This is a genomic window from Candidatus Polarisedimenticolia bacterium (genome assembly GCA_036004685.1).
GTDB lineage: Bacteria > Acidobacteriota > Polarisedimenticolia > Gp22-AA2 > AA152 > DASYRE01.
In genome coordinates, this window is sequence record DASYRE010000007.1 from 1 (window position 1) to 53,951 (window position 53,951).

The 53,951-nt window shown below is 65.3% G+C and carries 67 protein-coding genes and 1 tRNA gene (1 of these 68 running past the window's edge); 13 read left to right on the plus strand and 55 right to left on the minus strand.

Annotation, left to right across the window (positions count from 1 at the left end; all coding sequences use genetic code 11):
* Window positions 1-172: 172 nt before the first annotated feature.
* The 10 genes from nuoK to VGR67_01080 form a co-directional block, all read right to left on the minus strand.
* Window positions 173-478 carry an NADH-quinone oxidoreductase subunit NuoK gene (gene nuoK, locus VGR67_01035; GenBank protein ID HEV8334986.1) on the minus strand — a complete coding sequence of 102 codons (306 nt, stop codon included), beginning with the start codon at window positions 476-478 and terminating at the stop codon, window positions 173-175.
* A 21-nt stretch (window positions 479-499) separates the two neighbouring features.
* On the minus strand, window positions 500-1,000 hold the full coding sequence (locus VGR67_01040; protein HEV8334987.1) for an NADH-quinone oxidoreductase subunit J: 501 nt from the start codon (window positions 998-1,000) through the stop codon (window positions 500-502).
* A gap of 10 nt (window positions 1,001-1,010) precedes the next feature.
* Window positions 1,011-1,478, minus strand: a complete 468-nt coding sequence (locus tag VGR67_01045) for an NADH-quinone oxidoreductase subunit I (protein HEV8334988.1) — start codon at window positions 1,476-1,478, stop codon at window positions 1,011-1,013.
* Window positions 1,479-1,503: 25 nt separating this feature from the next.
* Window positions 1,504-2,568: an NADH-quinone oxidoreductase subunit NuoH gene (nuoH, locus tag VGR67_01050; protein ID HEV8334989.1), complete on the minus strand. Its 1,065-nt coding sequence runs from the start codon at window positions 2,566-2,568 to the stop codon at window positions 1,504-1,506.
* 29 nt (window positions 2,569-2,597) lie between these two features.
* Entirely contained in the window at window positions 2,598-3,695 is a 1,098-nt protein-coding gene (locus VGR67_01055) for an NADH-quinone oxidoreductase subunit D (protein HEV8334990.1), read from the minus strand.
* Window positions 3,696-3,705: 10 nt separating this feature from the next.
* Window positions 3,706-4,335: an NADH-quinone oxidoreductase subunit C gene (locus VGR67_01060; GenBank protein HEV8334991.1), complete on the minus strand. Its 630-nt coding sequence runs from the start codon at window positions 4,333-4,335 to the stop codon at window positions 3,706-3,708.
* Window positions 4,336-4,599: 264 nt separating this feature from the next.
* Window positions 4,600-5,085: an NADH-quinone oxidoreductase subunit B family protein gene (locus VGR67_01065; GenBank protein HEV8334992.1), complete on the minus strand. Its 486-nt coding sequence runs from the start codon at window positions 5,083-5,085 to the stop codon at window positions 4,600-4,602.
* Entirely contained in the window at window positions 5,076-5,441 is a 366-nt protein-coding gene (gene ndhC, locus VGR67_01070) for an NADH-quinone oxidoreductase subunit A (protein HEV8334993.1), read from the minus strand. Before ndhC ends, VGR67_01065 begins: the two co-directional genes overlap by 10 nt.
* Before the next feature lie 170 nt (window positions 5,442-5,611).
* Window positions 5,612-6,244 (minus strand): lytic transglycosylase domain-containing protein, encoded by a 633-nt coding sequence (locus VGR67_01075; GenBank protein HEV8334994.1) that lies wholly within the window; start codon window positions 6,242-6,244, stop codon window positions 5,612-5,614.
* Between the two features lie 159 nt (window positions 6,245-6,403).
* Entirely contained in the window at window positions 6,404-6,991 is a 588-nt protein-coding gene (locus VGR67_01080; GenBank protein ID HEV8334995.1) for a DUF192 domain-containing protein, read from the minus strand.
* A gap of 160 nt (window positions 6,992-7,151) precedes the next feature.
* Between VGR67_01080 and VGR67_01085 the strand changes: the two genes are divergently transcribed.
* From VGR67_01085 to VGR67_01105, 5 genes are all read left to right on the plus strand, one after another.
* Window positions 7,152-8,168, plus strand: a complete 1,017-nt coding sequence (locus VGR67_01085; protein HEV8334996.1) for a glyceraldehyde 3-phosphate dehydrogenase NAD-binding domain-containing protein — start codon at window positions 7,152-7,154, stop codon at window positions 8,166-8,168.
* Window positions 8,165-9,367, plus strand: coding sequence for a phosphoglycerate kinase (locus VGR67_01090; protein ID HEV8334997.1), 1,203 nt, complete (start codon window positions 8,165-8,167; stop codon window positions 9,365-9,367). The genes VGR67_01085 and VGR67_01090 overlap by 4 nt, the downstream gene beginning before the upstream one ends.
* A gap of 4 nt (window positions 9,368-9,371) precedes the next feature.
* Entirely contained in the window at window positions 9,372-10,148 is a 777-nt protein-coding gene (tpiA, locus tag VGR67_01095; GenBank protein ID HEV8334998.1) for a triose-phosphate isomerase, read from the plus strand.
* Between the two features lie 94 nt (window positions 10,149-10,242).
* Entirely contained in the window at window positions 10,243-10,662 is a 420-nt protein-coding gene (gene secG / locus VGR67_01100) for a preprotein translocase subunit SecG (protein ID HEV8334999.1), read from the plus strand.
* Window positions 10,663-10,679: 17 nt separating this feature from the next.
* Window positions 10,680-10,764: transfer RNA gene (locus VGR67_01105), tRNA-Leu, on the plus strand.
* Between the two features lie 167 nt (window positions 10,765-10,931).
* On the opposite strand, the gene VGR67_01110 is transcribed toward VGR67_01105, so the two are convergent.
* Entirely contained in the window at window positions 10,932-13,043 is a 2,112-nt protein-coding gene (locus VGR67_01110; protein ID HEV8335000.1) for a hypothetical protein, read from the minus strand.
* A gap of 329 nt (window positions 13,044-13,372) precedes the next feature.
* Here VGR67_01110 and VGR67_01115 point away from each other — a divergent pair, with 329 nt between their 5' ends.
* The gene (locus tag VGR67_01115) at window positions 13,373-15,094 is read left to right on the plus strand and encodes a TIGR03118 family protein (protein HEV8335001.1); all 1,722 of its coding nucleotides are present in this window, start codon (window positions 13,373-13,375) and stop codon (window positions 15,092-15,094) included.
* 209 nt (window positions 15,095-15,303) lie between these two features.
* Here the strand turns inward: VGR67_01115 and VGR67_01120 are convergent, their stop codons facing one another.
* From VGR67_01120 to VGR67_01145, 6 genes are all read right to left on the minus strand, one after another.
* Complete coding sequence (locus VGR67_01120; GenBank protein HEV8335002.1) at window positions 15,304-15,606, minus strand: PilZ domain-containing protein; 303 nt, start codon at window positions 15,604-15,606, stop codon at window positions 15,304-15,306.
* Between the two features lie 70 nt (window positions 15,607-15,676).
* Complete coding sequence (locus VGR67_01125; GenBank protein ID HEV8335003.1) at window positions 15,677-16,123, minus strand: prepilin-type N-terminal cleavage/methylation domain-containing protein; 447 nt, start codon at window positions 16,121-16,123, stop codon at window positions 15,677-15,679.
* Between the two features lie 206 nt (window positions 16,124-16,329).
* Window positions 16,330-16,551, minus strand: a complete 222-nt coding sequence (locus VGR67_01130) for a hypothetical protein (GenBank protein HEV8335004.1) — start codon at window positions 16,549-16,551, stop codon at window positions 16,330-16,332.
* On the minus strand, window positions 16,552-17,019 hold the full coding sequence (locus tag VGR67_01135) for a M48 family metallopeptidase (GenBank protein HEV8335005.1): 468 nt from the start codon (window positions 17,017-17,019) through the stop codon (window positions 16,552-16,554).
* Window positions 17,016-17,231 (minus strand): UXX-star (seleno)protein family 1, encoded by a 216-nt coding sequence (locus tag VGR67_01140; GenBank protein ID HEV8335006.1) that lies wholly within the window; start codon window positions 17,229-17,231, stop codon window positions 17,016-17,018. Before VGR67_01140 ends, VGR67_01135 begins: the two co-directional genes overlap by 4 nt.
* Before the next feature lie 14 nt (window positions 17,232-17,245).
* A complete protein-coding gene (locus tag VGR67_01145) occupies window positions 17,246-17,455 on the minus strand; it encodes a cold shock domain-containing protein (GenBank protein HEV8335007.1) in 210 nt (69 codons plus the stop codon).
* A gap of 225 nt (window positions 17,456-17,680) precedes the next feature.
* Between VGR67_01145 and VGR67_01150 the strand changes: the two genes are divergently transcribed.
* Window positions 17,681-18,439 carry a DUF2238 domain-containing protein gene (locus tag VGR67_01150; protein ID HEV8335008.1) on the plus strand — a complete coding sequence of 253 codons (759 nt, stop codon included), beginning with the start codon at window positions 17,681-17,683 and terminating at the stop codon, window positions 18,437-18,439.
* A gap of 255 nt (window positions 18,440-18,694) precedes the next feature.
* Here the strand turns inward: VGR67_01150 and VGR67_01155 are convergent, their stop codons facing one another.
* Entirely contained in the window at window positions 18,695-19,036 is a 342-nt protein-coding gene (locus VGR67_01155) for an ASCH domain-containing protein (protein HEV8335009.1), read from the minus strand.
* 116 nt (window positions 19,037-19,152) lie between these two features.
* Here VGR67_01155 and VGR67_01160 point away from each other — a divergent pair, with 116 nt between their 5' ends.
* Entirely contained in the window at window positions 19,153-19,728 is a 576-nt protein-coding gene (locus VGR67_01160; protein HEV8335010.1) for a hypothetical protein, read from the plus strand.
* 159 nt (window positions 19,729-19,887) lie between these two features.
* On the opposite strand, the gene thiD is transcribed toward VGR67_01160, so the two are convergent.
* The 3 genes from thiD to VGR67_01175 are packed head-to-tail and all read right to left on the minus strand — an operon-like array spanning window position 19,888 to window position 22,453.
* A complete protein-coding gene (gene thiD, locus VGR67_01165; GenBank protein HEV8335011.1) occupies window positions 19,888-20,709 on the minus strand; it encodes a bifunctional hydroxymethylpyrimidine kinase/phosphomethylpyrimidine kinase in 822 nt (273 codons plus the stop codon).
* Window positions 20,706-21,380 (minus strand): thiamine phosphate synthase, encoded by a 675-nt coding sequence (gene thiE, locus VGR67_01170; GenBank protein ID HEV8335012.1) that lies wholly within the window; start codon window positions 21,378-21,380, stop codon window positions 20,706-20,708. The genes thiD and thiE overlap by 4 nt, the downstream gene beginning before the upstream one ends.
* Window positions 21,381-21,385: 5 nt before the next feature.
* Window positions 21,386-22,453 (minus strand): AIR synthase family protein, encoded by a 1,068-nt coding sequence (locus VGR67_01175; protein HEV8335013.1) that lies wholly within the window; start codon window positions 22,451-22,453, stop codon window positions 21,386-21,388.
* Between the two features lie 176 nt (window positions 22,454-22,629).
* Between VGR67_01175 and tdh the strand changes: the two genes are divergently transcribed.
* On the plus strand, window positions 22,630-23,679 hold the full coding sequence (gene tdh, locus VGR67_01180) for an L-threonine 3-dehydrogenase (protein ID HEV8335014.1): 1,050 nt from the start codon (window positions 22,630-22,632) through the stop codon (window positions 23,677-23,679).
* Window positions 23,680-23,722: 43 nt separating this feature from the next.
* A complete protein-coding gene (locus tag VGR67_01185) occupies window positions 23,723-24,901 on the plus strand; it encodes a glycine C-acetyltransferase (protein ID HEV8335015.1) in 1,179 nt (392 codons plus the stop codon).
* Window positions 24,902-24,915: 14 nt separating this feature from the next.
* On the opposite strand, the gene VGR67_01190 is transcribed toward VGR67_01185, so the two are convergent.
* From VGR67_01190 to trxB, 7 genes are all read right to left on the minus strand, one after another.
* Window positions 24,916-25,632, minus strand: a complete 717-nt coding sequence (locus tag VGR67_01190; protein ID HEV8335016.1) for a hypothetical protein — start codon at window positions 25,630-25,632, stop codon at window positions 24,916-24,918.
* A gap of 41 nt (window positions 25,633-25,673) precedes the next feature.
* Window positions 25,674-26,462 carry a L,D-transpeptidase gene (locus VGR67_01195; protein ID HEV8335017.1) on the minus strand — a complete coding sequence of 263 codons (789 nt, stop codon included), beginning with the start codon at window positions 26,460-26,462 and terminating at the stop codon, window positions 25,674-25,676.
* A complete protein-coding gene (locus VGR67_01200) occupies window positions 26,456-27,523 on the minus strand; it encodes a L,D-transpeptidase family protein (GenBank protein HEV8335018.1) in 1,068 nt (355 codons plus the stop codon). The genes VGR67_01195 and VGR67_01200 overlap by 7 nt, the downstream gene beginning before the upstream one ends.
* 76 nt (window positions 27,524-27,599) lie before the next feature.
* On the minus strand, window positions 27,600-28,172 hold the full coding sequence (locus VGR67_01205) for a DUF4398 domain-containing protein (GenBank protein HEV8335019.1): 573 nt from the start codon (window positions 28,170-28,172) through the stop codon (window positions 27,600-27,602).
* A 399-nt stretch (window positions 28,173-28,571) separates the two neighbouring features.
* Window positions 28,572-30,002, minus strand: coding sequence for a phosphomethylpyrimidine synthase ThiC (gene thiC, locus VGR67_01210; GenBank protein ID HEV8335020.1), 1,431 nt, complete (start codon window positions 30,000-30,002; stop codon window positions 28,572-28,574).
* A 115-nt stretch (window positions 30,003-30,117) separates the two neighbouring features.
* A complete protein-coding gene (locus VGR67_01215) occupies window positions 30,118-30,792 on the minus strand; it encodes an aquaporin (GenBank protein HEV8335021.1) in 675 nt (224 codons plus the stop codon).
* A gap of 159 nt (window positions 30,793-30,951) precedes the next feature.
* The gene (trxB, locus tag VGR67_01220) at window positions 30,952-32,172 is read right to left on the minus strand and encodes a thioredoxin-disulfide reductase (GenBank protein HEV8335022.1); all 1,221 of its coding nucleotides are present in this window, start codon (window positions 32,170-32,172) and stop codon (window positions 30,952-30,954) included.
* Window positions 32,173-32,394: 222 nt separating this feature from the next.
* Between trxB and VGR67_01225 the strand changes: the two genes are divergently transcribed.
* From VGR67_01225 to VGR67_01235, 3 genes are all read left to right on the plus strand, one after another.
* Window positions 32,395-32,991, plus strand: a complete 597-nt coding sequence (locus VGR67_01225) for a sulfite oxidase-like oxidoreductase (protein ID HEV8335023.1) — start codon at window positions 32,395-32,397, stop codon at window positions 32,989-32,991.
* A 30-nt stretch (window positions 32,992-33,021) separates the two neighbouring features.
* On the plus strand, window positions 33,022-33,531 hold the full coding sequence (locus tag VGR67_01230; GenBank protein HEV8335024.1) for a hypothetical protein: 510 nt from the start codon (window positions 33,022-33,024) through the stop codon (window positions 33,529-33,531).
* 108 nt (window positions 33,532-33,639) lie between these two features.
* Window positions 33,640-35,238: an FAD-dependent thymidylate synthase gene (locus VGR67_01235; protein ID HEV8335025.1), complete on the plus strand. Its 1,599-nt coding sequence runs from the start codon at window positions 33,640-33,642 to the stop codon at window positions 35,236-35,238.
* 157 nt (window positions 35,239-35,395) lie between these two features.
* Here the strand turns inward: VGR67_01235 and VGR67_01240 are convergent, their stop codons facing one another.
* The 27 genes from VGR67_01240 to VGR67_01370 all read right to left on the minus strand — a co-directional run.
* Complete coding sequence (locus VGR67_01240) at window positions 35,396-35,704, minus strand: Rieske 2Fe-2S domain-containing protein (GenBank protein ID HEV8335026.1); 309 nt, start codon at window positions 35,702-35,704, stop codon at window positions 35,396-35,398.
* 37 nt (window positions 35,705-35,741) lie between these two features.
* Window positions 35,742-36,143 carry a 4Fe-4S dicluster domain-containing protein gene (locus VGR67_01245; protein ID HEV8335027.1) on the minus strand — a complete coding sequence of 134 codons (402 nt, stop codon included), beginning with the start codon at window positions 36,141-36,143 and terminating at the stop codon, window positions 35,742-35,744.
* Between the two features lie 90 nt (window positions 36,144-36,233).
* A complete protein-coding gene (locus VGR67_01250) occupies window positions 36,234-36,557 on the minus strand; it encodes an iron-sulfur cluster assembly accessory protein (protein ID HEV8335028.1) in 324 nt (107 codons plus the stop codon).
* Window positions 36,554-36,985, minus strand: coding sequence for an iron-sulfur cluster assembly scaffold protein (locus VGR67_01255; protein ID HEV8335029.1), 432 nt, complete (start codon window positions 36,983-36,985; stop codon window positions 36,554-36,556). The genes VGR67_01250 and VGR67_01255 overlap by 4 nt, the downstream gene beginning before the upstream one ends.
* Complete coding sequence (locus tag VGR67_01260) at window positions 36,982-38,199, minus strand: IscS subfamily cysteine desulfurase (protein HEV8335030.1); 1,218 nt, start codon at window positions 38,197-38,199, stop codon at window positions 36,982-36,984. Before VGR67_01260 ends, VGR67_01255 begins: the two co-directional genes overlap by 4 nt.
* Window position 38,200: 1 nt before the next feature.
* Window positions 38,201-38,596, minus strand: a complete 396-nt coding sequence (locus VGR67_01265) for an Rrf2 family transcriptional regulator (GenBank protein ID HEV8335031.1) — start codon at window positions 38,594-38,596, stop codon at window positions 38,201-38,203.
* 96 nt (window positions 38,597-38,692) lie between these two features.
* Window positions 38,693-39,394, minus strand: a complete 702-nt coding sequence (locus VGR67_01270) for a dihydrofolate reductase family protein (protein ID HEV8335032.1) — start codon at window positions 39,392-39,394, stop codon at window positions 38,693-38,695.
* The gene (locus tag VGR67_01275; GenBank protein HEV8335033.1) at window positions 39,394-39,750 is read right to left on the minus strand and encodes a Rieske (2Fe-2S) protein; all 357 of its coding nucleotides are present in this window, start codon (window positions 39,748-39,750) and stop codon (window positions 39,394-39,396) included. Before VGR67_01275 ends, VGR67_01270 begins: the two co-directional genes overlap by 1 nt.
* Complete coding sequence (locus VGR67_01280; protein HEV8335034.1) at window positions 39,747-39,983, minus strand: cold shock domain-containing protein; 237 nt, start codon at window positions 39,981-39,983, stop codon at window positions 39,747-39,749. The genes VGR67_01275 and VGR67_01280 overlap by 4 nt, the downstream gene beginning before the upstream one ends.
* Window positions 39,984-40,023: 40 nt before the next feature.
* On the minus strand, window positions 40,024-41,055 hold the full coding sequence (locus VGR67_01285) for a peptidylprolyl isomerase (GenBank protein HEV8335035.1): 1,032 nt from the start codon (window positions 41,053-41,055) through the stop codon (window positions 40,024-40,026).
* Between the two features lie 110 nt (window positions 41,056-41,165).
* Entirely contained in the window at window positions 41,166-41,924 is a 759-nt protein-coding gene (locus tag VGR67_01290) for a glucose 1-dehydrogenase (protein ID HEV8335036.1), read from the minus strand.
* Between the two features lie 20 nt (window positions 41,925-41,944).
* A complete protein-coding gene (locus tag VGR67_01295; GenBank protein ID HEV8335037.1) occupies window positions 41,945-43,642 on the minus strand; it encodes an electron transfer flavoprotein-ubiquinone oxidoreductase in 1,698 nt (565 codons plus the stop codon).
* A complete protein-coding gene (locus VGR67_01300) occupies window positions 43,605-44,885 on the minus strand; it encodes an SAM-dependent methyltransferase (protein HEV8335038.1) in 1,281 nt (426 codons plus the stop codon). Before VGR67_01300 ends, VGR67_01295 begins: the two co-directional genes overlap by 38 nt.
* Complete coding sequence (locus VGR67_01305) at window positions 44,882-45,400, minus strand: NADH-quinone oxidoreductase subunit B family protein (GenBank protein ID HEV8335039.1); 519 nt, start codon at window positions 45,398-45,400, stop codon at window positions 44,882-44,884. The genes VGR67_01300 and VGR67_01305 overlap by 4 nt, the downstream gene beginning before the upstream one ends.
* Window positions 45,397-45,888 carry an NADH-quinone oxidoreductase subunit NuoI gene (gene nuoI / locus VGR67_01310; GenBank protein ID HEV8335040.1) on the minus strand — a complete coding sequence of 164 codons (492 nt, stop codon included), beginning with the start codon at window positions 45,886-45,888 and terminating at the stop codon, window positions 45,397-45,399. The genes VGR67_01305 and nuoI overlap by 4 nt, the downstream gene beginning before the upstream one ends.
* Window positions 45,889-46,593, minus strand: coding sequence for a methyltransferase domain-containing protein (locus VGR67_01315; protein HEV8335041.1), 705 nt, complete (start codon window positions 46,591-46,593; stop codon window positions 45,889-45,891).
* 68 nt (window positions 46,594-46,661) lie between these two features.
* Window positions 46,662-47,102 carry an iron-sulfur cluster assembly scaffold protein gene (locus tag VGR67_01320; GenBank protein HEV8335042.1) on the minus strand — a complete coding sequence of 147 codons (441 nt, stop codon included), beginning with the start codon at window positions 47,100-47,102 and terminating at the stop codon, window positions 46,662-46,664.
* 240 nt (window positions 47,103-47,342) lie between these two features.
* On the minus strand, window positions 47,343-48,233 hold the full coding sequence (locus VGR67_01325) for a HEAT repeat domain-containing protein (protein HEV8335043.1): 891 nt from the start codon (window positions 48,231-48,233) through the stop codon (window positions 47,343-47,345).
* A complete protein-coding gene (locus tag VGR67_01330; GenBank protein HEV8335044.1) occupies window positions 48,230-48,679 on the minus strand; it encodes a hypothetical protein in 450 nt (149 codons plus the stop codon). Before VGR67_01330 ends, VGR67_01325 begins: the two co-directional genes overlap by 4 nt.
* A gap of 22 nt (window positions 48,680-48,701) precedes the next feature.
* The gene (locus tag VGR67_01335) at window positions 48,702-49,469 is read right to left on the minus strand and encodes a hypothetical protein (GenBank protein HEV8335045.1); all 768 of its coding nucleotides are present in this window, start codon (window positions 49,467-49,469) and stop codon (window positions 48,702-48,704) included.
* Window positions 49,470-49,512: 43 nt separating this feature from the next.
* Window positions 49,513-50,508: a GTP 3',8-cyclase MoaA gene (gene moaA, locus VGR67_01340; GenBank protein ID HEV8335046.1), complete on the minus strand. Its 996-nt coding sequence runs from the start codon at window positions 50,506-50,508 to the stop codon at window positions 49,513-49,515.
* Entirely contained in the window at window positions 50,505-50,732 is a 228-nt protein-coding gene (locus VGR67_01345; GenBank protein ID HEV8335047.1) for a hypothetical protein, read from the minus strand. The genes moaA and VGR67_01345 overlap by 4 nt, the downstream gene beginning before the upstream one ends.
* 15 nt (window positions 50,733-50,747) lie before the next feature.
* A complete protein-coding gene (gene queD / locus VGR67_01350; protein ID HEV8335048.1) occupies window positions 50,748-51,095 on the minus strand; it encodes a 6-carboxytetrahydropterin synthase QueD in 348 nt (115 codons plus the stop codon).
* Complete coding sequence (locus tag VGR67_01355) at window positions 51,092-51,814, minus strand: HAD-IA family hydrolase (protein HEV8335049.1); 723 nt, start codon at window positions 51,812-51,814, stop codon at window positions 51,092-51,094. The genes queD and VGR67_01355 overlap by 4 nt, the downstream gene beginning before the upstream one ends.
* Window positions 51,811-52,425, minus strand: coding sequence for a GTP cyclohydrolase I (folE, locus tag VGR67_01360; protein HEV8335050.1), 615 nt, complete (start codon window positions 52,423-52,425; stop codon window positions 51,811-51,813). Before folE ends, VGR67_01355 begins: the two co-directional genes overlap by 4 nt.
* 144 nt (window positions 52,426-52,569) lie before the next feature.
* Window positions 52,570-53,034 (minus strand): RidA family protein, encoded by a 465-nt coding sequence (locus VGR67_01365; GenBank protein ID HEV8335051.1) that lies wholly within the window; start codon window positions 53,032-53,034, stop codon window positions 52,570-52,572.
* Window positions 53,035-53,207: 173 nt separating this feature from the next.
* A protein-coding gene (locus tag VGR67_01370; protein HEV8335052.1) for an FG-GAP-like repeat-containing protein crosses the window boundary here: on the minus strand, window positions 53,208-53,951 show its 3' portion. 2,694 nt of this gene lie beyond the right edge of the window; 744 of the gene's 3,438 nt are visible here — the last part of the coding sequence; its start codon lies beyond the right edge, outside the window; its stop codon occupies window positions 53,208-53,210.

Genomic DNA, 53,951 nt, shown 5'->3' on the forward strand with positions numbered 1-53,951 from the left:
CACCGCCCCTACCGACAGCAGGAACGACAGCAGCACCGTCCCGCACGCGATCCACGACACCGCCCGCTTCGGCAAAAACCGCCGCCCCAGCAGGCCGTTCACCGCGAACCCCAGAAACGGCAGGACCGGTATCAGCCAGAGCAGGTTCAGCATGGGAATCGGCAGCTCCCCGCTACCATTTCATCAGGTTCATCTCGTCCACGTTGACCGTCTCCCGGTTCCGGAAGAGCGCGATCACGATGGCGAGGCCGACCGCCACCTCGGCGGCGGCGACGGTGATATTGAAGACGCCGAAGATCTGCCCCACCAGGTTGTTCCACTGGCGGGAGAAGGTGACGAAGTTGATGTTGGCCGCATTCAGGATCAGCTCGATCGACATCAGGATGATAATCACGTTGCGGCGGATCAGGACGCCCGTGATGCCGATGGCCACGAGGACCAGGCTCAGGATCATGAGGTGCTCGGGAGGAATCGCCATGAAGACCTCGTCGGCCCGCGTCTAGGCGCGGGGCCGGCCCAGCACGATGGCGCCGATCATCGCCACCAGAAGAAGCAGCGACACGACTTCGAAGGGTATCAGGTAGTTCCGGTAGAGCAGCGCGCCGACGAGCTGGAGGTTCCCCTCCCCGCCGCTCGCCGCCACGGGCGCGGCCGGGGGGGCGTCCTTGACGAACACCGCGGCGAGCATCCCGAAGAGGATCAGGGTCAGCCCCGTGGAGAGGCCCAGGTGCAGCTTCCCCCCCGAGTAGCGCCGCGGCTCCTCCAGGTTCACGAGCATGATGACGAACAGGAAGAGCACCATGATGCCGCCGGCGTAGACGAGGACCTGGACGGCGAACAGGAACTCCGCCCCGAGCAGGACGTAAATCGCCGCGATGGCGATGAACGTCAGGACCAGATAGACGGCGGAATGCACCGCGTTCTTGCGGGTCACCATCATCAGGCCCCCCACCACCGCGAGCGCCGCGAAGAAATAGAAGACCAGGAGTCCGAGGTTCATCGCGCCGGCCTCATCGGTCGTAGAGCTTCACGGGAAGACCGTCCACCAGCTCCCGGCGGTCGGCGACATAGACGTCGCGGTCGTAGCCGGCGAACTCGTAGTCGTGGGACATGTAGATCGCGGTGATCGGCTTGGTGGGGCAGGGATCCACGCACAGCCCGCAGAAGCAGCACCGCTCGTAGTTGATGGTGAAGCTGACCAGGTCCTTTCCCTTCCCGTCCGCCTTCTTCTCCGACACGATCGAGATGCACTCGGTCGGGCAGATCGCCTCGCACAACAGGCAGGAGATGCAGAGCTCCTCGCCCGTCTGCGGGTCCCTCCGCAGCCGCGGCACGCCGCGGAAGCGCGGAGCGAACTCGAGCGTCTCGCGCGGATACTCGACGGTGATGTGGGGGCGGAACTGGTTCTTCAGCGTGACCCACATCCCCTGCCAGAGCTCCAGCAGGAGGAACTTCCGAAGCAGATTCCCGAAAATCACGGGCGGCGTCCCTCCCGGGTCCCGATCATCGCGCCAGGATCACCGCCAACCCGGTGGCGACCACGTTGGCGATGGAGAGCGGAATCATCCAGAACCACCCCAGCCTCATGAGCTGGTCGTAGCGATAGCGGGGAAACGTCCCGCGGAGCCAGAGGTAAACGAAGAGGACCAGGAAGGTCTTCGTGGCGAACCAGAAGACCCCCGGGAGCACGGGCGAGATCCAATCGAGGCCCAGATTGAGCCAGCCGAGCGCCTCGACGTTGGGGAACGGACGCATCCAGCCGCCCAGGAAGAGCGTCGTCGCGATCGAGGCGATGATGATCATCGAGGTGTACTCGGCCAGGAAGAACAGGGCGAACTTCATCCCGCTGTACTCGGTGTGGAAGCCGGCGACCAGCTCCGACTCGGCCTCGGGGAGATCGAACGGCAGCCGGTTCGTCTCCGCCACGCCGCTGACGAAGAAGAGGAACAGCCCGAGGAACTGGGGGACGAAATACCAGACGTGCGCCGCGCGCTGGGCTTCCACGATCCCCACCATGCTGGCCGTGCCGCTGAGCATCATCACGCCGATGATCGAGAATCCGAAAGGCACCTCGTAGGAGACCATCTGGGCGGCGCTGCGTAGCGAGCCGAGCATCGAGTACTTGCTGTTGCTCGACCAGCCGCCGAGCATGATCCCGTAGACCCCGAGCGAAGAGATCGCCAGCAGGAAGACGACCCCGACGTTGACGTCCGCGATCCAGGGATGGATCGAGTAGCCGAACAGATCGATCGTTCCCCCGCCCGAGAACGGAATCACGGCGAGGGCGGTGAACGCCGGGATGATGGTCAGGATCGGGGCGAGCGTGAAGAGCAGGCGGTCCGCCTTGTCCGGGACGATGTCCTCCTTGATGAGGAGCTTCACCGCGTCGGCGATCGGCTGGAGGATTCCATGCGGCCCGACGCGGCGCGGCGCGAGGCGGAGCTGCATGAACCCGAGGATCTTCCTCTCCAGCAGCGTGAGGTAAGTGACGACGAGGGAAACGACGCCGAGGACCACGAGGATCTGGCCGAGCGGGATCGCCAGGTTCCGGATCAGCGTGTCGGCCATGGGGTGTCGCCTCTCCTCAATCCCGTCGGCTAGCGGTCCACGTCTCCGAGGACGATGTCGAGCGTTCCGATCACGGCCACGACGTCGGCCACCAGCGAGCCCCGGATCATATGAGGCAGCGCCTGGAGGTTCACGAAGGAGGGGGAGCGGAACCGCATCCGATACGGCTTGTCCTCTCCCTGGCTGACGATGTAGAAGCCCAGCTCGCCCCTCGGCCCTTCCACGGTGTGGTACACCTCGCCGGCCGGCGGCTTGATGCGCTTCGGCACCTTCGCCATGACCTCCCCCGCCGGGAGATGGTCCAGCGCCTGCTCCACGATCCGCGTGCTCTGGCGCATCTCCTCCATCCGGATCAGGTAGCGATCGTAGGTGTCGCAATTGTAGGTGACGGGCACGTCGAACTGGAACCGGTCGTAGACCGAGTAGGGGTGCGCCTTCCGCAGGTCGTAGTCGACACCCGCGGAGCGCAGACACGGGCCGGTGACGCCGAAATCGATGGCGTCCTCCGCCCGGAGGATCCCGACCCCCTTCGTCCTGCCCAGCCAGATACGGTTCTTGGTGAGCAGGGTGTCGTACTCCTTCTGCCGCTCGGGGAAGATCTTGACGAAGTGACGCGCGCGATCGGTCCAGCCCGGGGGAAGATCCCAGGGCAAACCCCCGATGCGGTAGGCGTTGTAGGTGAGCCGCGCCCCGCAGAACGCCTCGAAGAGGTCCAGGATGATCTCGCGCTCGCGGAAGCAGTAGAAGAAGACGGTCATCGCCCCGATGTCCAGCGCGTGCGTGCCCAGCCAGACGAGGTGGCTCGCGATGCGCTGCAGCTCGGCCGTGATCACGCGGATGTACTCGGCGCGCTCCGGCACCTTGACGCCCATCAGCTTCTCCACCGTCTCCACGTACCCGAGGTTCTCGTACATGGCGGCCACGTAGTCCAGCCGGTCGGTGTAGGGCTCGATCATGTGGTAGTTCTTCGTCTCGCAGAGCTTCTCGACGCCGCGATGCAGGTAGCCGATGATGACGTCGGTGTCGGTGACCGTCTCGCCGTCCAGGAGAAGCTTCAAACGAAGCACCCCATGGGTCGCCGGGTGCTGCGGGCCCATGTTGATGTCCATCATCTCGGTGCGAAACATCGCGTTCCCCTCAGCGGAGCTTCAGGTGATCCCGGTCGTATCCCTTGACCGGGTATTCCTTCCGCAGCGGATGACCCTGCCATTCGTCGGTCAGGAGGATGCGACGCGGATCGGGGTGACCCTCGAAGGAGATGCCCAGGAGATCGAAGGCTTCCCGCTCGTGCCAGTTGGCGGTGCGCCAGATTCCCGCGACGCTCGGGACCGGCTCCCCGTCGGCGGTGCGCACTTTCAGGTTGATGCGGTGCTTCAGCGAAATCGAGAAGAGGTGGTAGACGACCTCGAACCGTTCCGGCCGATCGGGAAAGTCGACGCCGCAGAGGTTCGACAGGTGATCCATCCGGAGGTTCGGATCCTCTTTCAGGAACCGGCAGGCCTCCAGCAGGTTCTCCTTCTTGAGCAGGGCGGTCGCCTCGCCCGCGTGGAACGAGACTTCGACGACGGCCTGCGGCAGCTTGGCCTGGAGCGCCTTCAGCACGGGAGAGTCGACGGGCGCCTTGAGATCGATCTTCGGAGGCGGCGCCGGCTTCGGGGGGGTCGACCCCGGCGCGGCCGGAGACTCCAGCTTCGGCGGCGGGGACGTCGAGGCGCCGGCGCGGGGCGGCGCCGCAGGCGGGTCCGGCTTGGGACCCGGGCCCGGCATCGGAGGAGCCTCCGGCTTCGGACCGGGACCGGGCATCGGAGGAGGATCGGGCTTCGGACCCGGGGCCGGCGGCGCCGGAGCGGGATCCGGCTTGGGATCGGGTTGCTGCGGGGGCGGCGGCCCGCCGGGGGGCTTGTTCTCTTCGTTCACAATGTCGCTCCCGCTGATTTCAGCCGATTCTCCGGGGCCGGTGCTCCGGGACGTCCGGCATCCTCTCTTCGCAAGTCCGCGCGGGGTCCCCGGTCCGGCCGGGGACGGAAAGCGTCAGGCGGATTTCCGGGCGAGAGTCATCTTGTCGATCTTGTCCTGTAGTTTGAGAATGCCGTAGAGCAGTCCTTCGGGACGCGGCGGGCAGCCGGGGATGTAAACGTCCACGGGGATGATCTTGTCCACCCCCTGCACCGTGCTGTAGGTATCGAAGGGTCCCCCGCACGTCGAGCAGGCGCCCATCGAGATCACCCACTTCGGATCGGGCATCTGGTCGTAGAGCCGCTTCACCATGGGAGCCATCTTCTCGACCACCGTCCCCGCCACGATCATCAGATCGCTCTGCCGCGGCGTCGCCCGATAGACCCCCGCTCCGAAACGATCGATGTCGAACCGGGAGGCGACCGTCGCCATCATCTCGATGGCGCAGCAGGCCAGGCCGAAGCTCATGGGCCAGAGCGCCGACTTGCGCGCCCAGTTGAAGACCTTGTCCAGCGAGGTGATGATGATGTTCGGTCCGAAGCGATCTTCGATCAAACCCACTCGAGGGCCCCCTTTTTCCAGGCGTAGAGGTAGCCGAGGACGAGGATCGCCAGGAAGAGCACCATCTCGACGAATCCGAACATGCCGAGAGCCCTGTATTTCACCGCCCACGGGAACAAGAAGACAGTCTCCACGTCGAAGACGACGAAAAGCACCGCAATCACGTAGTAATGGACGGAATACCTGCGCCTCCCCTCCCCGGCCGTCTCCACGCCGCACTCGTACGCGGCCATTTTCGTCCGATCGTAACGCGAGGGTCGGACGATCGCCGCGACGACGAGGGCGAACACCGGGAAGATGCAGGCGACGATCAGGAAGACGAGAATCGGGCCGTAGGATTCACCGGCGACGGGCACGGGCTAGGAGCCTCCCCCACGTTTCTCGGCTCGTACATTTCTTTTCGGCGGAGCAATTTAGCACAGCGATTTCGGCAGTGTCAAACCGGGCCGGAGGGAAAGGAAGGCGGACGGCAAAAGGGCCGGGAAAGAATCTCCCGGCCCTCGCTTCGAGCGGTGCTGGCGGACTTCTAGTTCCGCTGGGGGAGAGCGGCGAAGACCCGCCCCGGATACTCCATCGGCAGCGACGCGTTGACCGCCTGGAGGGCGGCGATTCGATTGGGCCCCTGGTTGTAGGCGGCCAGGGCGACCTCGACGCTGTTGAAACGGTTGATCAAGGTTCCGAGATAGTAGGTCCCCATCTCGATGTTGGTCAGGGGGTCCCAGAGGAGGCTGTCGCCGGTCCACCGGATGTTCAGCTCCTGAGCCACCTCACGGGCGGTGGAGGGAAGCAGCTGCATCAGGCCGAGGGCCCCTTTGTCCGATACGGCGAAGGGGTCGAAGGAGCTTTCCGCCTGAATCACCGCGAAAATCATGTCGGGGCTGACCCCGTATTTCCGGCTGACCTGCTCCACCCGGGTGGCCATCCCCTCCACGGAGGCGCGGGGCAGCCGGACATGGTTGTCTTCCAGAACTTCCCGCAGGCGAATGACGGTCGCCAGGTGGGTGTTGCCGGTGCGCAACTCTTCGATCTTCTCCTTCTGGACGGCCACCAGGTTGGTCAGGCCCTCCGTGTTGTCGATGACTCGCTGATATCGGGACCCGACCATGAACCCCAGGACGATCATCAATGTCAGCGTAAGGCTATGAGTCGCGAACCGCATTGCACCCACCTCCTGCTGTCTTGGATGCTGGAAATATGGCTTTCCCAGCTCCTATGTCAAGGACAAAACAGGACTACGGCATGTCGGATTGGCTGACGATTATTCTACAACCTATTGAAAATTATTATCTTACTAGAACGGTCGATCCGGAGAGCCCTTTCAAGATTCTTTGAACCATCGCCGCAGCCTGTTGGGGTTCTGAACACTTGCAGGCCCTCCCGATGGTACCAAAGTACCCAAATCGACCCCTTTGACCTGGATGAAATCTCCGACTCGAAGGCCGGCCTTTCCCGCCGTCCCTCCCCGGACCTCGAGAACGTACCGAGCCTTGCGCATCGGAGCATAGCCGGGACAAGGATCGTGGCGGCAGGGTGGAACGTCGCTCTCGAAATAGACGACCTGAAGATCGCCGGAAAGCCAGATGAGATCGAGGGAGACGAGGCAGTTCTTCATCCAGAAAGAATGAAAATCCTCCTGATCGAACAGGAACAGCATCCCCTCCCGCCGGCCCACCTTCTGCCGGAACATGTACCCGCGGGCGTGCTCCTCGGGGGTGCGGGCGATTTCGAGCCGAACGGCGTGCCCATCGGGAAAGGTCGCCACCGGTTCGGTGGACGAGGACGGCTCCGGGCCGGCCGAGGGAGAATCGAGCCCGCAGGCTGCAGCCATCGCCAGGCCGGCGATCATTCCGGCGCGCCAGAATGCCGGCGGGGTTCGGTGCAAGCCCCGGAATCGCCAATGGACCACCCGGTCGATCTCCTTTCCCCGCGCATCCTAGCCGATTCGGGCGGGGCCCACAAACCGCTGCGACGCCTCGCGGGGCCCGGGTGACTTGGGTTTTACGATATCATCCATTATACTTCGCGCGCTCCGCGGAAATCATCACAATTCTTTCCGGAGGAAGGGTTTGCCAGCTCGTGTCGGGATCAACGGCCTGGGACGAATCGGCCGCTGTCTGGTCCGCCTCGCCTGCGAGCGCCCCGATCTCGACGTCGTGGCGGTCAACGACGTGGCGAGTCCCCAAACCCTGGCCCACCTCCTGCGGCACGACTCGACGGGGGGAGCCTGGAGATTGCCGGTCGAGGCGGGCGACGGCTGGCTGAGCATCCAGGGAAAGCGCATCCCGTGCACTGCGAGCCGCCATCCGGCCGAAGTCCCCTGGAGGGAGGCGGGAGCCGAGGTGGTGGTGGAAGCGACGGGACTCTTTCGCGACCGCCGGGGGGCTGCCGGCCACCTCGCCGCGGGGGCGCAGCGCGTGATCATCTCGGCCCCGTCGCCTGATGCCGATTTCACCGCGGTCGTCGGGGTGAATCACTATGACTACGATCCCAAGCTCCACCGAGTCCTGAGCAACGCCTCCTGCACCACGAATTGCATCGCCCCGATCCTGATGCTGATCGAGAAAGATCCGGGCATCGAGGCCGCCTCCCTCTCCACCATCCACTGCTATACCAACGACCAGCCGCTCATGGATGCGCCGCATCGCGACTTGCGGCGGGCGCGGGCCGCCGGCTTGTCGATGATCCCCACGACGACCAGCGCGGAGCTGGCGCTCGGAAAGATCTTCCCGAATCTGGCGGGCAAGATCACCTGCCTCGCGGTGCGCGTTCCGACGGCCCAGGTGTCGGCCGTCGACCTGGCGATTCTCCTGGCGCGCGACGCCGACCTGAAGGCGGTGCGCGAGACCTTCCGAGCCGCCGCGCGGGGGCCTCTCGCGAGCCTTTTTGGATACGCCGAGGAGGAGTTGGTTTCCATCGACTACCGGGGCGATTCGCGCTCCGCCGTCGTGGACGGCCCCCTTCTCGCCATGCCCTCGTCCCGCCTGCTGCGGGTCTTCGCCTGGTACGACAACGAGGTGGGGTACACACATCGCCTGGCGGACTTGATCCTTCATCTCTCCCGGGTGGCAGGAGAGGAGCGATGACCGGCCCTACCCGGAAAAAGGCTTCGGTGCGCGATCTCGACCTGCGAGGGAAGAGAGTCTTCGTGCGCGTCGATTTCAACGTCCCGCTGGAGGCGGGAAGAGTCTCCGACGACACGCGCATCCGGGCGTCGCTGCCGACGATCCGTCTGGTCCTGGAGAAGGGCGGCCGGCCGATCCTGGCGTCCCACCTCGGAAGGCCGAAAGGAAAACCGCAGCCCGAGTTCTCGCTCGCCCCCGTCACCGAAGCTCTCCGGCCCCTTCTGGGAACTCCGGTGACCTTCTCCCCGGAGTGCGTGGGGGAAGCGGCCGGCCGTCACGCCTCGGCCCTGGCCGAGGGGGAGACGCTTCTCCTGGAGAATCTGAGATTCCATCCGGGCGAGGAGAAGAACGACGAGGGCTTCGCCCGGCAGCTCGCCGCGCTCGCCGGCGCCTACGTCAACGACGCCTTCGGCAGCGCCCACCGGGCCCACGCCTCCGTCGCCGCTCTTTGCGGGCTGCTCAGGCCGGCGGCTGCCGGCCTGCTGATGGAGAAGGAGATCGATTTTCTGGGACGCCTCCTCGGCTCGACCCCGCGGCCCTACGTCGCCCTCCTGGGCGGGGCGAAGGTCTCCGACAAGATCGCCCTGGTCAGGAACCTCATGCCCAAGGTCGACACCTTTCTGATCGGCGGGGCAATGGCCTATACCTTCCTCGCTTCCCGCGGGATCGCGACCGGAGACTCCCGCGTGGAGACGGAGAGTGTCGCCGTGGCGAGCGCGATTCTGGAAGAAGCGAAGAAGGCGGGGGCGCCGATCCGTCTCCCGATCGACCATCGCGTAGCCGACTCGCTGGAGTCGCCCGGAGCGGCGCAGACCACCGAGGGGGAGGCTATCCCCTCCGGAAAGGTCGGCCTCGACATCGGTCCCCGCACCGTTGAGGTCTTCCGGGGAGAGCTTGCGTCGGCCCGCACCGTCCTGTGGAACGGCCCGGTGGGACTGTTTGAGCGGCCGCCCTTCGATGCCGGCTCCCGGGAATTGGCCGCGGCGATCGTCGCCTCCGGCGCCTTGAGCGTGGCCGGGGGGGGCGACACAGCGGCGGCGCTCGCCCGCTTCGGCCTGGCCGAGCGATTCAGCCACGTCTCCACCGGCGGGGGGGCGTCGCTCGAGTTTCTTTCCGGGCTCGAGCTCCCGGGCGTGGCGGCACTGACCGATCGGAGCTGAAGCGATGCGAGTCCCCTTCGTCATCGGCAACTGGAAGATGTCCACCACGCACGTCGAGGCGAAAGAGCTGGCCGTCCAGATCGTCGAGCGCGTCGGCGCGCTGCACGGCGTCGACGTCGTCCTGGCGCCCCCTTTCACTTCCCTTTCGGCGGTGGGGCCGGTCCTCCGGGGCCGCGGCATCGGGCTGGGGGCTCAGGACCTCCATTGGGAGGATCGGGGGGCCTTCACCGGAGCGATCTCCCACCGGATGCTGGAAGCCCTCGAATGCACTCACGTCCTCGTGGGGCATTCGGAGCGCCGCAAGCACTTCGGGGAGACCGACCACACGGTGAACCGGAAGATCCAGGCCGCCTTGCGCGGCGGGCTCCGGCCCGTCCTGTGCGTCGGCGAGGAGGAGCAGGAGCGCACCGGCGGCCGGCTGCGCGCCGTGATTCGCCGGCAGGTAAGCCAGGGACTGGAGGAGATCGACTCCGGGGCCGCCGAGCGGCTCACGATCGCCTACGAGCCGGTCTGGGCGATCGGCACGGGACGGTCCGCCACGCCGGAGGACGCCGCGGAAGCCCACGAGGTGATCCGCCGCCAGCTCGAGCGGATCTTCGGGCCGGAGCGCTCCCGGACGGTCCGGATCCTGTACGGAGGAAGCGTCACCGGAGAAAATGCCGCGGGATTCGCGGCGCGCGCCGAAGTGGACGGCGTCCTGGTCGGCGGGGCCTCGCTCGATGCGCAGAGCTTTGCCGCCATCGTCCACGCCGGCTGGGAGACGCGGCCGATCACGGGATAGGACATCTTTACGTCACGCCGGTCTCTGTGCTAAAGTTCGGGCCCGTCAAAAATCAACCGAGCTTGGAATCGCGAGGTCGGGAGAGAGACTCGAAATGATGATTGCGCTGATAGCCCTCCATATTATCGTCTGTCTGATCCTCATCATCGTTGTTCTTCTCCAGTCGGGAAAGGGAGCGGATCTGGCGGGTGCTTTCGGCGGCGGCGGGAGCCAGACGGCTCTCGGAAGCCGGGGGGCCGCCACCGTCCTCTCCAAGGCGACGACCATCGCCGCGGTTCTCTTCATGTTCACTTCGCTGGCCCTGGCCATCATGTCCTCGCGCCGGACTTCCGCGGTGCTGCAGAGCGCGCCTCCGGGGGGGCAGTCCGCTCCTTTGAAGCCTCCCGCGACGACACCGCCGGCCGGCGGACAGGCCCCCGCGACGCCTCCCTCGGGCGCCGCTCCCGGGACCTCCCAGCCCGCTCCCGGGCAGCCGGCCCCGCAGCAGCCGCCGACGGGTCAGCCGACGAAGTAGCTGCGTTGTCCTCGATTGCCGAAGTGGTGGAACTGGCAGACACACCATCTTGAGGGGGTGGCGGGTAACACCGTGCGGGTTCGAATCCCGCCTTCGGCACCATTCCTTATAACTCCTTGTACTTAAAAACTCCCCTTGCACCCAGGGCAATCGAATGGCCTTCATCCGGCACGTTGGGAAAAGTTGGCTTTCTACCGGAAAGTGGGCCGTAAGAACCGCAGCCAGATTTCCAAGGACAAGTCCATCGTGCTAGGAGAAGTTCCGTCTTTTCATGGAGATGAGGCGGTTTTTTCTGATTGCCCTTCTCTGCATGACGCCGGCCTTTGCCGGGGGGACGACGTTGATAGAGGTCCTTCCTTGATCGCAGTCTTCCTGTGGGAGTGTCCAGAACGAGGAGACCAGTTCGAACCCAGGGTTGTGGAAGCTGGGAGACGCGCATACTCGTCGGCCCCGATGTCCCAAATCCCTCCCTGGATCGGGTTCGCGTCCGCGTAGGAGGGAAGGCCATGGGCCGAGGCAACGGAATTGTTGATGTCCATCTTTCGCCCTGCCGGCATCCCTGTCGAGGTTCCGTGGTCCTTTGCGGGGCTGTTGGACTGGATGTGATAGTCGGAGGAGGCGGCACTCACAAATAGGGGATCCTGGCAGCGATTCTGGTCCGCCGTTCCGTTCGCCGAGCCGTCGAAGTCAGACCCGGGAAGAATCCGAGCACATGAAAATGTAAGCGCACCGATTTGAGCCAGAACAGTTCCTCCAGCGTTAGGCGCGTAGATCAAGTTGTGCTGGAACTGGTTTTGTGCGCCGGCGGAGGTCGGGCTCGTCCAGTTGATGAGCTTCTTCGCGCTGGAGGAGTAGATGAGATTGTTGCGGAGGAGGTTGCCGGTATAGGTGCCGCCTTCCGTAGAATTGAAGGCCTCTCCGACTGGATTGATGCAGGTGTTGTTGTAGATCGAATTATTGGTGAACGTGTTGGAGGTATCTCCGCCTTCAAAGCCAGAGAACCAGAAGCATTTGCCATCCCCCCCGGCCGAGCCCGGAGCTATGCACACATTGTTATAGATCTGGATGTTCCGATGATAGTGATAAACAGGATTCCTCCCCTCGATTGCGAGCTTGAAACAGCTCCCCACGGCAACGAAGACATTGTCGCGGACGGTAATCCCGTCGACCGGCGATTCGAGAAGAATCGCCTTGTTCCCCGACCCTCCACGTCCCGCCGGGATGCATCGCTCCATCAAATTACCTTCCACGAAAAACCCTGAGTAGTCTCCTGAGCCGACGTTAGAGGCCGTCCCGAACGTCGTGCAGTTGGGCGTTCCGCCCATACCGTCCCCAAGCACGGTCGCGCCGCCCATGTCGTGGACCCAATTCCTGGCGAAAGCACCCGTGAAGGGCGCCGACGGATGACTCTCCGTATGAATGCCTTCGCTTGTCGAGTAGCTGAATTCGTTCTCGGTGATCTGGAGATTGTTCACACCGCCGCTTCCGACGACCGAGATCGTGACCGGCCGGGCGCTTCCGGTCTCCGAGTCAATGAACTTGGAGAAGATGTTTCTCGTGATCGTGACGTTCGTGAGATTGCCCTGGGATTGAATCGCGCACCGCGCGCCGTTCCGGAAGGTCAGACCTCGGATCGTCACGTTCGCGTTCGTGCTCGAGGAACTGGTCCCCAGCTCGAGGAGATCGGTGCGCCGGTGGTTCACACCAATCCCCTTGGTCGTGTTGGGATTCGTGACCGTCGGACCCCAGCGGACAAGCAGAGTATTGCCGGAGTCCCCGTTCCAGTTGCAGGCTCCGGACCATCCCACCGCATCATAGGTGGCGGTGATCTGAGCCGCCGAGGGACGCTTTCGCGTGATTGAGCCGTCTGGCTTTCGAGCGAAGTAGAGGCGGTCCTGCGAACCGTCGCACGTAGCCATCTGGTAGTACCACACGTCCGAGCAAGTTCCGGGAACGCCGGCGCAGACACCGGAGGAGCAATCCGAGCATTGCGTCCAGCCGCTCGGAGTGAACCTGATTCCCTCAAGATAGACCGTCTCCTGATCGACGAGGCCGTAGCGATATGGCTGGATGATGATGGGGTGTCCGACAGCTCCGGACTTCACGATGTTCCATTGACCATGCGTGAAGACATCGTAGACACCGGTCGTGCCCGGACAAGTTCCGTGCGCGACGTGCGTCCCGCGAAGGTAAAGAATCTCATCCTGAGCGGACAGCAACTCCGCGCCTTCGCTCAACGTCCTCTTGGGCCCGGTCCTCCCGCAGACATCCGATACACCCGTACCCGACGTCCTACAACCAGGGTCGACATAGTAGGGACCGCCGGCCCAGGCCTGCGCCGCCAGTAAGGCCAGCGGGAAGAAGACCTTCACCCTCTTCATTCTCTTCCTTCACTCCCTCGTGGTGAGCTGGAACGGACTGTAACGGGTGGACTCACGAGATGCAAGTGATCCGCGGCGACACGGCGGCAAGGAAAAGGGGCGCGACGGCTCCGGGACCGCGAATCGAGGACCTCGAGGCGCCGGAACCCGGACCCATTTCTCCCTCCCGGCCGAAGACAATTCCAAGAGGCGAAGAACGAACAAGAGCGACGCGGGGCTGTCACTCTTTCTTGCCGATATCCGATCTGCAAGGTAGAAAGCTTCCTGTGCCTGAAGAGGGGCGGGGTGCGCGATCTCGATTAATGACAAGGGACCGAAGGAGGAGAGGGATGAAGTCCATGACCGGATTGTTCGTATTGCTGGTGGCCGCGGCTCTGGCGACGGCCGCCATCGCCGACGACGTCTATCTGCCGACCGATCTGGTGTCGGACCAGCCCGGCGTCGCGCCGATCCTGGATACGCACCTGGTCAACGGCTGGGGGATCGCGGTGCCCCCGAGCAGCGGCGCGTTTTGGGTGTCCTCGGAAGGCGCGGGCCTGAGCGTCCTCTACTCGGGGGACGTGGGTCCAAATCCGCTCGCGAAAGCCCCGCTGGAGGTCTCGATTCCGGGAGGGCATCCGACCGGCGTCGTCTTCAACACCATCGTCGGCGTCAGCGATTTCGTGATCGCCTCGGGAAGCTCCGCGGCGCCGGCGACGTTTATCTTTGCGTCGCTCGCGGGAGAGGTGACCGGCTGGAGCCCCGCCGTATCGCAGACCAGCGCCCAGCTGGCGTTCCAGGCGACGGATGGCGCGATCTACACCGGCATCGCCCTGGGCAACAACGGCGCGGGCAATTTCCTGTACCTGGCCGACTTCCACAATCGAAAAATCGACGTCCTGAACGCCAGCTTCCAAGTGGCGCACCTGGCCGGATCGTTCACCGACTCCGACCTGCCCGGCGACTATGCCCCCTTCAACGTCGCCATCCTGGGCGGCAGGCTCCACGTCGCCTACGCGAAGCAGGATGCGGACGGCGAGGAGGAGATCACGGGTCCGCATCTCGGCTTCATCGACGTGTTCGACCTGAACGGCAACTTCCTCCAGCGGCTGGTGTCGCAGGGGCGGCTCAACGCCCCCTGGGCAATGGTCGTCGCCCCGGCGGGGTTCGGGCAGTTCAGCGGGGATCTGCTGGTCGGCAACTTCGGGGACGGCCGGATCAACGCTTATGATCCGGCGACCGGGGCGTTCGTCGGGACGCTCAGCCAATCTTCGAACGATCCGATCGAGATCGACGGCCTGTGGGGGCTCGCGTTCGGCAACGGCACCACCGCGGGAAGCGCCACTTCGCTGTATTACGCCGCCGGCCCGAGCGACGAGACGCACGGGCTCTTCGGGAAGATCACGGCGAATCCCGCGGGAACGAGCCCGGTTCACGCGGCCGTTACGGGAGGCAACCTCGTGATCACCGGAAGTCGGGAAAACGACCGGATCGGCGTGCAGATGGACGACAAGACCCAGCGCCTCCTCGTCCTGGCCGACGAGCACGAGGTCGGCTCGTTCGATCCGGCATCGGTGAGCCGCATTCAGCTCCTGGGTTTCGCCGGCGACGACCGGTTCAAGATCGCGAGGGACGTGGCGATTCCGGCGATTCTCGACGGCGGCGCGGGGAACGACAACCTGAGCGGCGGAGGGGGCGCCAACCTGATCCTGGGCGGCCCGGGAGACGACACCCTCCTCGGCTCGGCAGGCCGCGACATCCTGATCGGAGGCGAGGGCGCCGACCGCCTGCGCGGCAACGACGAGGACGATCTCCTGATCGGCGGATCGACGGCTTATGACGGCGACCTCACCGCCTGGCTGGCGATCCAGGGCGAATGGATCTCGGGCGAATCTTACGCGGAGCGCGTCGACCACCTCCGCAACGGCTTGGAAGGGCTGCCGAAGCTCGATGGCACGACGGTTCTCGACGACGCGGCCAAGGACTTCCTCAGCGGGAACCAGGGACTCGATTGGTTCTTCGCGGGACCGGACGATTCGCTCGACCTCGAATCGGGAGAGCAGCAGAACTGAAGCCGCGCCTTATAGGGCGCGGAGGCTTCCTCCGGGCCCCTTTCCGTGTAGGAAGTCGTTGCCGGGCGCCCGGCCCGCTCGTTTCGGGCCTTCTAAAGTGCTCTTACCCTGTCCTCCGGGCGCGCTAATAGAGGACACCCCGGGCGTCGAGAAACGTGGCTGACTTCAACGTGGAGCAATAGGTCGAATCGGACAAGAAGAACGGGACCCTAGTCGGCGAGCAGCTCGATCCCCATGCCGCCTCGCAGGCTGCGGCGGAAGGCCTGGGGAACTTCCTTCACCCAGCGGACCACGCCGCGGGCCGAGCGCTTTCCTTCGGGGCCATCCAGAACCAGGGTCAGGATGGTGTCGGGAGGATAGAGGTTGTTGCCTTGCAGGAAGAGGCCTTTCTCCCCGAGATCGGAGGTGTATCCAAGATGCAGCGCCGTCTCTTCCACGCCGTAGCGCACGGCGATCCGGCGCCGGCTCCGGTCCCGGGCCCTGCGTTCGAATTCGGCGGTCTTCAAGGCCACGGGCTTGCTCCCCGAAAACGAGTCGGCGTGGCTCGGCGCGCAGCCCGCGGGCTCGCCCCGAGCCGCCCGCCTAGCTCTGGGTACCCTGGGGCCACTGGAAGAACTGACCGTCGGAGAAGACGATGTCGCAGTTGAAATTTGAGGTCATTCCGCCGGACCAAGTTCCCTGAAACCCGTCCTTACCCAGGCTGACGACGGTGTAGCTCGAGCCGTCGGCGGGCGTCGCGACGCTCCAGGTGTGATCCCAGCCGTCTCCCTGCGGCGGGGTCTTGATGAAGAACGGCGAGATGTAGGTCTTGAGCGTGGGCCAGTCCGACACGCCCATCGGGTAGGTCGCATGATCGATATGATAGAGCTCGACCGCCTCCGAAATGGAATGCAGGTCCACCATCGAGCGCTTCTGCTTTCCCTTATCGAGGGCGTTAGTCAGGCTCGCCATGGCGATGGCGGCGATGATTCCGAGGATCGCGACGACGATGAGTAGCTCGATGAGGGTGAAACCGCTTTGTTTGCGCATGGCAGCGCCCCTTTCCATTCCTTGACCGCCCATTCTTGCAGCAACGCCGATGCCAAAAAGACGGCCTCCCGGGGCGAGAGGACAACTGCTTGTGGTTTCATCGGCTTCCAAGCCGCGGACCGGTGTCCCTCGCGGATGCGGGATCGGAGGCGACGAAAAACTAACGATTTCCGTCTTTCGATGTTCAAAACGACTGACAGAATCTGTCAGGAGGAGGGGGGCGGCCCTTTGCGGCCGAGCGAGGAGAGCGAGATCGCCAGGGAGACGAAGATGGCGATCATCGGGATCACGAGGGTAAACATGATCTTCTCGCCGATGACCAGTCCGACCCGCGACGAGGAGCCCCAGAGATAGGACGCCGCCGCCACTCCGAGCGCCGCGCCCCAGAGCGGCGGAAGCCATCCTCGGCGATGAGTCTTGCCGGCCATTCAATCCTCGAAGCGCCGCGCCATCCCGGCGCTCCGCGTGAGCTCCCCGGCGAACAGCTCCAGCTGCATCGCCGCCGGCGGCGGGTTCGATTTGCCGGGGCGATAGATCCCCTCGCGCCGCGCGTATTCCAGGATTTGGAAGTAATAGGACTTGAAGCGGGGGCCGTGGTTGAAGTGCTTCAGGTGCGCCAGCTCGTGGCACACCGTGTTGATCAGGCTCGAATACTTGAGGGCGGCCCCGGTCTTCGCATGCGTCAGCCGCACCGCGATCCGCCCGTCGGCATAGCAGACGCCGTAGCGGCGCTTGACCTGGGGCTTTTCCGGGGCGATCTCGCGGTAGGTCAAGCCGAAGTGGCGCGCGATCCGCTCCGCGTCCTGCCGGACCCGCGACATCAGGCCGGAATGATCGGCTCTTTTCCGAGGGGGAGAAAACAGGGAGGCGGCCGCCCGCCGCTTCAAACGCCTCACGTGCCTCCGTAACCGATGGTGACGCGGCCCGCCTCGACGATCACGGGAACGCGCCGCTGGCCCTTGGAATGGGAGAGCATCTTCGTCAGCAGCGCCGGATCGCTCTTCACGTCGAAGTACTCGACCGGGCCGCCCTTCTGCGCGTAAGCCTCACGGGCCTCCTGCGTGTAGGGTCAGCCTTCCTTCCCGAAGATGAGAACCTTCTCGGCCATGGAACCTCGCTGGGTCAACGGCTGCCGGCCGCGCGCACCTTGCCGGCCCGAGGTCCCTTCGGAGACTGCTCGATTTCGAAATCGACCTCGACTCCTTCGGACAACGATTCGAAGCTCAAGCCGTCCAGCGAGCTCTGGTGGAAGAACACCTCCTGGCCGTCGTTGCCGCGAATGAAGCCGAATCCCCGATCCTTCATCAGTCGTTTGATCTTTCCGGTGGGCATCACCGCTCTCCTTCATCCCCTCGGGTGTTTCCTGTCAGTTTTCCGAAGGATCCCGAGGATGGCCGCCGAATCGATTCTGTCTCCCCACGGAGTGCGGAGTCGTTCAACGTGTGAATTTTTCGGATCATATACGGGGCCGAAAGGGTTGTCAATGAAGTGGTTGCCCCGAACTCTCCGGAACCGCTGTATGATTCTTCCGGCCGCCTTTGGGCGGGAGGAGAGCCCTTGAAAGGCAAGCCGATCATCAAGAGTTACGAGCGCTACGCCGGCGCCCTGGGGCTGATCTTCCTGCTCTGGTTCATCGTCCTCGCCATCCGGCCGCTCGATCGGCAGGACTGGGCCCTGGAAAACGCGCTCGTCCTGGTAATCGTCGGGACCCTGGTCGCGACCCGGAAGCTTTTTCCATTCTCCCGCATCTCCTACACCCTTCTCTTCCTCTTCCTGTGCCTCCACGAGGTCGGAGCCCACTACACCTACGCGAAAGTCCCTTACGATCACTGGCTGGCGGCGCTGACCGGCGGCCGCTACGAGCACGTCGCCGCGCTGCACCGGAACCACTTCGATCGCCTGGCTCATTTCTCTTTCGGACTGTTGTGCGCCTACCCGATCCGCGAGGTCTTCCTGCGCGTCGCCGAGGCCCGCGGCTTCTGGGGATACTATCTGCCTCTCGACGTCACGATGGCCTTCTCCATGCTCTTCGAGATCCTGGAGTGGATCATCGCGAAGATCTTTGGCGGGGACCTGGGGATCGCCTACCTGGGGTCCCAGGGGGACGTCTGGGACGCTCAAAAAGACATGGGCCTCGCTTGCCTGGGGGCGATCCTGGCGATGACGCTCACGGCCGCGATCAATCTGCGCCTCCAGCGCGATTTCGGGCGGGAATGGGCGGAGAGCCTGCGGGTCAAGGGGCGGCGGCCCCTCGGCGAGAACGCTCTGGTCAGGCTGCTGACGAGGCGGAAGCGGAAGCCGCGTCTCAGCGCCTGACGGCGTCGCCTGTATGTCCATCCTCTTCCTCCCGCGGGGAAGTTCCATTATCCTCGGCTCCGCGGCCTGCGATCGAGCACTCCTCCCGGGAGACGGTCGCGAGCGCTTTTCCGGGGAGACAGTTTGGCGACACTGGTGCTTTCGGCCATTTTCACCTTGCTTCTGGCGGGGTGCGTCTGGGCGGGCTTGAAAATCTGGGGCTCCTCGAAGCGCGACGACCGATGAGGGGGGGGCGGCTCGCCGGCGCCCGGTGAATCAGGTCGATGCGCCTTCCGGCGCCAGCTCGAAGCGGATCAGGCTGATTTCGGTCTCCCAGGTCATCGACGGATAGAACTTCCGCATCCCCTGGAGGACCACCTCCCGGCTCTCGAAAAGGTCGTCCCTCGCCTCTTCCTCCGTCACCTCCTTCAGGGGCTTGCATTCGCAGGCGGTGATCCGGAGCCGGAGGACGGCGCCTTCGGCGCATTTTCCCTCGACGATCTCGCCGGATAGGAACCTGCGGCGGCCGGCGCGAAAGGTGATCCGCTTTCTGCCGGAGAGGATGTCCTCCAGCGCCCCTTCGGAGAAGCGGATGCAACGGCGAGCCGGGGGATCCATCAGACGCCTCCTGGCGCTTCCCGGCGGCATCGCTCGATCCCGAGCCGCGGCGGGCCATGCCGCTTGGCGCGCCGCTTGCGGAGGAGTATCATGGAATCAAGCTAAGAGGTGCCGCCATGAAGATCAAAAGCGCTCTCGCCGTGATTGCCGCGCTCTTCCTGTTCTCACCCGCTTTCGCCGCGGACCGGAACATCGACGTGTCGGTCGTTCTCGATCTCCTCGACGCGGGGGTTTCCGACCGCGCGATCGAGCGCTACGTCGAGAAGAACGAGTTCGCCTTCGAGCTCTCCTCCCGGGACCTCAAGGATTTGAAGGAAGCAGGAGCCTCCGACGAGCTGATCGAGTTCCTGCAGGGCCGCGAGGACGACAAGTACGGCGACGCCGAGGAATACGGGGTGAGCTCGTACCCGCCATCCTATTCCTACGGTCTGTACTACGGCTACCCCTACTACTATTCGGGGTTCTACTACCCTTATTATCCCTATTATTACGGCCCCTACTTCAACTACAGCTATCGCTATCCCTACTACGGCGGCCGCCGCTCCGGCGGATCGGGCGTGGTCTCGCACTGGTATCGCAACCGGTCGGGCGGCTCGACCGGGACGACGACCCGCTCGAGTCCCTCGAGAGGCTCATCCTCCCATCGCGGCTCCTCCTCGCAGCGCGGCGGCGGGGGCGGCCGCAGGCGCTGAGCCGACTAGTCGCGTCTCCGAAATCCCGTTACCTTTGGCCGTCGACTCGCGGCGGGCTTCTGCCGCGGGGTCCAAACCGCCCCGGATTCGCACGTACCGTTTTGGGCGTGCGATGCTCCGGCGCGCCTGGCCATTCGCACGGCCTTGGCGGTCTCGGGATTAGCGTGATTTCTGAAACCCACCGCTGAAGCGCTGAAAGTGATTCAGCGGCCCGTGACCTGAGCCGACGGGCCGCGCCCGCCGCATCGCCTCCTCCACGTAGCGCTTCGCCTCCCCGACCGCCGAGCGAGCTCCTTCCCCGAGCGCGAGAAGCGCCGTAATGGCAGCCGAAAATGTGCATCCCGTGCCGTGATCGCACCGGGTCCGGATACGCGCTCCGGCAAACTCCGTGAACGATTCGCCGTCGAACAGGACATCGAGCGGCTCCCCTTCGGCATGCCCCCCCTTGATCACCACGTGCCGCGCGCCCATTCGATGAATTTCCCGCGCCGCCTCCCGCACGGCGGCCGGCGAGGCAAGGGTCCGTCCCGTCAGGATCTCCGCCTCGGGGAGGTTCGGCGTGATCACCCGGGCCAGCGGAACGAGTCCGCGGCGCACCGCCTCCACGGCGTCCGCCTGCAGAAGCACGGAGCCCGATTTCGAGACCATCACCGGATCCACGACGAGATTCGGGATCCGGTGCCGCCGCACCGCCTCCACCACCGTCTCGACGAGAGTGCGGCTGGCGAGCATCCCCGTCTTGGCCGCGTCCGTCCCGATGTCCTGCAGCACCGCGTCGATCTGGGCGACGACGAATTCGGCGGGAACCTCGTGAATGGCCCGAACCTCCCGCGTGTTCTGGGCGGTGAGCGCGACGAGCGCGCTCGTACCGTAGACGCCGAAGGCCGCGAACGTCTTCAGGTCGGCCTGGATGCCCGCGCCCCCTCCCGAATCGGAGCCCGCGATCGTCAGGGCCCGCGGCGTCGTCCGGGCGCGGCTCATTCGCGGGCCCTCCCGGTTTCCTCCCGCTCTTCCTCTGTCCGGCGTCGGCGAAGTGGCGCGCCTATCGACGCCAGGAGGTCGCGCACCGCCTTCTCGGGATCTTCGGCCGCCATCACCGCGGAGATCACCGCGATCCCCGCGGCTCCGGCCTCGATCACCGAAGCGGCGTTGGCGGCGTGAATCCCGCCGATCCCAACCACCGGAATCGAGACGGCCTTCACGATGGCCGATAGACCTTCCAGGCCGAGCGCTGGACCGGCGTCGGGCTTCGTGGAGGTAGGGAAGACGGGACCGGCTCCCAGGTAGTCGGCCCCCGCTCTCTCGGCGGAGAGGGCCGCCTGGGGAGTTCGGGCCGAGACCCCCAGGAGCCGCGGCCTGGGCAGGAGGCGCCGCGCTTCCAGAGGCGGAAGATCCTCGGGACCCACGTGAACCCCGTCCGCCTCCAGGACGAGGGCCAGATCGACGCGATCGTTGACGAGGAACGCGGCCTGATGCCGGTGCGCCATCCTGCGCATTTCGGCGCCCAGGGGCAGGAGGTCGCGCGGGGAGGCGCTCTTGTCGCGCAGCTGGACGGCCGTAGCGCCCGCCGCCAGGGCAGCGGCCACGATCGGCAGGAGGGGGCGGTCTCGCGTCAGGGCGGGATCGGTCAGGACGTACAGTTCGAAGCGCATCGGAGTCAGGCCCGCCGTGCCGCCGTCAGAGCCTCTCCGTACGCCGCCCAGAACGGATCCACGCCGGGGTGCGCCAGCTCGGACTCCGCGCCCCCTTCGGCCAGCACGATCCCCTGCTCCTTCTCCGTCACCTCGCCGATCAGGGCGGCCGGGATCGAGACTCCGGACCAGGCGGCGAGCAGCGCCTGGGCTCGATAGGGCTTGCAGGTGACGATGAGCGTGCCTTCACTGATGGAGGTGAAGGGATCGATGCCGAAATGGCCGCACACCCGGGAGACCGCCTCCGGCACCGGAATGGCTTCCTTCTCGATGCGCATCCCCACGCCGGAGGCCTGCGCCACCTCGACCAGCCCTCCGAACAGACCGCATTCCGTGGCGTCGTGCATCGCCGTCACGCCACGATTCCGGACGCCAATCGCCGCGGCCACGCGGCAATCCTGCACCACCGTCATCCGTTGGAAGAGGCCGGCGGCCTCGCGCGCCGTCCCGGCCCCGAGCTCCTTCTCGATCCGCTCCGGAAAGGTGACGCCGAAGAGGGCGGTGGCCTCGATCGCCGGTCCCTTGGTGATCAGGACCTGATCTCCCGGCTCGGCCATGGCGGGCGTCACGTAGCGGTTCGCGGGGCCGATCGCCGCCACCATGCCGCCACCGACCATCGGATAGGCGCATCCCTCGTAGCGCGCCGTGTGGCCGGCGACGACGCTTATCCCCAGGGCGCGGCATTCGGCGTCGATGCTCCGCCAGAGGATTTCCAGCTCTTCCTCGGTGATCGACAGCGGCAGGTTGAGATCGAACGCGGCGAAGGCCGGCGGCAGCGCCGACGTGGCGGCGTCGGAGGCGAGGATGTGCACGGCGAACCACGCGGCGCGCTCCCAGCCGTACTCCGGAACCACGAACACCGGATCGGTGGTGAGGGCCATCACGATCCCCTCGGCCACCTCGATGATGCCGACGTCGACGCCATGGCGGGGACCGACCAGAACTTTGGAGGAAGGCGCCCCCAGATGGGGAAAAATGACGCGCTCGAAGAACTCCGGGGAGATTTTCCCCATGGGTGGAAGCTTCCCGCTCATCGCGGTCTCCTTCGCCGGCGGATCCTTCCGGAATCGATGGCGCTATGCTAGCACACCGCCCGTTGGACGCCGTGGGCCGCTGTGCTATCATCAACCCACTTGAAGGATCTCATTCAAGGATCTCCTTCCATGACGAGCGCACGTCTCGCCCGACCGAGGTGCTGCGGAGGTTCCGCATGAGCCAGGAAACGATGGGAGCGGTGGTCAAGTCGCGCGCTTCCGCCGGCGCGGAATGGAAGCAGGTCCCGGTCCCGCAGGTCGGCCCCGAGGACATCCTGATCGAGGTCAAGGCGGCTTCCATCTGCGGAACCGATCTGCACATCTATCAATGGGACGAATGGGCGAGCCAGCGGATACACATCCCCCAGGTGATGGGGCACGAAACCGCAGGCGAGGTCGTGGAGACCGGGAAGGAAGTCACCACTGTCAAAGTGGGGGATTACGTCTCGGTCGAAACCCACATCACGTGCGGAACCTGCTATCCCTGCCGCGTGGGGCGCGCGGAGGTCTGCAGCAACGTCAAGATCGTCGGGGTGGACACCGACGGATCGTTCGCCCGCTATCTGAAGCTTCCCGCCCGGTGCGCCTGGAAGAACGACCGCTCTCTGCCGCCCGAGATCGCCGCGCTTCAGGAACCGCTGGGCAACGCCGTGGACACCGTGATGGCGGAGGACGTCTCGGGGAAGACGGTGGTGGTCCTCGGCGCGGGGCCGGTGGGCCTGCTCGCCATGGGCGTGGCGCGCGCCTCGGGCGCCTCGGTCATTTTCGCCACCGACATCTCCGACTACCGCCTCGGCCTCGCGAAGAAGATGGGGGCGACGCACACGTTCAACCCCAAGCGCGACCGTGTCGTGGAAGCGGTGATGGATCTGACGCGGGGAGACGGCGTGGACGTGGTGATCGAGATGTCGGGGAACCCCGACGCGCTGGCTCAGGGGTTCAAGGTTCTGGCTCCCGGAGGGCGCCTGTCGCTCCTGGGGCTGTCGCACGGGCCGGTGCGGATCGACCTGAACAATGCCGTGATCCTCAAGGGGGCCCGCATCTACGGAATCACGGGACGCAAGATCTTCACGACCTGGTACAAATCGTCCCGCCTGCTGACCTCCGGGATCCTGGACTTGAACCCCCTTTTGACCCACCGCCTTCCCGTCACGCAGTTCGCCGCGGCCATGGACCTCATGCAGAAGGGGGAATGCGGAAAGATCGCGCTGCTTCCCGCGGCGTGATCGCCGGCGCCGGATGACCGGCGATCGCTTCAGGAGGACGGCCATGCCCAAGCTCGATTTCATTCCCCAGGAACTCGCCGCGCTGAAGGAGCAGGGGCTCTACATCAACGTCCGCGTCGTCGATTCCCCGCAGGGAGCCTGGATCAACGTCGACGGGCGAAAAGTCCTGAATCTCTGCTCCAACAACTATCTCGGCTTCGCCAACCACGATCTGCTCAAGCGCCGCGCCCAGAAGGCGATCGAAACGCTCGGCGTCGGGCCGGCCGCCGTGCGGACGATCGCCGGCACGCTTTCGATCCACCGCGAGCTGGAAAGCCGCATGGCCCGCTTCAAGGGCGTGGAGGCCGCGCTCGGGTTTCAATCGGGGTTCTGCGCGAATCTGGCGGCTCTCGGGGCCTTGGCCGGTCCGGAAGACGTCATCTTCTCCGACGAGCTGAATCACGCCAGCATCATCGACGGCTCGCGCCTCTCCCGCGCCAAGGTCGTCCGCTACGCCCATGCGGATCCCGCGGACCTCCGCGCCAAGCTGCGCGCCGAGGCCGCGGCGCGACGCCGGCTCGTCGTGACCGACGGCGTGTTCAGCATGGACGGCGACATCGCCCCCCTGCCCGAGCTGTGCTCCGTCGCGGCGGAATTCGAGGCCCTGGTCATGGTGGACGACGCCCACGGCGAGGGGGTGCTGGGGAGATCGGGCCGCGGAATCGTCGATCACTTCGGGCTGCACGGGAAGGTCGATCTTGAGGTCGGGACGCTGTCCAAGGCGTTCGGCGTGGTGGGCGGCATCGTCGCCGGCAGCCGGGACGTGGTGGACTACGTGGAGCAGAAGGGGCGGCCCTTGCTGTTCTCCAGCGCGGTCCCGCCGGCCGACGTGGCGGCCTGCATCGCCGCCATCGACGTGCTGGAGCGCTCCTCCGAGCCGGTGGATCGCCTGTGGGCCAATACCCGCCGGTTCAAGGAGGGGATGCGCGCCCTCGGCTTCGATCTCGGGCGGAGCGAGACGCCGATCACACCCGTCATGATCGGCGATCCCAAGCTCGCCGGCGCGTTCTCGCGAAAGCTCTTCGAGGAAGGAATCTTCGCCATGTCGATCGGATATCCGACGGTGGCGCGCGATAAGGCGCGGATCCGGGTCATGAACTCGGCCGCGCATTCCGACGAAGACCTGAGCTTCGCCTTGGAAGTCTTCGGCAGGGTGGGGCGGGAGCTGGCGATCCTGCGCTGATGGACCCGGGATTCCTAGCCTCCCGAGGGCTTGGCCCCGCGCTTCTCTCCTTCCGTCTTGCCTTCCTTCAACGAGCCGATCCCCAGGACCAGGATCCTTTCCCCGGGATAGAGGGAGCGGTAGATCTCCTGGGCCCGCTCGGCGGGAAGCCGGATTTCGATCCGAATCGACTCCTTGCCCGCCCTCCTCGCCACCCAACGACGCATCGCCCTCCGCAGCGCGGTGAAGCCCGACTTCCAAGTGATCCGGCGCTCGCCGACGACGCGGATTCTCACCGGCTCCTCGAAGGAGAGAACGTATTCGCTCGGAGGATCGGGCGGGAAGATCTTCGGGTCCTTGAGCGGGTCCACCGGCTTGTCGGGATCGGGCGGCTTGATCACCTCACGGGGAGCCCCCCGCTCCTTGAGGACCAGGAGAGTGAGATGGCGCGGATCCAGGCTGGCGGTCCCGGCGGCGCCGCGCAGGGAGCCGATCTGGAACGGGATGGATTTGGGACTCATCCCGCTGATGCGGTATTCCAGGCGGCCGGAAAGCAGATCCAGAACTAGGTAGGGCAGCTTGGAGGCCGCCAGGGGAAGCTCCGCTTCCAGGCGCCGGGTCTCCTGTTCCAGCGTCGGCCGGACTTTCGTAGGGGGGTACTCCGGGGCGCGGGACATGAGCAAAGCGATGACGGCAAACCCCGCCACCAGCAGGACGGCGCAAAACCCAAGGATCAGCCAGCTTCGATTCATGTCTCGAGGAATACCCCGCCGGCGGCGGCCGTGCTCGGACTTCAGAAGATGTAGACCGGAGTTCCGACCTTTACGGCGTGAAAGACGGCGTCGAGATCCTTCGCGCCCAACCGGACGCAGCCGTGGGTCACCGACATGCCGAGCGACCGCTCGTAGAGGGTTCCGTGGATCAGGTAGCCGTCTCCCAGGTCCATGGCGTAGGCTCCCAGCTCGTCGGGAGCGAGGCGCTCGGAGCTTTTCTTGGGCAGGTCCTCCCCCTCCTCGATGAACGCCCAGTCGGGCTTGATCCAGACCGGCCGGACGACCTTCTTCTGGATTCGGAACTCGCCCTTCGGAGTGTCGAACGTCCATTCCCGCTTGCGCGGATGGTCGGGAAGGAAACGGCCGCTTCCCGTGGAGCAGATCGCCTCGCGCAGGACCTTGCCCTCGCGCATCAGAAACAACCGGTTGACGCCGGTGTCGATAAGGAGGTACGTCCCTCGGGGGGCGAGCGCCGCGATCCGTTTCTTCAGATCGTCACGCTTCTCCTGCAGATTTCGCGGCTTGCGGGGCCGGGGCGGGCGCGCGACGGCGGGCGGCTCGGGAGGAGGCTGCTCGCGCGAAGGCTCTTCGACCGCGGGGGGCTCCTGGGCCGGCGGCGGCTGTTCCTGGGGAAGATCGGGCGATGGGGGGGGCGGGTTTGGCGCCGGCTCGTCCTGAGGAGGGGGAGCCGGGGGAGGCCGGTCCTCCTCCTGCATCAATCCGGGCGCCGCGGACGCCCGCAGAAACCCCAGGACGAGCGCGGCGCTCAGGCCGAGAACCGCCACGGTGCCAGCGCGCCGGATCACCATGAATCCTCCGAATCGCGGGGGTTGTACCCGACGATGGCGACGGAGGTGCCGATCCTCGCCAACCGGAACAGCTCGTTCATCTCCGAATTGGTGAGCGCCACACACCCCTTCGTCCAATCCTGGTCCCGTCCTCCCTCTCCGTGGATTTCGATGAGCCCTCCCGGATCGGCCCCCTTGGGGATCGAGCCTTGCCGCCTGGCCTGCTCGAAGCGCCGGCGGTCCTGTTCGTTGGGATAGTCGAGCAGAAAGGCCCGGTAATACCGGGTCTGTCCGGGGCCGCGAATCTGCTGGATTCGGTACAGCCCTTCAGGGGTGGCGTCATCCCCCGCCCGGAGCTTGCGCTCCATCCCTCCCAGTCCGATGTCGACGGTATAGGTGCCGGCTCTCTTGCCGCTGCGATAGACGGTGAGGCGCCGGCGGAGCTTGTCGACCACGAAAGAGACCCCTCCGGAGCGACTTCGGCGGACCGCCTCGTCGACCCACTTTCTCCAGGACGGGATGTCGGGATGCGAGGTGTACCGGACCATGGAAGAAAGCAGGAGCTGCTCCGCCTGGCGGATGCGCTGCGTGCCGCTCTGCGCCGCCTGGAGCGCAGCCGGGTAGTCCTTGTTCTTCATCCTCACCTCGGCCACTTCCAGATCGACGGCCGCCCCCACCAGCAAGCGGGAAACCTGCGGATCCTTCGGGGCCACGAAGCGCTTGATTTCGCGGGATCGATCCAGGAGATCGCGCAGCGCCGCCAGCTCCGAGGCGGTGTCGCTCTGGCTCTTCTGCCGCCGGTCTCCGGCCAGCTTCATGGCCCGGACCGCCATGAACCTCGACTGCTCGGCAAGCGAGATGGTGGCCCGGTAATCCCGGCGAAAGGCGAGGCGCGAAGACTCCATGACCTCGCTGCGTTGCGCGCGGCGCAGGTCCTGTTCCGCCTGCTTCAGCTCGTCGGCCGCGTAGCGGCCGGCCTCGGCGCGCCGGGCGCGCTCCACCGCAGTCCGGGCAGCGGCCAGGATGGCGACGGGAGGCTTTTCACAAGCGACGAGGAGAAGGAGGGAAAGCGCGGCGGCCACAGCAAGAAAACCCCGGCGGGTCCGCCAAGCCGGGGCGGATCCGCCGGGATTCGATTTCGACGGCTCGGGGCGTCTGCTATTTCTTGGCACCAGACCGTGTCGCGGCAGCCTGGGCGATCTGATCGCTGATGCTCGTGGCCTTTTCTTTGACCGAATTGGCCTTGTCCCTGGCGGTCATGTAGTCGTTGCTGCTCATGGCCGTCTGGGCCTCGCTGAGGGTGGCCGCCAGCCCATCCAGGTCCTGCTGGAAGAGAGCCAGATCCGCCTTCGTGTCCTTGCCCTTCGGGGCCCCGGCAAGGGCCGTCTTGGCGCTCTCGAGGGCGGTCGTAGCGTCGTTGATGGCGGTGGTGGCCTCGTTCTTGGCCGTCTCCATGTTCGTCGCGGCGGCTTCCTTCGCCTTCTCCGCGTCCGCCTTGGCCGTGTTGGCCAGCTCCTTCGCCTTGTCGTAGTTCTTGAACATCTTCTGCGACTGAGCGTCGATTTCGGCCTGGGCAGCGTTGATGCTGCTCTCGGCGGCCTGATACTCCGCGCTGGCGTACTTGTCGGCCTGGGCGGTCTTCGCGTCTTCCAGGGCAGCCTTCGCGCCATCCATCTCCGCTTGCGGAGGCTTGCCGCAGGCGATCACGGTCGCCAGCGCCACCACGAGCACAGCCATTCCAAGCCAAGACCGTTTCATCGGTTTCCCTCCTGTGACGTTTGGAATCCCCAGCGGCGCGTCTACGCCTCCGGCACGCAACATGAACGCGCGAATCAGCCTTCCGCGGAACGTGTTTCGGGCACCACCTCCCTCACACCGAGGTCCATTCGACTCGGTCGGTCCTGGCGCTCCGCGGCACGACAGCCTGGAGCGGGCGGGGGCCATCCCGGAGGAACCTCCAGACCGGCCCATCGGGACTTGGCCGACCCAACCCTGCGAAAAGGATGCGTATTATAGCAGAAATGAATTCCCGTCAAGATTGCCCCCCGGGAGGGGGCTGATTCCCGCGCCGGACGCCGAGATTCTCTTTGGGATCAAGAGATTGCATTCGCCAGCCTGAAGCCCTGGGACTCAATGCCGGGGCGCCGGACGGGCGCTTCGGGCGGCCGGTGCCGCGCCGTAGGGTGCGCTGGCGGGCCTTCCCGGCTTCCCGTCCTCAATCCCCATTTCCTTCAGGAGCTCCTCGATTCCCTCCAGACGATAGTCGCTCTGCATCGAGCAGAACTTCGGACCGCACATCGAACAGAACTCGGCGCTCTTGAAGTACTCGGCGGGCAGCGTCGCGTCGTGCATGGCTCGGGCCGTTTCCGGGTCGAGGGCGAGGTCGAACTGCCGGTTCCAGTCGAACGCGAACCGGGCCCGGGAGATCTCGTCGTCTCTCTGGCGCGCCCCGGGCCGCTGGCGGGCCACGTCGGCGGCGTGCGCGGCGATCTTGTATGCGATCACTCCTTGACGCACGTCGTCCTCGTTGGGCAGCCCCAGATGCTCCTTGGGAGTGACGTAACAGAGCAAGGAGGCCCCTGCCTGACCGGCCATCGCCGCTCCGATGGCGGAGCTGATGTGGTCGTAGCCGGGGGCGATGTCGGTCACCAGCGGGCCCAGGACGTAAAAGGGGGCCTCGTGGCAAATCCGCTGCTGCATCTCGACGTTCATGGCGATTTGATCCATCGGGACGTGCCCCGGCCCCTCGATCATCACCTGCACGTCCCGGTCCCAGGCGCGCAGCGTGAGCTCCCCCAGGGTCTCCAGCTCGGCGAACTGGGCGGCGTCCGAAGCGTCGGCCAGGCACCCCGGCCGCAGGCCGTCGCCCGCGCTGATCGTGACGTCGTACCGCCTGCAAATCTCCAGGATCTTGTCCCAGTGGGTGTAGAGCGGGTTCTCCGCGCGGTTCGCCATCATCCAGTGGGCCAGGAGAGACCCGCCGCGGCTGACGATGCCGGTGATCCGGTTCCGGGCCAGCGGGAGATGGCGCAGAAGCACGCCGGCATGCAGGGTCATGTAGTCGACCCCCTGGCGGGCCTGGTGCTCGACCATGTCGATCAGATCCTCCGCCTTCATCGCGTCGATGGAGTCCAGCTCGGCCACGACTTGATAGATGGGAACCGTGCCGATCGGAACGGAGCTCTCCCGAACGATGGCCTCGCGGATGGCGTCGATGTCTCCTCCGGTGCTGAGGTCCATGACGGTGTCGGCCCCGAGCTTCACGGCGGTGCGGAGCTTGCGAAGCTCCTCCTCCACGTCGGAGCTCACGGCCGAATTCCCGATGTTCGCGTTGATCTTGCAGGACAGGGCGAGGCCGACTCCCATCGGCTCGAGGCGCTCGTGGTTCACGTTCGCCGGGATCACCAGGCGTCCGCGGGCCACCTCGGCGCGGACGAGAGCGGCGTCGACCCCCTCGCGCTCGGCGACGAATTCCATCTCCGCCGTGACGACGCCTTGACGAGCCAGGGCCCTTTGCGTCGCCGGCTCCCCCGCGGGGACACGGGTTCTTGTCTTGTTCATCCGAGACCTCCCTGGCCGGCGGACATCGAACAGCCCCCCCGGCCCCTGCCGGAAGGATCGAGGAATGCTACCCCACTCCCCCGGGTCGATCAATCAGCCGCGGCTTTTCTTCGGCTCAACGCTTCTTGAGAAGGACGCCGCTGTAGAAGAAAGCCGCCGACGCGCCCCCCAGGAGAGGGCCGATCCAATAGACGAGATGGTTGTTCCAATGCCCGGAGGCCATGGCGGGGCCGAAGGCCCGGGCGGGATTCATGGCGGCCCCGGTCAGCGCTCCGCCCATGAGGATGTCGGCGCAGACCATCAGACCGATCCCGAAACCGGCGATCTTGGGGGCCCGCTCGTCGACGGCGGTGGCCCATACGGCGAAAACCAGGAGAAAGGTCAGGACCGCTTCGATGAAGATGCCGGCTCCGGCCGAGACGCCAGGGTCGAGATCCGGGGTTCCCAGGGCGCGCGCCTGCCAGACGTGCGGCGCGAACATCATCCGGAGGAAAAAGCCTCCCAGGGCGGCCCCGACGAGCTGCGAGACGATGTAGGAGATCCCCGTCCGGCGGTCCATCCTCCCCGTCATCATGAACCCGAAGGTGACCGCCGGGTTGAGGTGCCCGCCGGAGAGATTCATCGTGCCGCTCACGGCGACGGACAGCGCCAGCCCGTGGGCGATGGCGATTCCCAGCAGACCCAGGCCTCGCCCCGTGAGCTCGTCCTGGCAGATGGAGCCCGCACCGATGAAGATCAAGATGAACGTGCCGATGGCTTCCGCGACAAAGGCTTTCATGGAATCCTGCATGGAACCTCCACCGACGGCCAAGGGTAAGGGAAGGAATGGGCGTCCTTCTCCGGGCGTTCCATCCCGGAAACGGCCAATAGGGTGTCTTAAGGAGGGCGCGCTGTCAACGCCGATCCGGCCGCAGGGGCCGGGGGGAAGGAAGTCAGGAGGGCGGATGGGTCAGTGGGCGCTGCGCTCCAGGAATCTCTCGGCATCGAGGGCGGCCATACATCCCGTCCCCGCGGCGGTGATGGCCTGCCGGTAGACGTGATCCGCGACGTCTCCGGCGGCGAAGACGCCGGGGACGCTGGTGGAGGTCCCGCCGAGGGTCACGAGATAGCCGTTCGCGTCCATCTCCAGCTGTTCGCGGAAAATGCGGGAGTTGGGAACGTGGCCGATCGCCACGAACACTCCGTCGCACCTCACCTCGCTGATCGCCCCGGTCTTCAAATTGCGGAGCACGGCGCGCTCGACTTTCCCTCGAGCCGGATCCCAGATCTCCTCGATGACCGAGTCCCAGACGAAGGAGATCTTCGGGTTCTTGAAGGCCTTCTCCTGCATGATCTTGGAGGCCCGCAGCTTGTCGCGGCGATGGATGACCGACACCTTGGAGGCGAACTTCGTGAGAAAAACAGCCTCCTCCATGGCGGAATCTCCTCCGCCCACCACCAGGATTTCCTTCCCCTTGAAGAAGAAGCCGTCGCAGGTAGCGCACGTGGAGACGCCGTGCCCGATGAGCTTCCTTTCCGACTCCAGCCCGAGCAGGCGGGCGTCGGCGCCGGTCGCCACGATAAGGCTGCGGGTGCGGTAGGTCTCGCCATCGATAGTGAGGGACAAGGGAGAGGTCTTGAGATCCGCGGCGGTCGCGTCCCCGGTGACGAAACGGGCGCCGAAGCGCTGCGCTTGCGCGCGCATCTGTCCGATGAGCTCCGGCCCGAGGATGCCGGTGGGGAATCCGGGGAAGTTCTCCACTTCCGTGGTCATCGTGAGCTGCCCTCCCGCGGCCCTCCCCTCCACCACGAGGGGCTGCAGATTCGCCCGGGCGGTGTAGATGGCGGCCGTGAGGCCGGCCGAGCCCGATCCCAGGATGATCACGCTCTCGATCATCTCCGCCCCCCGGCTCTCGTCGGCCTCCCGCCGGTCCGAGAGCCCCAGCAGCGGATCCAGCTTGCCGTCTCGGTCCAGCGCCCGCAAGTCGTCATACCCTCCGATTCCCGTTCCGTCGATGAAGATCTGCGGAGCCGTCTTCCTGCCGCCGGAGCGCTGGCGCATTTCGAGCTCCAGATCGGGGGCTCCGTCCACGGCGATTTCCTCGAACGCCACCCCTTTGGACAGGAGAAGCGCCTTCGCTTGCCCGCAAAACCCGCAATATTTTCTTGTGTAGATCGTCACTTCCGGCATGCGCGGCCCTCCGTGCGCGGAACTGCCCGGCGCCGATTCGGGGCGCTATTCTAGCATGGCCCGGTGAAACCCTTTTCTTGGCGGAGCGTTCGGGCGCTTTCCTTCTTGAGATGCCGGCCACCCCCGCGGAGGTTCTCACCGGCCCTTGTGCGGCGAGCCGTTGACACGCGGCGCCACCGGTCCCCATAATCCCCTTCCTCCCCATCGGAATCGGAGCATTCGATGAATGACGAACGCTCGGGAACGGCCAAGACCCCGAAGGATCGCCTTCCTCCGCGCCAGGCGCGCACCTTGAAGTGGCCGGTTCTCACCTATGGCGACGTTCCGCGGATCGATCGGCGGGACTGGCGCTTCCGGCTCTTCGGTCGGGTACGACAGGAGATTTCGCTGACCTGGGAGGAATTCGGCGCCCTGCCACGGGTGGAGTGGGTCTCGGACGTCCACTGCGTGACCCGCTGGAGCCGCTTCGATAATCGCTGGGGGGGAGTTTCCTCCCGGGAGCTCGTCCGCCTCGCCGAGCCCGAGCCTGCCGCCCGGTTCGTGATGGTCCACGGGTACGGCGATTACACCACCAATCTTCCCATCGCGGTCCTGCTTGAGGAGAACGTGCTCTTCGCCACCCATCACGACGGAAAGCCGCTGGAGGCGGAGCATGGCGGACCGATGCGGCTCGTCGTCCCGCGCCTCTATTTCTGGAAGAGCGCCAAGTGGGCCAACGGCCTGGAGTTTATGGACGAGGATCGGCTCGGGCTCTGGGAGCGCAATGGCTATCACCGGCGCGGCGATCCCTGGAAGGAAGAGCGCCACAGTGGCTGGTAGGCTCTGCGGCCCGAAGAGGCGTCCCGCGCCGTGCTGCAAGGGCTGATCGGTCTCGGCGCCCTGGCCCTCTCGTTGCTCATGGGCCTTTGGATGCAAGGAGTCCGGGAGCGCCCCGTCTACGATCGTCCCCCCTTTCTGCTGCGTCCTGCCACGCGGCTGCTCTGGGATCCGATCCGGTGGTCGCTCTTCGCGGCCGGCGGAATCCTCCTGGCCAAGGCCTCCGCCGTAGCCGCGGCGGCGATCGGCCTGATTCTGTTCGGGCTCTGGTCCTGGAAGCGCTATCTCGCGAGCGCCCGCCACCGCCGGCGGATGATCCGTGAGGCGTTCGCCCGGGAGAGGAAGCGGGACCCTTCCGCCAGCGATGAGCAGATCTTGGGGCGGATCCTCCATGCCATGCATGGGAGCTGGGGGGAAGAGCTCATCGACCAGATCGTGGCCGACAACCCGACGCCCGAGGCGGTCGCCGAAATGGTCCTGCGGATGGAGCGCGGCGCCCTTCCCGCGGGATTCCATCCCGGAAGGATCTTCCGGGGACGCTAATGCCGGGACGCGTTGTCGACAAAGTGGGTCGAGCCGCGCCTTGAACAACGGTATTATGGCTTTGAGTCTCACGCGCAAGGAGTCCCAAGCTCTCACGGGGTTCGAAGAATGACCGAGAACTTCACGGCCGCCGAGCGGGTTGTCCTCGCCCCGCACTTCACGAATCTCGACGGTCCGGTCTTCGCGCTCACGAATCTGCCGGAGGTGGTCAAAGGGGCGCTCTTCGCCCGCTACTCCCGCTCGGCTAAATCGCTGCGTCGGCTTTTCCTGGACGAGTTCGCCGGCGAGCTTTCCACCACCCCTGCGGGGGCCGCGGCCCCCGGCGCGCCGCACAGGAGCCTGGCGCGAGCCGAAGAACTCTACGATCGCGTCTTTTTCGAGTATGGCGACGATTCGGTGGCCCAGCTCGGCGGGGTGCATCTGGCCTGCGAGGGGGCTTCGAACATCCTCACGAAGGTCCTCGAGTGGGGTCGTCTCATGGCCTACCTCGAACAGTCGACGCGCTACGTGCCGTACGACGATCGGCCCGCCGGCCGTTACCGCTTCCATATCCCCGAGGAGCTTCAAGGCGACCTGCGCGAGCGCTACGTGAGCACCCTCGATGCAGCCTTCGACACCTACAAAACATGGTTGCCGAGGATGCGGGACCACTACACGCGAAGCGTGCCCAAACAGCCCGAGGAGTCCGACGCGGTCTACCGCATGAGCATCCGGGCCAAAGCCCTTGACACGCTGCGCGGCCTGCTTCCCGCCGCGACCCAATCCAACGTCGGCATTTACGCGACCGCTCAGGCGTATGAACAGCTGCTCTTGCGCATGCGCGCCCATCCCCTCGAGGAGGTCCGCTGGTACGCGGAGCAGATCCTCATCGAGCTGCGCAAAGTCATCCCGGCGTTTCTGCGGCGCGTGGATCTGCCGGAGCGAGGCGCGGCGTGGTCGGACTATCTCACGCGCGCGCGCGAGACGACCCGTGCGACGGCGAGCCGGCTCCTCGCCTCGATCGAGCCCGAATCCCGGGAGGAAGTGACTCTCACGGACTTCGACCCCGAAGGAGAGACCAAGGTGGTGGCCGCCGCGCTCTATGCGGCCTCCACGCTGCCCGACGATCAACTGCTCCGGATCGCGCGGCAAATGACCTCGGGGCAGCGTCGCGAGGTGCTCAGCGCCTACCTCGGAGAGCGCGCCAACCGGCGACACAAGCCCGGGCGCGCTTTCGAGAGGACCCGCTATCGCTTCGACATCCTCGCCGATTACGGGGCCTTCCGTGATCTGCAGCGCCATCGAATCCTGACGCTCGAGTGGCAACCGCTCTCTCCCCGCCTGGGTTACGCGACGCCCGCGGCCATCGAAGAGGCGGGCGCGCTCGACGATTGGACGAGTGCGATGGAAGCGTCGGCCAACCTCTACGACGCCATCGCTCGCGCCGGCCTCGGCGAGGTGGCGCCCTACGGTATCGCCATGGCGTACCGCGTGCGCTTCTACATGGACATGAATGCCCGCGAGGCGATGCACGTGATCGAGCTCAGGACCACGCTGCAGGGTCATCCCGCCTACCGGCGCGTTTGCCAGCAGATGCACCGCCTCATTGCGGATCAGGCCGGACACCGCGCGATGGCGGACGCGATGCGGTTCACCAATCACTCCGAAGCAGCTCTCGAGCGCCTCGAGGCCGAACGCACCGCCGAGCGCCGCCGGCACCCGCGCTAAGCGAGCAGCGCCCCGGGTGCCGGGGAACTTCAAGGCGGGAATCGTCCGGGCGGCCGCCGCGCGAGTGCTTGGACGCCCCCCCTGCGGCGAGCCGGTCAGGAGCCCGCCGCTCGAGCAGCCTCGCCGCGCCATCTCGATGAGTCGTCGAAGGCCGTGCTTATTCGGTGAGGAGGAAGACGTCGTCCCCTTGAACCTCCAGGGGAACGCATCGGACGGAGACGTTCGGGTTGCGCGGGCTCGCCCCGGTGCAGACGTCGAACTGCCAGCCGTGCCAGGGGCAGGTCACGACGGCGCCCTCCAGGCTGCCTTCGCCCAGAGGTCCCCCCCGGTGGGGGCAGGTGTTCTCCACGGCATGGAACTTCCCTTCCACGTTGAAAACGGCCAGGACCTTTCCCTCCGCCACGACCACCTTGCCCGTTCCGGCGGGGATTTCGGAGCGCTGGACGATTCGGATCCGTTCCGCCACGAGCGTTCCTTTCCGCGAGTTTCTCGAGCCGGACCGGTCAGGCGGCCGTTTCTTCCTGCGGATCGGGGATGAACTGCGTCCCATACTCCGGCATCGAGTACGACTCCACCAGGACGCGAATGCCCGGCTGGTTGGGCAGAATCATGTCGATCGTCTCCCACGGGCAGTCCCGCGCGCAGATCGTGCAGCCGGTGCAGCGATCCCAGTCGACGCGACAGATCGGATTCACCTCGGGAGAGTCGGGGTTGGGGATCTTGACGATGCAGTCCACGGGGCACACCGTGATGCACGCCTCGCACCCGGTGCAGCCGTTTTCATTGATGATCGCCTTGGGTCGAGGCTTGCGCGGCTTCCGGGCCGGACGTGCGGCCGCGGCCGGCGCCTCCTTCGGCCCGGCGGCGGCGGGCGGCGGGTTCGTGTTAGCGCTCGCTTCGTCCACGGTTCAGTTCTCCTGTCGATCGACGGCCGACGGTGCTCCCTCGCCATGCCGGGCCCAGGCACGGCGCGACTCCGGCGAGAGGGACGACGCTCATGTGTGGAACGACGTCCCGCACCCGCACTCGCCCTTGGCGTTCGGATTCACGAACGTGAAGCCGGTGCCGTTCAAGCCGTCGGTGAAGTCCACGGTGGTTCCGTTGAGGTAGAGGTAGCTCTTGGGATCCACGATGACCTTGACCCCATGCTGCTCGAAGACCCGATCCGCCTTGCCCGGCTCCTTCTCGAACACCAGACGGTAGGACAATCCCGAGCAGCCGCCTCCCGCGACGCTCACCCTCAGCCCGTATCCTTCCAGGCTTTCCTTCGCCATCAGGCCCTTGACTTCCTGGGCCGCCTTCTCGGTCAGCTGAATCATCCCTTTCCTCCCGAAGTGGTTTTACCTTCCGCTTCGCCCCGATCGAGAAAATCCTCCACGGCCGCGCGGAGCGCGTCCTCCGCCAGGACCGAGCAGTGGATTTTTTCCTCCGGGAGCTCCAGCTCCCGGGCGATGTCGTCGTTCCGAATCTCCAGCGCCTCGCCCAACGTCCGTCCCGTCGCCCATTCGGCGGCCAGGCTAGCGCACGCGATGGAGCTGCCGCACCCGAAGACCTTGAAGCGCGCCTCTTCGATCCGCCCGCCTTCGACGAAGCGCAGCTGGATCCGGACCAGATCGCCTTTCGCCGCTTCCCCAGCGGTCCCCGTTCCCACCCCAGGCTCCCCGGGGGAGAAGCTGCCGGCGTTCCGCGGCCGGCGGCACCGCTCCGCGACCTTCGCGCTGCTCGCCTCGCGCGAAGCGCCGTTCATTGCCCGGCCGGCCACGACGCGCCCGGTGCGCCCCGCCGGGCCATCTCGTAAAGGGGCGAGATCTCGCGCAGGCGCATCACGCTCTCCACGACCCGGCCGGCCACGTATTCTACCTCTTCCGCGGTATTGAACCGTCCGAGCCCGAACCGCAGGGAGGTGTGGGCCATCTCGTCGCCGACTCCCATCGCCTTCAACACGTAGGAGGGTTCGAGACTGGCGGAGGTGCAGGCGGAGCCGGAGGAGACCGCGACGTCGTTCATCGACATCATCAGAGACTCCCCTTCGACGTACGCGAAGCTCACGTTGAGGCTGTGCGGGAGACGCAGATGAGGGTGCCCGTTCAGGTGCACGTCCTCCAGATCGGAGACGATCCTCGCCTGCAGCCGGTCGCGCAGGCCCGCCAGCCGGACCGATTCCTCCGGCAGGATCTGCCCGGCGATTTCGCAGGCTTTGCCGAATCCGACGATGCCGGGAACGTTGAGCGTGCCGGAACGCAGCCCCTTTTCATGGCCGCCTCCCACGATCTGGGGAGCGATCCGGACGCGTGGATGGCGCTTTCGCACGTACAGCGCTCCGACCCCTTTGGGGCCGTAGATCTTATGGGCGGAGAACGACATGAGATCGATTCCCATCGCCTCGACGTCCATGGGAATCTTTCCCACCGCCTGGGCGGCGTCGCAATGGAACAGGATTCCCTTCGCTTTGGCGACTCGGCCGATTTCTTCGACCGGATGAACCGTTCCCACCTCGTTGTTGGCGGCCATGATGGAGATCAGGATCGTGCCGTCGGTGACGGCGTCGGCCACCGCCTCGGCGGAGACGCGGCCGTAGGAATCGACGGGAAGGTAGGTGACCCGGTAGCCGAGACGCTCCAGGCGGCCGCACGCGTCCAGAACCGCCTTGTGCTCGGTCCGGCACGTGATGAGGTGCTTTCCCTTTTCGGCATAGGCTTCGGCGGCCCCGAAGAGCGCCAGATTATCCGACTCCGTCGCGCCGCTGGTAAAGACGACCTCGCCCGGCGCGGCGTGGACGAGGGACGCGACCGACTCCCGGGCCTTCTCCACCGCCTCCTCGGCCCGCCATCCGAACGCGTGGCTCCGACTGGCAGCGTTTCCGAACTCCCGCCCGAAGAACGGGAGCATCGACTCGAGGACCGCGGGATCGACCGGCGTGGTGGCCTGATGATCCATGTACACCGGAGCCCGATCGCTCATCTCAGATCTCCCTCAGGGTCGTGCGGTCCAGCAGGTCGATCACCATCTGCTGGACTTTCGCCAGGGGCCGGCGCACGCGGCAGAGGCCCTCTTGCTCGCAGGGTCCCCTTCGGCGACTCTCGCAATCGATCAGGGCGACGGGGCCTTCGATCGCTTCCATCACCTCGCGCACGCTGATGGAGGCCGAACCGCGCGCCGGAGAGTAACCCCCCTTGGTGCCATGCTGGGACACGAGCAGCCCTTTGCGGGCAAGAGTCTGCAGCAGCTTGGCGAGGACTTCGAAGGGGATGCCGTAGGCTTCGGCGATTTCACGGGCGCTGGAGCGTTGATTATCCTTGGCCATGATGTGCTTCAGGGCCATGAGACTGTAGTCGGTCTTCTTGCTGAGTCGAAACATGCTCCGTCCGACCTCTCCCGTCTTCGATATCCGACCTCTTATGTCGGATATTATAGGTTGGCCGAGCGCGCCTGTCAACGATCCCTCGAGCCCCAATCAATCTCGTGGACCGGACTTGCGGAGATAGTGCAGAAAAAGCTCGCCTCGGGAACGGCGGAGCGAGACGAGGCGATAGTGAGGGAAACGATCCGGCAGGAAGCCGGCGCCGTCCACCGGAGTCGGACTGCGGGAGCCGCCGATGATCAATGGACAAAGCGTGAGGTAGATTTCGTCGATCAGCCCCCGGCGAAAGAAGTCGAAATTCGTTTCTCCTCCCCCCTCCAGCAGCAATTGAGCGACGCCCCGGGCCCGCAGCTCGCGCATGAGCCGGGGGAGCAGGACCTTCTTCCTTCCGAGGACGAGCACCTCCGAGGAGCGCCGGACGGAGCTCAGCCGGCGGCTCGGAGCCGACGCGGTGGTCACGACGAGCCGCCGTACGTCGGAGGCCTGGAAGAACCGTCCCTGTCGCGGGACGGCCAGCGAGGAGCTCAGCAGGATGTTGAGAGGCTGTTCGGCGCGACCCGCCGCCAGGCGCTGCTTCCGCAGCGTCCGCGAGCGAATCCGCAGCGGGAAATCGACGGCGCGGAGCGTCCCGGCGCCGATCAGAATGGCGTCGGAGCGCGCTCGGATGCGATCCATCAGCCGGCGATCTTCACGGCTCGGAAAGCCGGGGCGCTCCCTCCGGTGGGAAGCAATCTTGCCATCCAGGCTCGTCGCGACGTTAAGGAAGCAGCAAGGGCGGCCGGCGCCGGCGCTCATTACTCCTCGCCGTCGGAGTGGATGTCTTCTTGGAGGGGTTGCGGAGGCGTCTCCTCGATCTCCAAAACCAGATCCTCGCCCTGGCGAGACAGGCGATGCGTCTTCAATCGGGCCCAGCTCCGCGTGAGGCCTTGGCCCGTCCGGATATCAAAGCACCAGTGATGCCACGCGCAGGTCAGCGTCCCGTCTCGAAGATCGCCGTTGCTGAGGTCGGCGCCCATGTGAGGGCAGGCCTCGTCCACCGCAAAGAGGGAGCCTCCCTCGTTGAACAGGGCGACCCTCCGCCCCCCCGCTCGGACGCTCCGGGAAAGGCCGGGAGGAAGCTCCTTCGCCTTTCCGACCACGAACCGGCTCACGGCCCATCCGATCCGCTCGCCCCCTCCGGGCCTTGGCGCACGACATTCGCCGCTTTGGGACCTCGTTCTCCCTTCTCGACGTCGAAGATCACCGCGTCTCCCTCCCGCAGCGTCTGGAGCTTCCCGCCTCCCTTCAGGGAGGTGCGGTGCACGAAGACATCCTGTCCGTCCTCGGCGACGATGAAGCCGAATCCCTTCTCGCGGTTAAACCACTTCACTCTTCCCTGCGCCATCGGGCACCTCCGGGCCGGGCGCATCCCGCCGACTTCCGCCTCAGGGCGTCGGCGTGAGAATCTCGATCTTCGCTCCGGCCTTCAACTTGCCGAGATAGGCGTTGAACGCTTCCTTCTCCTTTTGTTGAGACAGAAAGGCGGAAATCTGCTTCTTGGCCTCGGCGAGGCTCACGTCGCCCGCAGCCTTCTTGCCCGTGACCTTCAGGATGTGAAACCCGAACGGACTCTCGACGACGTCGCTCACCTCGTTCACCTTGAGATTGAAGGCGGCTTGAGAAAGGACCGGTAGGGTTCCGTTGCGCGAGACATAGCCCATTTCCCCGCCGTCCTTCCCATCCGGACTCTCCGAGAACTGGCGGGCCAGGGTCGCGAAGTCCTTGCCGCCGCGCACCTCCTTGAGCAGGGCCTCGATCTTCTGCCGGGCTTTCGCTTTCACGGGCGCCTCGGCGCGGGCATCGGCCCGCACGAAGATCTCCGAGAGCTTGACGGCCTCGGGCCGGCGCATCCGCTCCTTATTCTTCTGGTAGTAGTCGGAAATCTCCGCGTCGGAGACGGAGATCTTCGAGTCCACCTCGTTCTTGACGAGCTGCTCGATGGCAAGGTTGCGGCGGACCCGCTCCTTCATCTCGGCCGCGGTGAGGCCCTGCTCTTGAAGGTACTTGGTGAATTCCGCCTCCGAGGGGAATTTCGCCTGCAGCTCCTGGAGCTGCCGGTCGACCGAGCCCTCGGGGACGGCGATCTTCGCCGCACGGGTCGCCTGGAAAAGGATCTCCGAGCTGACGAGGCTGTCGAGAAGCTGCTTGCGCAGATCCTGCAGTTGCGCAGCGGGCACGGCCTTCGGATCCTGCCCGTTCTTGTCGAGGAAGAGCTTCACGGCCTGCTCCAGCTGTTGGGAGGGGATTTCCGTCCCGTTCACGCGGGCGAGAGGCGTGGTCGGAGAGACTTTCGCCGCCGGCAAAGCCGGAGAAGCCTTCGCGGGAGCCGCTTTGCCCGCGGGATCGCTGCCTCTCGCCTGGCAAGCCGGAACGAAAAACAGGATGGAACCGAACATCGCGAGCAGTAGCCGCTTCATAAACGACGCTCCTCAGGGGAAAAACCGCAGGAAGAGCCCCTCCGCACCCGGAAGGGTTAACTCCCGGCAAGGCTACTCCCATCACGGAATCAAGATCAAGCGGGGCCGGCTCAGGAAGCGGTGAGTCCCCCGTCCAGGGTGACGACGCTTCCCGTCATCCATTGCGATTCGTCGGAGGCCAGATAGAGGGCGAGGGCGGCCACGTCCTCCGGCGTGCCCATGCGGCCGAGAGGATGCAGCCGGTCGAACTCGCCGCGCTCCAGCGCCTTGCCCTCACGATCGCGGCGGGCCCTCCACAGGGGGGTGTCGACGACTCCGGGGCAGATCGCGTTGACGCGAATCCCCTCGCGCGCGTGATCCAGGGCCATCGCCCGCGTCAGCTGAATCACTCCGCCTTTGGCGGCGCAATAGGCGGCGGCGTCGGTCATCGCCACCAGGCCGAGGGTCGACGCGTTGTTGATGATCGACCCGCCGGTCCGGCTCATACCCGGCACGGCCGCGCGGGAGGCGAGGTAGACCGATCGAAGGTTGTTCGCCAACACGCGGTCCCAGGTCTCCGGATCCGTCCGGACCACGGAGCCCGGCTCGAACGTCCCGTGATTGTTGAACAGGATCCGCAGCTCTCCGAACTCCTCCAGGGCTCGCCCGACCGCGCTCTCCGCCTGCGCAGGATCGGCGAGGTCGGCCGGGACCGCGATCGCGACTCCGCCGCTGGCGCGAATCAGGCGGACGGTCTCGTTCAAGGGGTCCATCCGGCGGCCGGCGACCGCCACCTTCGCCCCCTCGCGCGCGAAGAGCAGCGCCGCGGCGCGACCGATGCCGCTGCCTGCCCCCGTGACGAGGGCGCTCTTGCCTTGAAGCCTGGCCATGGCGCGCCCCTCCGGGTCCGTCACATGTCGAGATAGCGCGGACCGCCTCCTCCCTCGGGAGGAACCCACGTGATGACTTGGTAGGGGTCCATGATGTCGCAGGTCTTGCAGTGCACGCAGTTCGAGGCGTTGATCTGCAGCCGCTTCCCGTTGCCGTCCTCGGCCTCGACCATCTCGTAGACGCGAGCGGGACAAAAGTGCTGGCAGGGGTTGCCGTATTCCTCGGTGCAGCGCGTCCGGCAGACGCTCGTGTCCACGAGGAGGTGAGAAGGCTGATCTTCCTCGTGCCGCGTGCCGGAATGATAAACGTCCGTCAGCTTGTCGAAGGTGGTCCGGCCGTCGAACCGGATTCGCGTCTCCTCGAGCGAGGGGACGCTGCCCTCGAAATAGCGGTGGATCTTCTGCATCCGCTCGTGCCCCGCAGGGAACCGGCCGAACTCCCGGATTCCGCGGCCGCCGGTGATCATCTGGAGCCCCGAGTGGAACAGGCCCGCCCACAGGCCGTGCTCGAACCCCTGGTGGAAGTTCCGGACTTTGTGGAGCTCGCGGAACACGTAGCTGCCGCGCAAGCGCTGCTCGTATCGGGCGAGCGCCGTGGCGGACGTGTCGCCTTGGCGCAGCGCGTCGAAAACCGTCTCGGCCGCGATCATCCCCGATTTCATCGCCAGGTGAATTCCCTTCAGCCGCATCGGATTCAGCAACCCTCCCGAATCCCCGATGATGAGGGCGCCTTCCGCGACGAGCCGCGGAACGGCGTAGAAGCCCCCCTCGGGAATGGCCTTGGCGCCATAGCCCGCGACCTTCCCCCCCTTCAGCATGGAGGCGACGTAGGGATGGGTCTTGTACCGCTGAAACTCGTGGTGCAGATCGAGCGTCGGGTCCCTGTAGTCCAGTCCGACGACCAGCCCCACCGCGAGCTGATCCTCCGAGAGCCCGTAGACGAATCCCCCGCCGAACGTCTCATTCTTGAGCGGAAACCCGAGCGTGTGCGCGACGAGCCCCTGGAGCCCGCTCTCCCGGGGCACGCTCCAGATCTCCTTGACGCCCGCGGAATAGACCTGGGGACTCCTTCCCTCGTCGAGACGATGGCGCCGGGTCAGCTCCTTCACCAGCGTTCCGCGGGGACCCTCGCCGAGAATCGTCACCCGGGCCCGGATGTCGATACCCGGCTCGTAGTTCGACTTGCGCTGTCCCTGGCGGTCCACTCCCTTGTCGCCCGTGCGGACCCCGATCACCGCGTCGCCGTCGTAGAGAAGCTCGCGCCCCCCGAAGCCGGGCAGGACGTCCACGCCCCCCTGCTTTTCCAGGAGCTCTCCCAGCCAGCGCACGAGACGGCCGAGCGAGATGATGTAGTTGCCGTGATTCTGCAGGGGCGGCGGGACGATAGGCAGCCTAAATCGCCGCCGCGACGTCAGAAAGCTGACTTCGTCGTGGAGCACGGGCTGGAGCGGGGCGGTCTTCTCGGCGAAGTCCGGGATGAGCTCTCGCAGAGCGATCGGATCGAGCACCGCGCCGGAAAAGGCATGCGAGCCGATGTCGGGCCCCTTTTCAATCAGGGCGATGCTGGTGTGCAAGGGGGCCTCGGCGCTCCCCGCCGCGGTCTGGTTGTGGGCCTGAATCAGTCGGGCCAGATGATAGGCCCCCGCGAGCGAAGCGGGACCCGCTCCGACGAACAGCACGTCAACTTCGAGGACTTCCCGCTCCATTCCGGATGTCACCCGCCCTCTCGAGATTCACGTCGGCGTTCAAGGCGCCACCGGGCGCATCGCCGGGCGCCGGCGCCCGCCATTGCTCGGGAGGAGCCAGGCCGGCAAGATCCAAACCCATCCCTTCCGAGGCGAGTATCAGGATCTGGTGGCTCTCCCCCATTCCTCTCGCGAGGAACAAATCCTGCACCGCTTGCCGCTCCCGCAGCTCCTCCCAATCGAACTCCTCTGCCGGAGGGCGCAGGGTGTCCAGGATTCCGAGCGCCATCAGGAACCTTCCCTGACTCACCGGCCCCTTCGCGGTGAAGCCTGCCTCGGCGGCGGCGGCCCGGATCGAGCTGAAATTCACGTGAGCCGTGAGGTCCTGGAGACCCATTCGATCCAGATAGTCCTCGCTGGCTCGATGCCGATGATAGGCCAGAAGGGTGCCGCGCTGGTGCCGCGGGGAGAAGATTTCCGGCGCGAGATGCCCATAGTCCATCAGCAGAATGTATCCGCGCTCCACTTTCGACGCGACGCTTCGGACCCAATCGATGGCCTCGAGAGGGACCTCGAGCTCCTGGCCCTCCCGCGGGAGGCATTCCAGGCGGTCCAGCTCCGCTTTCAGGCGCGGCGTCGAAAGCGGACCCAGGATTTCGACCGGTCGGTTCTCCCAGCCGACATGGATCTCATGGAGCTTTCCGTCACGGCAGACGAGACGATGGACCGGCATGGCATCGAGGATCTCGTTCGCCAGGACGCATCCCCGGAACCGGCCGGCGGAGCGTTCCCATTCAGCAGGAGACAGCCACCGGGCGGTCCGGCCGAATCCCGCTTTCTCGAAGAGCTGCCGCTGGATCTCCGCCCGATCCCGATTGCCCTCCACCAGAGTCGCCAGGGGCAAATCGGCCCCGGGGCGGAGCCTTCCAAGCTCCCCAAGCGCTGCGAGCAGGAGCTCCCCGCTCCCCGGTCCCACCTCCACGACTTCCGACGTTCCGCGGCCCACTCGATCGAGACATTCGGCGAGCTGTCTTCCCAGCAGCGTCCCGAATGCCGGATGCCGGGAGGGAGCGGTGTAATAGTCGGAATCCTCCGTGCGGCCCACCGGGTTCTCGGGGCGCATGTAGTATCCCCAGCGGGGATGATAGAGGGCCATCCGCATGAATTCCGAGAAAGGGAGCGGCCCCCGCTCGCCGATGCGGCGGCGCAAGGCGTCGAGGAGTTCCGGAACCCCGGACGTCCCTGCCGGGGGCTGAAGGGAGGCGCGGAAGGTCATCGCTTGCCGGCGATTTTCTTCTGGATCTCGAGGATGCCCGAGATCAGCGCCTCGGGCCGGGGGGGACAACCGGGAATGTATATATCCACCGGAACGATCTCATCGACGCCCTGAACGGTGCAATACGAATGGAACATGCCCCCCGACGAGGCGCACGCTCCCATCGCGATGACCCATTTGGGCTCCGGCATCTGATCGTAGATCTTCTTGAGGGCGGGAGCCATCTTCTTGCTGACGGTCCCGGCCACGATCATGAGATCCGCCTGCCGCGGGGAGAACCGGAGCGCCTCGGCTCCGAACCGTGCGATGTCGAAGCGAGGGCCGACCATCGCCATCAGCTCGATGGCGCAACACGCGAGCCCCATGGGCATGGGCCACAGCGAGTTCTTGCGCGACCACGCCACAAGGTCGTCGATCCGGGTGGTGAAGAGAGTGTCCTTGAGGACGTCCTCGTCGCGGGCCGAGGTTCCGTAGGGGTCGGCGCTGGAGGAAGGGGCGACCGCCGTCTCACTCATTTATGGGCCCATTTCTTGACGGGATCGAACCGCACGCCGCCGATCTGCAGAAGCTTCTCCTTGCCGAAAATCAACTCTTGCCGGCTCCGGCCCGTGAGCTCGTACTCCTTGGTCAGGAAGATCGCCTCCTCCGGGCAAACCTCCTCGCAGTAGCCGCACATGATGCACCGCAGCATGTTGATCTCGAACTCCTGCGGCCCCTTTTCGACGTTGCTGGCCTCCAGCTGCCGGGCTTGGATGGTGATGGCGCGCGGCGGGCAGACCCACTGGCACAGGAAGCAGGCGACGCACTTGGTTCGTCCGTCCTGGTCGCGGACGAGAGCCGGGAGCCCACGGTAATTCTCGGGAAGCTTCCATTTCTCTTCGGGATACTGCATCGTCACCTTGGCGCGGAACATGTGCTTCAAGGTGAGCCAGAGCCCCTTGAGAATCCCCGGCAGATAGATTCTCTCCGCCAGGGTCAGCGACCGGGGCCGGCGGACGAGCAATTACTTGATTCCTACCACGACGGCGTGGTTGAAGTACTTCCACAAGCAATCGACGTCCCGGAATCCCGCTTCCTTCATCCAATGAAGGATTTCGGGGAGGGTCGCCGGGAGATCGTTGTTGAGATGCCCCTTGACGCGGGTCTCAATCTCGTCGCGCGTGAGCCCGTTGAAGCGCAGGTAGTTCTTCCAGATCCTGAAGAACTTCTTGTCCAGATAGGACGAAGGCGACTGAATCAAGTCTCCGAAGAGAAACACCCCCTCTTCCTTGAGAGAGCGGTGAATGCTCTTCATGAGCTTGAGCTTGTCCTTGTCGGGCAAATGGTGCAGGGCCATCGAGGAGATGGCCAGGTCGTACTCGCGCATGAACTCATAGGTGCCGAAGTCGGAGTGGATCAGGTTGACCCGGTCCTTGTAAGGAAGCAGCTTCTGCCCGGCGACTTCGAGCATTTTCGCCGAGAGATCGATCGCCTCGACGCCGGCTTCTGGAAAACGCCGCAAGACCTCCGCCGTCAGCTCCCCGGTGCCGACCCCCAACTCGACGATGTCGATGAAGTCCCTTCCGAGAGAGGTGAGGAAATAGAGCATCACTTCGTGTATCTCGCGGTAACGAAGGATGACTCGTGGGAATATCTGGTCGTAGATTGCCGAAGCGTCGTCGAAGGTCTGCTCGATCTGGCGCAGGGTTGCCACCTTTGGGTCCTCCATGTCCCCTTGGGACTCCGGGAGCCGGATCCTCCGGGGTATCTATCTCTCAGGGAACGTCGTGGAAGGGCTCATCCGCTCACGCCGGGAGCCGTCGTTTCCCTCGTCGTGCCGTGCTCTGTATCGCAATCTGAAAATCGGCTTCGGTAAAGAACGATTGCTTCCTTCAGGGCCTGCTCGGCCAGAATCGAGCAGCGAATCTTGCTTTCCGGCAGGCCTCCCAATGCCTGGGCAACCTGGGCATTGGTGATCATTCCCACCTCTTCAAGACGCCGCCCGCGAATCAACTCCGTGGTCATCGAGCCGGCGGCGATGGCCGCCGTGCAGCCAAACACTTTGAACCGGGCCTCCCTGACGCAGCCGGCGTCGATCCGGAGACTCAAGCGCATTACGTCCCCGTGATCGGCATTGCCAACCGTCACGACGACATCCGGCTCGGGGAGGTCTCCGACATTTCGGGGATGTCGATAGTGATCCAGCAGTATCTCCGAATAGCCCGGATGGTCGATCATGCCTTGGCTTCTCCGGAGACCGGACCACCGCCCGATTCGATGCCCTTTGAGCGTGAACGGACCGTGCTTTGATCGGTGTGGACCGTATTTGTTTCCTTCGGTCTTCTGGCCGAAGGCGATGGAAGGTGCGTCCCACTTCCGTCGAAGCGTTATTTTAGCCGCAGTGCGGCAGGCGAGTCAAGGATGGAAATTATTGCTAAATCAATAGAATACAAGAGCTTATATAAATTTGGCGAAAGATCAATATTTCATTTCCTCGATCCAGGCTCGAGCCGCCTTTCGCACGCGAGGATCGGAGTCGGTTTGGGAGAGACCCCGGACACTGTCGAATAAGCCTTTTGTTTGCAAATTCTTGAGAGCCCTCATCGCGTTCAGGATGGTGGTGCTTTTCTCATCCGGCTGCATTGAGGAGAAGCGATCCAGGTAGCGACGATCCAACATCTTAATTAGGACAGGCTCGCCCGCCGGATCGCCCTTTCTTGCCAGAGCCAAGGCGGCGTTCCAACGAACTTCCTCCGTCGAATCCGCCAGAGCCTGCTTCAGTTCTGCCACGTAGGAATCTCCGGGAAGCAATCCGAGGCCATAGGCGGATACTGAGCGAACCGCCGGGTCGCTGTCCTTAAGCCCCTCGTGGAACAGAGGTTCGGCCTCCGGAGCTGCGAGGCGCGCCAGACCCCAAGTGGCATAAAGACGTGTCTCCGAGTCATCATCGCGAACCGCCTCCAGAAGCGGAGGGACCGCCTCTCGCGATTCCGAGTTTCCAAGAGTGAGCGCCAGGTAGCGTCTTACTCGCGGATCCCTTTGCGGATGGGTGGCTTCATTCCTGAAAATAGCCGCCACGTCGCGCAGCAGCGCCGGGTCCCGTCTCCAGTCCTTGCCCTCGCGCAGGAGGTTCGAAAGCTCGAAGGCAGCCTGCCATCTTTGATTGAAGCGGCCTGACTGAAGGGTGCGCAGATGGTCCCGGGCCGTCGGAGGTTGGCGAGTCGCCAGAGTGTAAAGCAGAAAGACCCCCACGAGCCCAGCGACGACGGCCAGCGGCAGAAGGAAGAACTGAGTCACGACGCTCGCGTCGCTCCTGCCGTCGCCCGCCGGAAGGGCCGGTCCGGCCGAGCCGGATGAGGGATCGGTCATGGGGTCTTCTCTTTTTCCAGATACTTCCTTTCTTCGCGGTCGATGTCGGAAATGTGAAGGTCGAAGGCCGTATGCCGCGGGTCCCGAATCGTCCCCCGGTAGATCGCCCCGCAACGATAGCAAACGACCACCGCCGGGACATTGAGAAAGATCACCAGATCGATCCCCAGGCAGACCAGCAGGCTGATACCGTAGGTGAACGGACTCAAGGCGGCGCCGATGCCGGCGATGACGCAGCCAATCCTCTGGTTGAAGTCCCGCTGGGCGTAGAATCGCTGGCCGGCGCAAAGGCAGCAACGCGAGACCGGCTTTCCTTCGTAAATCCCTCCCGGAGAGTGAAGCTCCAGCTTCCTGGCACATCGGGAGCAGGTCCACGGCGACTGCGCCCAAGGCAGCGGAAGCGCCGTTTCCGCCTCGCAGCCGGGGCAGAGGAACTGGACGTTCACCTCCGCCTCGGGTCCGGGGACCTCATTGCGGTATGCCCGCCGTCATGTACAGGAACCGGGAAATCATCTCTCCGATGAGGACGAAGATGACGGCGATATAGAGTAACCCCGTAGCCGATTGGGTGGAGCGGATCCGGACTGTGCGGTCCACCATGAAAGCGAGAACCGCCGGGGCGACCAGGCCGATGGCGACGCGCTGCCAGAAGAAGAAGGCCTGCCGGATTCCGGCGGCTCTCCACACCGAGGTCTCCAAAGAGGCCTCGGTCGGGACGGCGGCGGCGATCCCCCCCATCCCGAAGACAATCCTGAGCGCGATACACGCGGCGAGCAGCCAGGTCATCCGCCGCAGGTGCTTGATGTCCAGCCCCGGAACATTCAGATACCAGTGACCGACCATCATCCCCATCGTGACGGAGCCCAGGAGCATGCCGGCGGCGATTGTGTTCGCCGTCAGGCTCCAGGAGGAAGCGGTCATGAGAGGAGCTTTGGGCTCGAAGCGGGCGCCGGCGAGAATCGCCGCCATCCCCAAGAGGGTGGTCATGAAGAGAGCGGGGCGAATCCATGAGACGGGCGACCATTGGGAGACGAAAACCAGGGCAGCCGCGGAGGCGAGGGCCGCCTTGCCGAGCCCTCCCCCGAGGACTCCGCCCGCATAGCCGGCCGCGAGGAGGAGGAGCGCCGTGAAGCTGATCATTCGATGAAACCGCCGGCCGAACTCGCGGGGCGGGACGAGGAGCAGGGACCCCAGGGCTCCAACCCCAAGGACGGCCGCGAGCCATGAGAAGATCATGGCGACCGCCGGACCGCCCGGCGGGACTCCGCCGGCCTCCGGCTCACCCTCCGATTTGCCACATTCTGCGGCCGGCCGGGACGACCGCCTCCTCCTGCAGCTCGAGACAACCGCCAACCCCCTTGTTTCTGACCGCCCGCCGCCAAACCGCCTCGATCTCCTCCTCGGGGGCGCCCGAACGCAGGAGATCCTTCAAGTCGAGCTCTCCCGAGTCGAAAAGGCAGTTCCGGATCTTTCCATCGGCGGTGATCCTCAGGCGATCGCATTGCATGCAGAACGGCTCCGTCACCGGGTTGATGAAGCCCACCTCCCCGCCGCCGTCGGCGTAGGAGAAGAGGCGGGCCGGCGCGCGCGGGTCGTTGAGGCGGGGTGTCAGGCCATAGTGCTCCTCGATGCGGGCCTTGACCTCACGGCCCGGAACGAGATGCTCGCGGCCGCGGGCCGGGCCCCCGCCGATCGGCATCAATTCGATGAATCGAAGTGCAAGACCTTCCTCCCGCGCCCATCGAGCGAGATCCAGGATTTCGTCGTCGTTCACGCCTCGGAGCAGGACGGTGTTGATTTTCACCGGGGCCAGTCCTGCCCGCCGCGCCGCAGCCAGGCCGCCAAGGACGCGGCGAAGGCCATCGACTCCTCCCAGCGCGGTGAAGCGATCCGGCCGGAGCGTGTCGAGACTCACGGTCACCCGCTGAAGTCCCGCCTCTCGGAGAGGCTCGGCCAGCTCGTCGAGATAGTACCCGTTCGTGGTCAGGGCGAGATCCTGTATCCCGTGAAGGTCGGCCAGCTTGCGGATCAACCGGGGAAGGTCCCGTCGAACGAGCGGCTCGCCTCCGGTAACCCGCACGTCGGTGATTCCCAGCCGCGCCCCGATACGAACCAGCGTTTCGAACTCCTCGTAGCTCAGAATCTCTTTTCGCGGCTGGAAGGCGATCGCTCCGGTCGGCATGCAATAGGGACAGCGGAAATTGCAGCGATCGGTCACCGAGAGCCGGAGGCTGCGGTGCACGCGGCCGTGCGTGTCCCTCAGGGCATCTTTCATGCCGGCGTCCCTGGCGGCTTGGAGACGATCTCCCGGCGCAGAATTTCCAGCATCTTCTCCAGGGCCTCCGTCTCGGTCACGCCGTAGGAATGCAGGCGTTGCAGCCCCCCGGGAGCCGGGATTTCAAAGAAGCACTCCCAGGTGCCGTCCCGGCGCGGCAGGGTTCCCCAGCTGGCGTGCGGGAAGCGGCGAATCTCGATGATCAAGTGCTCACGGTCCGTCACGCCACACCTTCCGATTCAGCGGCCCCGATAGGTGACCGAGCTGTCCGGCGTCTCGAACAGCTTGATCTCCTGCAGGGCCGGAAACTCGTCTTTCAGCTGCTCCCAGATCCAGATGGCGATGTTCTCCGCCGTGGGATTATCCAGAGTGTCGTTGATGTTCCGGTGGTCCAGTCGATCCAGGACCCGCCGCTTCACCGAGGCCTCCAGGACGAAAAAGTCGAGGGTCATGCCCGTGTCGTCGTCGACGGGCATCTCCAGGGTGACGTGCAGCTCGTAACTGTGTCCGTGGAGCTCGAAGCAGGGCCCCTGGTAGCGCGGCAGCCGGTGGGCCGCCTCGAAGCGAAATCGCTTGCTGACGATCAATTCGAGGTCCTCTCCCGATCGGCGTCCATTTCCAGCCTTCGCAATACCGCCACGATGCCTTCCCCGGCCCCGCCGTTCCGCTCGATCCGCACCCACTGGCAGCCGGCCCGGCGCGCGCCCTCGATGTCCTCGAGCTGGCGGTCCCCAACATGCAGCACCTGGCCGGGACGGACCCCGGCCCGGGCCGCGGCGGCGTGGAAGATCCGCGGATCGGGCTTTTCGTACCCTTCCAGCGCGGAGACCAGGATCGGTCCGAAATAATGACGTATCCCGAGCTCTCGAAGCAAGGCGGGCAGCCGGCTGTCCCAATTGGAGACCACGGCCATGGTGATTCCCCGGGCGGCAATCCGTTCGAGAGCACCCCGCACTTCCGGATACAGCCGCCAGGTCTCCCGGTGCCCGAACCGCTCGAAAAGCTCCTCCGCAGCTCCCGGCGGCGGCTCCCCTCCTCCCAGCCGAGCCACGGTGCCGGCCAGCAGCCTTCTCCAGTATCCCCGCTCCCCCTCGGGAGACCAGCTGTAGCGCTCTCGATCCGGCGGCACGATTCTCGCCGCCTCGTCCCAGGCTTCCTCGAAGGCGCCCTCGGTCCTTTCCGGGTCGGCCGCGAACCCTCTCCGCGTCAGGACCTCCGAATAGATGGCGCCGACCGACGGGAAAGGACGGATCAGGGTGCCGCCGACGTCGAACGTGACCAGGCTCAGTTTCTCCGTAGGAATCATTCTCTCTCGGAATAGTTGGGAGGCCCAGCCAGCAAGGCGACCAAGTCGCGCCTCATGTCGGCCTTTTTCGCGAAAACTCCCCGGTAGCGCAGCGTCGTCACCAGGGATCCCGGCTGCGCGGCTCCGCGGCATGTCATGCATTGATGGCTTGCCTCCAGGAGGCATGCGGCTCCTCGAGGCGAGAGAACCGCTTCGAGATGGTCCAGAATCTCCTCGGAAAGATCCTCCTGGATCTGCAGCCGGCGCGCCACCGAATCGACCAGCCGAGCCAGAGAGGAGAATCCAGCCAGATGAGGGCCCGGGAGGTAGCCGACCGCCGCCGTTCCCTGGAACGGCAGAAGGTGGTGCCGGCATATCGACACGAAGCGGATTCCCCGGACGACGATCAGAGAATCGGGAGGGTCCTCGGCGAGAGGAACCAGGAGCTGCTTCCCGTCTTTGCGGTATCCGGCGAGAAGCTCTCCGGCCCAGGCTTCCGCGACTTGGCGCGGAGTCTCCCGGAGCACCGAAGGAGGCACCACCGGCCCGATTCCCTGTAGAAATATCCTGATCCCCCGCTCCATCAGCTTTCGGTTGAATCGCGGAGCAAGGGCCGACTTCTTGGATTTCAAGAGGGATCTCCGAAGGCGAGGATCGGTGGCTTTCGACGTGCAGCCGCCTCAGGTCCGAGTCCCTTCAATTATAGTCTTTGGGACAAAAAAAAGAGGAAAGGGGGCTTCCCTTCCTCTGTCTCGGTTCGCTCGCCGAAGCGAGGGTTATTCGACTTCCAGGACCATTTCCAGCTCGACGCAGGCGTTGAGAGGCAGCTCCGACACGCCGACCGCCAGCCGCGTATGCCTTCCCCTCTCCCCGAAGACCTTCGTCAAGACGTCGGAAGCGCCGTCGAGGACCTTCGCCGAATCATAGAAGCCCGGGGCCGAGGCGACGTAGCCGGTCACCCGGACCACGCGCCGGACCCGGTCCAGATCCTCGATGGCCACCTTGGCTGCGGCCAGGCAGCTCAAGGCCGCCAGGCGCGAGGCATCCTGAGCTTGCTCTTCGGTGACTTCGCGTCCGACTTTGCCGACGTACTTGAGCTTGCCGTTTTCCTTGGGAAACTTCCCGGAGAGGAACAGCAGGTTCCCGGTTCTGACGGAGTTCACGTAGGATCCCAGCGGTTTGCCAACCTCGGGCAGCTTCATCCCGAGCAATTCCAGCGCCTTTTCAGCTTCGCCGGCCATCGGCCCCGCCTCCCAGAATCATCGGCATCCTTCTCCGGAGCGCTTGGACGTGCGCCGGAAAATCCGGAGCGTCGGCTCTTCCGGAGAGCTCGATTGGGAGGCATCTTAGCACCCTGACCTGAGAATTCAAGGGATTATTTGGCTCCCAAACCCCTCTCGAATCAGGCGCTGCGTCAGGGCCGTCCACTGATTTTCCGAGTGTTAAACTTCTTCAGATACTCGAGGTGGGCCGCATCGTCCGGATAGTGCTCCCCCTCCGGATAGGGATAGCCCGACATCCCGTGGAACGGGAGGGGCTCGACTGTGTCGGGGAACGCCGTGTTGGGGTCCATGTCTTTGCAGTAGCCGTTGACGTAGAGGACGAAATCGCGCTTCCATCCTTTGGGGAGCGCGGGGAGTCCCGCGGTTCTGAACTTCAGGGTCACCTCTTCGCCCCTTCCGAAGATCACGAATCGATCATCCGCATCCTGGAGGAGCCCGGAAACCGTACCCAGCCGGGTATAGGAGCCCGCCATGTTCCGGAAGGTGAAGCTCCGATCCATCAAAGAGTAGTCGTAGAGCAAGGGCTGCTTTCCATCCGGCGAATGCTCCCGTGGATAGCCGCGGCTGTGCAGGTCGGCGAAGGCCGGGGGCAGCTTGGTGATCTTGAGGGGGGGGTCCTTCTCCACCTCGGAGAGAAATATCTGGTCCCAGTAGACGCGCAGGTTGGTGGTGATCCGGAACCGTCCGTCCGAGAAAGGGCCGTGATCCCGCAAATCGACGGTCATCATCCGCGGCAGTCCCGCCGGATAGCCCATGTCCTCGACGAGGGTCTCCCACTCTCCTCCGTCCCCCACGATCTCGAGACGCGGTGAAATCGGCTCGATGCCAGCCTGTGACGCGGCCAGATTGCTGGAAGAGTAGCCGTAATCGACCCA

What these genes read in the sequence shown, in the direction of transcription:
- nuoK (HEV8334986.1), bottom strand. Translation starts at nt 478, where the DNA reads ATGGCGATTCCTCCCGAGCACCTCATGATCCTGAGCCTGGTCCTCGTG.
- VGR67_01040 (HEV8334987.1), bottom strand. Translation starts at nt 1,000, where the DNA reads ATGAACCTCGGACTCCTGGTCTTCTATTTCTTCGCGGCGCTCGCGGTG.
- nuoH (HEV8334989.1), bottom strand. Translation starts at nt 2,568, where the DNA reads ATGGCCGACACGCTGATCCGGAACCTGGCGATCCCGCTCGGCCAGATC.
- VGR67_01055 (HEV8334990.1), bottom strand. Translation starts at nt 3,695, where the DNA reads ATGTTTCGCACCGAGATGATGGACATCAACATGGGCCCGCAGCACCCG.
- VGR67_01060 (HEV8334991.1), bottom strand. Translation starts at nt 4,335, where the DNA reads ATGCCGGGCCCGGGTCCCAAGCCGGACCCGCCTGCGGCGCCGCCCCGC.
- VGR67_01075 (HEV8334994.1), bottom strand. Translation starts at nt 6,244, where the DNA reads ATGCGGTTCGCGACTCATAGCCTTACGCTGACATTGATGATCGTCCTG.
- VGR67_01090 (HEV8334997.1), top strand. Translation starts at nt 8,165, where the DNA reads ATGACCGGCCCTACCCGGAAAAAGGCTTCGGTGCGCGATCTCGACCTG.
- tpiA (HEV8334998.1), top strand. Translation starts at nt 9,372, where the DNA reads ATGCGAGTCCCCTTCGTCATCGGCAACTGGAAGATGTCCACCACGCAC.
- secG (HEV8334999.1), top strand. Translation starts at nt 10,243, where the DNA reads ATGATGATTGCGCTGATAGCCCTCCATATTATCGTCTGTCTGATCCTC.
- VGR67_01110 (HEV8335000.1), bottom strand. Translation starts at nt 13,043, where the DNA reads ATGAAGAGGGTGAAGGTCTTCTTCCCGCTGGCCTTACTGGCGGCGCAG.
- VGR67_01115 (HEV8335001.1), top strand. Translation starts at nt 13,373, where the DNA reads ATGAAGTCCATGACCGGATTGTTCGTATTGCTGGTGGCCGCGGCTCTG.
- VGR67_01125 (HEV8335003.1), bottom strand. Translation starts at nt 16,123, where the DNA reads ATGCGCAAACAAAGCGGTTTCACCCTCATCGAGCTACTCATCGTCGTC.
- VGR67_01130 (HEV8335004.1), bottom strand. Translation starts at nt 16,551, where the DNA reads ATGGCCGGCAAGACTCATCGCCGAGGATGGCTTCCGCCGCTCTGGGGC.
- VGR67_01145 (HEV8335007.1), bottom strand. Translation starts at nt 17,455, where the DNA reads ATGCCCACCGGAAAGATCAAACGACTGATGAAGGATCGGGGATTCGGC.
- VGR67_01155 (HEV8335009.1), bottom strand. Translation starts at nt 19,036, where the DNA reads ATGGATCCCCCGGCTCGCCGTTGCATCCGCTTCTCCGAAGGGGCGCTG.
- VGR67_01160 (HEV8335010.1), top strand. Translation starts at nt 19,153, where the DNA reads ATGAAGATCAAAAGCGCTCTCGCCGTGATTGCCGCGCTCTTCCTGTTC.
- thiD (HEV8335011.1), bottom strand. Translation starts at nt 20,709, where the DNA reads ATGAGCCGCGCCCGGACGACGCCGCGGGCCCTGACGATCGCGGGCTCC.
- thiE (HEV8335012.1), bottom strand. Translation starts at nt 21,380, where the DNA reads ATGCGCTTCGAACTGTACGTCCTGACCGATCCCGCCCTGACGCGAGAC.
- VGR67_01175 (HEV8335013.1), bottom strand. Translation starts at nt 22,453, where the DNA reads ATGAGCGGGAAGCTTCCACCCATGGGGAAAATCTCCCCGGAGTTCTTC.
- tdh (HEV8335014.1), top strand. Translation starts at nt 22,630, where the DNA reads ATGAGCCAGGAAACGATGGGAGCGGTGGTCAAGTCGCGCGCTTCCGCC.
- VGR67_01185 (HEV8335015.1), top strand. Translation starts at nt 23,723, where the DNA reads ATGCCCAAGCTCGATTTCATTCCCCAGGAACTCGCCGCGCTGAAGGAG.
- VGR67_01190 (HEV8335016.1), bottom strand. Translation starts at nt 25,632, where the DNA reads ATGAATCGAAGCTGGCTGATCCTTGGGTTTTGCGCCGTCCTGCTGGTG.
- VGR67_01195 (HEV8335017.1), bottom strand. Translation starts at nt 26,462, where the DNA reads ATGGTGATCCGGCGCGCTGGCACCGTGGCGGTTCTCGGCCTGAGCGCC.
- thiC (HEV8335020.1), bottom strand. Translation starts at nt 30,002, where the DNA reads ATGAACAAGACAAGAACCCGTGTCCCCGCGGGGGAGCCGGCGACGCAA.
- VGR67_01215 (HEV8335021.1), bottom strand. Translation starts at nt 30,792, where the DNA reads ATGCAGGATTCCATGAAAGCCTTTGTCGCGGAAGCCATCGGCACGTTC.
- trxB (HEV8335022.1), bottom strand. Translation starts at nt 32,172, where the DNA reads ATGCCGGAAGTGACGATCTACACAAGAAAATATTGCGGGTTTTGCGGG.
- VGR67_01225 (HEV8335023.1), top strand. Translation starts at nt 32,395, where the DNA reads ATGAATGACGAACGCTCGGGAACGGCCAAGACCCCGAAGGATCGCCTT.
- VGR67_01235 (HEV8335025.1), top strand. Translation starts at nt 33,640, where the DNA reads ATGACCGAGAACTTCACGGCCGCCGAGCGGGTTGTCCTCGCCCCGCAC.
- VGR67_01250 (HEV8335028.1), bottom strand. Translation starts at nt 36,557, where the DNA reads ATGATTCAGCTGACCGAGAAGGCGGCCCAGGAAGTCAAGGGCCTGATG.
- VGR67_01255 (HEV8335029.1), bottom strand. Translation starts at nt 36,985, where the DNA reads ATGAACGGCGCTTCGCGCGAGGCGAGCAGCGCGAAGGTCGCGGAGCGG.
- VGR67_01260 (HEV8335030.1), bottom strand. Translation starts at nt 38,199, where the DNA reads ATGAGCGATCGGGCTCCGGTGTACATGGATCATCAGGCCACCACGCCG.
- VGR67_01265 (HEV8335031.1), bottom strand. Translation starts at nt 38,596, where the DNA reads ATGTTTCGACTCAGCAAGAAGACCGACTACAGTCTCATGGCCCTGAAG.
- VGR67_01270 (HEV8335032.1), bottom strand. Translation starts at nt 39,394, where the DNA reads ATGAGCGCCGGCGCCGGCCGCCCTTGCTGCTTCCTTAACGTCGCGACG.
- VGR67_01280 (HEV8335034.1), bottom strand. Translation starts at nt 39,983, where the DNA reads ATGGCGCAGGGAAGAGTGAAGTGGTTTAACCGCGAGAAGGGATTCGGC.
- VGR67_01285 (HEV8335035.1), bottom strand. Translation starts at nt 41,055, where the DNA reads ATGAAGCGGCTACTGCTCGCGATGTTCGGTTCCATCCTGTTTTTCGTT.
- VGR67_01290 (HEV8335036.1), bottom strand. Translation starts at nt 41,924, where the DNA reads ATGGCCAGGCTTCAAGGCAAGAGCGCCCTCGTCACGGGGGCAGGCAGC.
- VGR67_01300 (HEV8335038.1), bottom strand. Translation starts at nt 44,885, where the DNA reads ATGACCTTCCGCGCCTCCCTTCAGCCCCCGGCAGGGACGTCCGGGGTT.
- VGR67_01305 (HEV8335039.1), bottom strand. Translation starts at nt 45,400, where the DNA reads ATGAGTGAGACGGCGGTCGCCCCTTCCTCCAGCGCCGACCCCTACGGA.
- VGR67_01315 (HEV8335041.1), bottom strand. Translation starts at nt 46,593, where the DNA reads ATGGAGGACCCAAAGGTGGCAACCCTGCGCCAGATCGAGCAGACCTTC.
- VGR67_01320 (HEV8335042.1), bottom strand. Translation starts at nt 47,102, where the DNA reads ATGATCGACCATCCGGGCTATTCGGAGATACTGCTGGATCACTATCGA.
- VGR67_01325 (HEV8335043.1), bottom strand. Translation starts at nt 48,233, where the DNA reads ATGACCGATCCCTCATCCGGCTCGGCCGGACCGGCCCTTCCGGCGGGC.
- VGR67_01335 (HEV8335045.1), bottom strand. Translation starts at nt 49,469, where the DNA reads ATGATCTTCTCATGGCTCGCGGCCGTCCTTGGGGTTGGAGCCCTGGGG.
- moaA (HEV8335046.1), bottom strand. Translation starts at nt 50,508, where the DNA reads ATGAAAGATGCCCTGAGGGACACGCACGGCCGCGTGCACCGCAGCCTC.
- VGR67_01355 (HEV8335049.1), bottom strand. Translation starts at nt 51,814, where the DNA reads ATGATTCCTACGGAGAAACTGAGCCTGGTCACGTTCGACGTCGGCGGC.
- VGR67_01365 (HEV8335051.1), bottom strand. Translation starts at nt 53,034, where the DNA reads ATGGCCGGCGAAGCTGAAAAGGCGCTGGAATTGCTCGGGATGAAGCTG.